Here is a 57,671-nt window from a genome sequence, read left to right on the forward strand (position 1 = left end):
CAGTTGAAGCAAACCTTAGGCGATATTGACGTTGAGTTTGCATTAGAGGATTTGCCAAAGCTGCTCCATTCTATGAAGTTGAGTACAGAGAGAATTAAAGACATCTCAATTTCTTTGAGAACTTTTTCTCGCTCGGATGCCACCGTGAAAATGCGAGCTGATTTACATGATGGCTTAGAGAGCACCTTAACGATTTTGCGCCACCGCTTGAAGGCTGGGAGTGTGCGAGTAGCGGGTAAGGAGCATCACCGTCCTGCCATTGAGGTGGTTAAGCACTACGGTGAATTACCTCCGGTGGAATGTTATCTAGGGCTACTCAACCAAGTGTTTATGAACATTCTGGCCAATGCAATTGATGCTTTGGAGGAAGCGCTACCCGCTACACCCCAGATCTTGATTCAAACCGTTCTGGTTGAGCAGCAGATTGTTGTTTATATCTCTGACAACGGAGCGGGGATGCCGCCAGAGTTGCAGCCAAGAGCTTTTCAGACATTCTTCACGACCAAAGCCGTGGGTAAGGGTACAGGTTTAGGATTGTCGATCGCTCGGCAAATTGTGGAAGAAAAACACGCAGGCCATTTGAGTTTCACTTCTGAACCTGGTCAAGGAACGAAGTTTGCGATCGCCTTGCCCCTCAGTTGAAACCAAGCTTTTTCTCCTCAGCCAATTCTAGGAGTAATGGGTTTACCTATTAGCAGAGCGGTTGGGTGTTGAGCTAAGCGTCACGCGATCGCCGTAGTTCAACAGGGTGTCGATGGTGTCTAGGCGGTGCTCCCAAGCGTCTACCTGGTAACGATGCTCTAGGGCGTATAAGTTCATCCAACTGCTAAATTGAGCCCGGAAGTTAGTCAATTCTCGTTTGGCAGTTTTTAAGCGATCGCGTCCGGGGCGTTCGGCTAGAGCTTGGAGCGCTTGGTCCAAAGCTTTTGATTGATTTTGCCAACGGCTTAAAGCAGGTTCCCGCATCCAAAGTTGCTTTTGCCCTTGAAGGAAATTCCACTCACGTTGCAGAGCTGTGTAACGTACCGCTGCCGCCGCAAAAGGTTGACGATAAGGGACAGGCTCTTTGGGAGTTCGTTGAATTGGTCCTTGAGTTTTCTGAAAGATGGTCTGCAAGCGATCGTTGAAATTCTCAGCTGCAAATAGAGCATAACCCCCAGAGGGCAAGTCTCGTAGCGCCTGAATTTGATCGATTGCCACCGCTTCGGGGAGGTTCAACAGCCGGATTCCTGGCATGATCAAGGTTGAATTGAGCTTGCTGGAAGTTAGGTAAGGCTGGACTAAGCGTTGGAAGCGATTGGTATCCATTGCGTACGCCATCGGCACGACCAAATCAATATCTCCCCGCTCTGCCCAAGTTTCCCAATGCTGTTGCAGCTTCTGGATGCGTTCGTGCTGCGGTAGGGGAAACACCGCGACTGACATGACCAAATTAGGTTTTGCTCGACGTAATTGCTGTGAGGTTTCGGCTACAAAACTGTCGATTTGTTGGGTGCGGAAGTTAGTCCAGCGCTGCCATAGGTTGCGATCGCTGGGAGAGATTTTGAGGGGGTCAACGCCGGCAAATTGCTGAAATTGCTGACGAGCGGCTTTGCCATAACCGTAAGTGCGCCCAGCCGCTGGGTCTTGGAAAGGATAGCGAATGTAGTCTAACTGAATGCCATCAACTTGATAGCGGCTGGCAATTTCGTTGAGGAGTTGCTGCAAATAACGCCGTACTTCAGGATTAGCTGGATCAAGAAATGGTTTCTCTTGGCCTGCTGGGATGATGCGACCCCGGTTGTCGTAGTTGGCCCAGTCTGGATGAGCTGAAATGACTGGCCCTGGGTAATCTTTGGGAAGATTTAGCAGCAAGTTGTGGCGCTCGTTGCCAGCGGCAAAGGCCCAAACCCAAGCGTGTAGTTCCATGCCTCTAGCATGAGCCAGCTTAACGGCAGCCGCTAGCGGATCCCAGCCACGGGTGAGCGGGTTCTGTTGTGGTGCAACTTGGCTGGGGTAAATGGTATAGCCTGCATTAACGGTTTCAAAGAAAACTGTGTTAATGCCCGATGCTGCCAAGCGATCGAATAAAGCTGCGAGTCCTTGCTCAGAACCCGCTCGGACAATGGTGCCTCGGTCCAGCCATATAGCACGAATTTCCGGTTGAGCCCGTAACCGTTCAGTCGGATAGTTATCCCAAAGGAATCGTCGAGTTTGGATCCACTGGCTACGAGCTTTGCGGTAATCTCCTTGCGCTACTAATTGAGAAAATTTTTGCAGCCCTTGACGAGCCGTGGCTACAACTTGAACCGGGTCAGAGGAAGCAGCCGTGGCTGAAGTTTTAGTAGGCGTAGCGGCAACAAACTCCTTGCTGCTGGCAACTAAGCTGGATGCGGTTGTGTTATCGGATGTAGAGATTGAAGTAGCTGTCTGAGCAGAGCTGTTAGCGGCATTGGCAGTGAGGAGAGCGCTTGCCACTCTGCCGATCAAATTCTCTAGCTCTTGGCGCATTGCGATCGCTTCGAGCGTGGCGATAGGGAGTGCCCCTGGCTCAACTTCTATGCCTGGAGGCGCTACCTGCTCGGCGGGGTCGTTGCCAGACTGGGTAGGTGCCTGACGCAACGCTGTGGAGCCTGTTGGCGGTGTAGAGCTGAGAGGAAGGCTGAGGGTGCTGGTGCCTACGCTGGGTTTTGGGGCTGTGCTGTTAGTTGGAGTCGCGGGCAGTGGCGCTGCTGCGATAGGAACTGTGACGACTGGCACTTCCCCATAGCGGCTCAAAGCGGCTCGGAGCCAAGTGCCATCAAACTCAGCAGAGCCTGAAGAGCGCCGACCCCAATTCCAACCAAAGAAAGTGGATCGCTCCGTGGTCACGATCGCCGGTGGGTTGTCACTAGGCGCTCCAGTGGCAGTGACAGCAGGATTAACTCCTGTAGCACTTTTCCAAGTCGCAATCGTTTGGCTGCTGAGGCTAGAAGGCATAATCACACCTCCCCAGAGGCCACTGGCCGCTTGACCTTTGCGCGCCCAAGACTGGGGTTGCCTCGTGATGGTTTGCAAACCCGTGGGTTCTGAAAGAGGGTAGGCCCAGTAAGCACCCAAGAGCGATCGCAGGGCTTGCCGTACCCCTAAAGGCGACAACCGACCGACAGGGCCACTAACGACCACCCGCCCACCTCGGCTCATCCACTCTTCTAAGGCGATCGCTTGCGCTTCTGTAACTGTTTCCACATTTGGCAGAAATAGCACGCTGATGCCGTTGAGGTCAGCGGCTCGCTGTACCTGTTGGAAATCAATCACGCGATAACCGACTTTAGCGGCTTGCAGCCGAGTGGTAATACTTTCCCAGTCAGCCGCATTATCTGAGCTGCGTGCCACTCCTAGAGATATCCGTTCGGCAACCGCTGGGGAGAGCAACACGAGACATTGCAGCAACAAGCCCAAACAAACACTAGTCGCTAGCCGACTCTTGCTCATCAGATTCAAAAGTAAACGAGTTGAACGAGTTGAGCGCCTTTGATGCATCACTAGATCGGCAACATCCAAAATAACTGACTGAGAGCAAAGCGATCGCTGGAACCAACGCCACAGCTTCTGTTGCAGATTGCTATGAAAACCATGTATGCGAAAAAATCAGCTCCTAAAGCGGATATAGCAGCCACAAGCAATTTCCCATAGCTATTGCCAGGGAGAAACTGGAGCCTTCTAGGAGCAAGATTTTAAGACTTATTTCAACTTGAAGGGTTCCCTAAATAGGCCCAAAAGCTCAACGATCTCTGCACCCCTGCTCGATTAAATTCTGTGTAGAGCTTTACCCCGCTGTTTATCCTACCCCTGCTAGTTCCTGAGTGCAAACTGTGACATCGTTCAAGTAGACCTTGCCATCCAACACTCAGGGTTGCAGTATCTCCTACTCAACCGCCTCATTGACCGGGAAGCGATCGATCAACTGAATAGCTCGGTAGGCATTCTGGCGCAGCGAATTTGGCAGATGTGGGACATGGGGAATTTGCGAAAGGAAATCTAAGGTCCGTCGCAAAATTCGTACTACGTCTCCTTCATCCAAACTGGTGTTTTCTCCCAGTTCCGCCCATTCCACTCCCAGAGCCCACTGCTCGACCAAAGCAATCAGCTCGTCTTCTAGCCAAACGGGTAAAGCCACTTGATGCCGTCGTTGCACCTGGAATAACTGCCGTCGTAAGCCCCGTAAGCCACCCAGCGCTTCTTCAACTGCCGAGGAAGCTTGGTAGCGAGTCCAACTGTCAGGACGCGAGACCTCTGTGACCAAAGCAGCACAAGCGGCAGCCAAATGGTGCGGGTCCAAATCATCGAGTTCTCCCGACATGAGGGAGATGCCCAGCCATAACTCGTTATCTCCACGAATGGCTGCTGCTGCTTGGCCCAGAACAGTCGGAGTTAAGCCATCCAAGCCGCCAAACGTCTGCAAAATCTCAATCAAGTGAACAAACTCTTCCCAATGCTGGTGGGATAGCTGCTCTAACTTGGCTTGGCGTTGAGCAATATCTTCTTGCAAATTCTGGACTCGGCGCTGCCGCTTTAACAGCGTGGCAGAATTGCCCCATTGATGTAGGGGATGCGCCTCTAGTTGGGTTTGCACCGCTTGCAGCCGTTCGAGTTGGGCTTGGACTTCTGGGGCAGTTTCGAGGAGCGAAGGCACAGGAGGAATTTGCCGGGCGATCGCTCCAGTTTCTTCGTTGCCTTTACGGCATTGTCCTGGTTTCAGCGGCATCTCAGTGGGAGGGATGAGGCTGTCTACTGCCTTAATGCGAGGGATCTCGGCTCGCAAGCTGACAACGTCTCCCACCGCTACGACATACCAGCGATTATCTTGACCCAAGCAAACGAGATAAGGAAATTGGCCAGAACCTGGAGTTTTCATCACCAGAGCCGCTGGGATTGGGTCGGCGGTAGGGACGTTCTCTCCCTTCAGCCCCAGTACGGTGCCCGCGATCGCAAATGAGAGTGCTACAGCAATGTCACCCGACTGCATCTCCTGGGCTTGGTGCTGCAAAATTTTCAGTAGGCGGCGTTCTTCTTTCAGGCGCTCTTGTAGCTTTTCGTAACTCGAAAATAGTTGTGGATCAACCAGTTCGAGCTGAGCTTGAAGTTGCTCAAGCTCTTTAGTTAGATCAGCGATCGCCTGCTGTTGGGGCCGCAAAGACAGCGTGGCGAGATATTGCCCAAAACTGCGCTCAACCAGCTCTTGCGCTTCCTCTAAGGTGTGAGTTTGCAGCAAGTTTAGGACCATGCCATAGCTGGGAGTGAATTGGCTGATCAACGGATCAGCCCCGACTGTGGCTAAGTATGCGGCTTCTTTGGCCCCCTCAAAGGGAGTTTGCACCGTGACGACATGCCCTAACTCGTCCATCCCCCGCCGACCCGCTCGACCCGACATCTGGAGAAACTCTGAGGGATTGAGGAGGCGATGTCCTAAATCGGTGCGCTTGGAGAGGCTAGAAACCACTGTGGTGCGGGCAGGCATGTTGATGCCAGCGGCCAAGGTTTCGGTGGCAAAGACCACCTTGATCAGCCCTTGCTGAAAGAGTTCTTCAACTAAGCCTTTCCAGGCAGGCAAAATTCCAGCGTGGTGGGCGGCAATACCCCGGTAGAGCGGCTCAATCTGCCCAGCCCGCCCAGCGTCAGGGTGTCGCATCAAAAACTCATCAATCAGGTGTTTCAGCTTTGCCGCTTCCGCCTCGTTGACCAAGGATAAATGCTCGACTTGGGTAATGGCGCGATCGCAATTACGACGGCTAAAGATGAAATAGATTGCTGGAAGCATGTCCCGCTGCTGCAACTGGCTGACCACATAAGCCAGCCCAGGCTCGTCTTCCCGCTTGCGTTGGCCTCGGCCTCCTTTAGGTTTGAGGCGGGCGTTGATCTTTTTTTGATCTTGGCTGAGGAGAGGAAATAAGCCTTTGGGGTTACAGAAATGAAAGCGCAAAGGAACGGGTCGGAAATCTGAATAGATCAGTTCTGTGGGGCCATGTACCCGACCAATCCAATCCGTGAGTTGATCGCTGTTGGCAACGGTGGCTGACAGCGCGACTAGCTGTACATCTGGTGGGCAGTAGATAATTGATTCTTCCCAAACGGTGCCCCGCTGGCGATCGTTCATGTAGTGGCATTCGTCCAAAACCACTGCTTCTACGCCGACCATTGAGGTGCCAACTTCACCGATCGGAGTGCCGTAAAGCATGTTGCGGAAGATTTCGGTCGTCATGACCAAAATGGGTGCTTCCCGGTTGATCGATACATCTCCTGTCAGCAGCCCGACTTGCTCAGGGCCAAAGCGATCGCGAAAATCTCGTAACTTTTGATTGGATAATGCTTTGAGCGGAGTCGTGTAGAACACTCGTCGCCCCTGAGCCAGAGCGCGATAGATGGCATACTCGCCAATTAACGTTTTGCCTGACCCCGTTGGCGCACAGACTACGACCGATCGCCCCGCATTCAGAGCCGCGATCGCTTGATACTGAAACGCATCTAATTCAAAGGGAAACAGCTCTCGTAAATTTAGTTCTGGCAGAGTAGAGGAAACGTTCACGCACTAAGTTCCAATCAGGTTGCGATCTATACTCAAGAGGCAAAATTTCGCGAGAAATTGGCCTACAATTCATCTTTTTAATTGTAAACCGCAGCTACTAAAGCTGTTTGCTAAGATCAACCTCGTCGCCTTACGAGGAGGTCGAGCCAACTCAGTTGTCGCCTTCAAGAATCTTAATAATTGATTGTGATTAAAGCTTGACTATTCTTCAGCTTAATCTAGGGCAAATCAGACCGCGATCGCCACTTCATACATACATTTCTGGCGAATAGCAACCGAGGATACAGCGGCAAATATCTGATTGATCGTAAACTTGGCTACTGCTTTTAGGTAGATGACCATGCGGTTTAACGTGAGCTATATTGTCTCAAGGATGAAGGGTTCAATCAACCTCGGATAAGGAATTCCTCATACAACCGTGTTGGTGAAGGATTTCTTAACGTTATTTAAATCACATCTGAGCACAATCTTTGCTCTGAAATAGAACCGTCTTTTGATGGCATTTCTTACATCAAAAAGGCGTTCATTAAAACATTCAGTGGGTAGCCTAATCCGGATTAATAAGCATCAAGGTGAAAACTTGAATGCTGTTTCGTCTGGAACGGAGGAACCGATTTTTGGGGCTAATCTCAAAGATTAATTTGAGAGAGACACCTTCCAGTCTTAGCCCGTCAGCTAACTCCGTCGGCAGTGGGAGGAGTACCTAGGACGCAGGCTTTTGATAGCAACGGTCATTGCGGTCTCCTAGCAGATATCAGATTCCCCTAAGAGATTTCTCTCAGAGTTGATGATGTCTGTTTCCTGGCCCACCTCTCGAAACAAGTAGTCTGGAGAGGTTTTTATCGTGAATATTATGCCAATGTTGGTGCGGCTACAGGGCGCACTGGGTTCAACTGACTTAATCGAGCAAATTCTGCTGTTGCCTCAGCGGCCCAAGGGCGATCGCTCGTCCGGTAAACTGCATTTACCAGGTCAGGCTCGGCGGGCTACTAAACGGCACCTCCAGGCTAACCGTCCAGAAGCAGCGTCTGGAGCTGATGCTGAAATTAATTTGGTGGTGGGCTACAACAGCTCCCCCAAAAGCCAGACCGCTTTGGATTTGACCCTGTGGATTGCTCACCAGACTCGTTTAGCGACTCGTCGCCAAGTGACCGTACAGGTGGTCTATGTCATCAATCCCACTGACTGTCTAGATAGCATTCCCACTACAACCGATTTTCGCCCGGTCAGAACGGGCAAGAAATCTTCTCAGCGCCAAGCGCAGCTATCTAAGGCACTGGTGGCACCTGATACTTATAGTGCGGCCTCTAGTGCCACTTCGGAGCGGGAAGGCGCGATCGCAACTCTAGCTGAACCAACCCTAGAAGATGCTGGGCTACCATTTGGCAATTACCCCCTGTGCCAAGTAGACCAATTTGAGCAGGCAGACCGAATTTTGTGGCAAGCCCGCTGTCTAGCTAACGAGTGGCGTGGTTCCCTGAAAACGCACCTACGATTTGGGCAAGTCGCTCAGGAATTGCGGAGTGTTGCTAAAGCAGAATCGGCAGTGCTGTTGTGGTTGGGTTGTGACTCTCCCAAGAACTCCATTGTCCGAACCTTGAGCGCCAATAGCCCTTGTCCCGTCTTGGGCGTACCCTCTTCTCTCCATCCCGATCGCTACTTTGATGCCTAAGTCCCGCTTGGGCCTAGAGCGGTTGTGCTTAGAGCCGTGGCAAAATTTCAGGTAATAAATGACCTGGTAATAGAGATAGCGCTAAGTTCTGGCCTTGCAGACCACACTCGCTGTAAAAAGCCCGTACCGTTTGCAGGACATAGCCTAGCGCTGTTTGGTAAAAATCAGGTTGGTGCTGCCATCCTTGTAATGCTTGCAGATGGTGACGCAGAGACGCTTCTAAATGAGCAGACTTAGCAGGCACCGGAATAGCGCCCGCCTGATCGGTTGCCACTTGGTAATGGGCTAAACCTAGGTTGTTGTGAGTTGCGAACACGTCAAAGGTCAGTTTAGCGCCAGCACCATTAGGCGTTTGGTTTATTTGTTCAACGATGGCTAAAGCTGCTTCGTAGGCTACGATCGCGGACCGTAAAGCTTGTTGTTGAGCTTCTGGTTGTTCTTTGGAACGGCTAGCCAGGTGCCAATAAGCGGTGCCCAAATTGTTTTGAGTCGCTGCATAGGCAGCAGGATTAACTTCTACGGTGCGGTAAATTAAGGCGATGCGGTAGCAACTAATCGCCAAATTGAGAAACTCTTCCGGTTGCTCATGCTGGGCTAAATTCCAATAAGCCGTGCCCAAATTGTTTTGGATCATGGCGTAATGCAACGGCTCCTGCTCTGGGTTGTAGAAGCTGAGTGACTCGGTGTAAGCAACGATGGCCTGCTTCAGATGTAGGGCAGGTTGATGGTGTTGTGCCAAGTGCCAGTAAGCCGTACCCAGGTTATTTTGGGTGGAAGCATACTTCAAAGGTTCTACGTCTGGTTTGCGATGTCGCAACGCTTCCTCGTAAGCTGTGATCGAGCATTGTAGGTTCTCGATCGGCTCCCGGTAGCGAGCTAAATCTCCATAGGCGGCTCCCAAATTATTCTGAATCATGGCGTAGGATTGCGGTTGCTGCTCAGAACTTACCTGAGTCAGCGCCAGGTGATAGGCCGCGATGCCTTGCTCTAAATAAGGCAACCGTTGTTCCGGGTTGGGCGGAAATCGGGACAACATCCAGTAGAGATTGCCTAAGTCGTTGAGAATATCCGGAACTAAAGCCGAAGACTCTTCTAGGTGAATTAAAGCTTGCTCATAAGCTTGAATGGCGATCGCTAACTGTTGAGGAGAGTTGTGTCCTTGCTCAATGCGATCGCGATAAAAATTACCAAGAGTGCGATAGGTGACAGCTAACCCTGTAGTTTCTGCTTGTTGTTGATGTAACTGCTCTAGATGCCGCAACATCCGCAAAGGCGGAAAGTCTTCTAGAGCAGCCACTAAAGGGGCAGGCAAGGTAGCACTAAGACGAGAGAGAGACGGAACCGGAGCATTGGCTCGTAGCGCTGTTGCCCCCCCAATCTCTTGAATTGCCGCTGTCAGAACTAAATTGACAAGTTCCGGCGCAATCGATGGAAGAGGAGCTTCTGTAGGTGCATTGTCTAACTCTGATGAGTTCGCTGCTGGAGCGGTAATCGATGGGGATTGAGGCTCTGTAGCAACCGTACGCAGCGGCTGCGGTTCTGAGGCGGGTGATTCTGAGTGAAATCCAGAGCGGGCAGGCAGGCTGTTGGCTGTAACCTGGTTGGTTGGCGCGGCAGCAGTCGGAACGTGAACGCTCCAGGAGTTGGGTGGAGGAGAACCTAGGTCGGCAGTCAGACGATCGCCTGTACTTTCTGTTGTGTTTGCTGGAGCTACTGTGGTTTCTAGGTCATCCACCAGATCTCCAAAGGCCAACTCATCAGCCAATAAATCCCGTAAACTAATGGGCACATCTACAGGTTTCTGATTGGCAGGCGTAACTGGAGGATGGGCAACGTCAGAAGTAGACACGATCGCTGGCTGGGGACGCTTCGGCGTTGGCTGATGAGTGAGAGCTACTTGGTCTGAATGACGGCGCTTGGGTTGTTCAGAAACGACTGAAAGTGGTGTAGGTTCTCCGACAAACTCAAACACGCCAGTCCGCCAACCCCAAAACTCCGGGGCAGACTGTTGAATGGCTCGAAACCAGGGATGCGGCACCCATAACAACAAACTAGCCTCTAAAGTGGGCAAGCTGCGATCGCACCCTTGTAGATAGCTGAGAAACAACCGCTGTACCGCAGCCGATTGTCGCGTCAGTCGCTCAGTCCCCAAGATTTGGAAGCTAGGGGTCGGTGGCTCTGTTCCTGATCCCTTGGGTAAAGGATGACGAGCTAGCCACTGAGTCACCTGAGCGATCGGATTAGGATCGTTGAGATTGAGGTTGAGCGTAACCAGTCGGGGATAATCTGAAGCAAGCCCAGCCTCTTCAGGGTGACGCGTGGTTGTCGAAGCAGCGGGATAGGCGAGTTCCGCATGGAGCCGAGCCGCCAAGCGATTTCGTAGGGCTAGATCATCGCAGACCGCCACAAAAATTTGACGGCGTAAGTGTAAACTCAGCGCTCGTTTTAAACGCTGGTAACTCTGCCGATTCAAATGTGAACTGGTTTGATTCGGCCCAGTCATGCGGAGCAATGGGGAGTGGCGATCAGCTAGTTGCACCAACAATACCCTTAATCGTGGCGAGGAAATCTGGAGGTATAACACTCTTCAAATTCCTCAAGCTCGATTCAGGACTAAAGCTTGATTTTGACGAACTTTTAATGTACAGCGATCGCGCTAAACGTCTTCCTATCGCAGCCAACCATAGCAAAAAGCCAGGTTGCTCATAAAATAAGCAGCACCTGACTCAGGTTTATATTTATGAAAGCTTTAAAGCTGATTTTTTCTAGCCTAGGTTGGATACGGAGAAGGCGACAAAGACGAGCCCACCGACTAAAACCATTCCTAAAGCTCCCAAAATGAGGGAGTTTCTTTGTTGGGATTTAGTGGGTGGTTCTGCTTGATACATCTTCGGCTCAACAGCGAAGTTATTTAAGCGTCCACCTTCCTCGGTCGTATAACGCATGAACAAAACCCTCAGTTTTTGTATTAACTAACAGTAACAAAAATTAGGAAAATACTCTCGCTCCTAAGTTAGAAACTGGAAAATGCTCAAATTTAGTTCGGATTTACTGAGTGATGGTTCCTGTGAGGGGTGAGCTAGCGCTGGCGTGGCTTTTCACCGGAATACGACCTGCTAGGTAAGCCAATCGACCTGCTTCGGCAGCCAAACCCATCGCTCTAGCCATTGCTACAGGATTTTGCGCTTCAGCGATCGCGGTGTTAATCAGTAAAGCTGAAGCCCCCATTTCCATTGCTTGGGCGGCTTCACTGGGTGCCCCTAAACCTGCATCTACGACGACAGGCACTTGGGCATTCTCAATAATGATTTGGATATTGGCAGCATTTTTGATGCCCTGCCCAGAGCCAATCGGCGAACCCAAAGGCATCACCGTCGCACATCCCACTTCTTCTAATCGCTTGGCTAGGAGTGGGTCAGCATTGATGTAGGGTAACACGGCAAACCCTTCTTTAACCAATTGTTCGGCTGCTTCTAGAGTGCCGATGGGGTCGGGTAGCAGGTACTTGGTATCTGGAATCACTTCCAATTTGACAAAGTTGTTGTCTTCCTGGCCCAAGAGTTTTGCCATTTCTCGGCCTAAACGGGCAACTCGGATCGCTTCCTCTGCGGTTTTGCAGCCTGCGGTGTTGGGCAACATCCAAATTTTGCTCCAGTCCAGTGCTTCGGCTAAGCCTTCATGGCCTGGGGCTTTAGTTTGTACTCGTCGCACCGCCACGGTGACAATTTCACAGCCACTCGCCACGACACTCTGCTGCATGTCCGCAATGCTGCGATACTTGCCAGTCCCCGTCATCAAGCGGGAGTGAAAGGATCGCCCAGCAATCACTAAGGGGCTATCTAGCGTCGTGATATCGGCTTGAGCTAAGGCAGGAACAGCGTGAGTCAACACAGAATTAGACCTTGGGAGAACGTGGGTGGAAGAACTAAGGGCAGCAGGAGTTGAGGAAGCTGCCAACGAAGCAGGGGGAGTTGAGGGTTTCGTTTGATGAAAGCGCTGCCAACTAAAATGCTCTAGTAATGGATCGGGTTGTTGTGCGATCGCATCGGCAATCAGTTGAGCTGTAATTGGTGCCAGCAAAATGCCGTTGCGGTAGTGCCCGGTAGCGAGTAGCAGGTTAGTGCAAGCACTCGCCCCTAGAATCGGCAATTCATCTGGAGTTGCAGGCCGAAAGCCCCACCATAACTCTTGTAAAGCAAAATCTTGTAGGGCTGGATACAGCCGGATCGCTCGTGCCAGTAACTCTTGAACGCCTGCGGGGGTGTTGTTGGGGGTAAAACCAACCTCCTCACTGGTGGCTCCAATAATAATCCGACCATCTTGGCGCGGCACGATATACAAATCGGAGCCAAACAAAACTCGTCGTAAAGGTAACCCTGCGGCTGAGTCGGGTGACTGAACAGCTAACATTTGGCCTTTGCGAGGCTGCACTGGAATTGGCAACAGTTCATTCGACCAAGCCCCTGTGGCTAAGACATAATGCTTGGCTTGCCAATCTCCCACCGAAGTTTGGACGCTGACGACTTGGCGTTGCTGCTGCTGAATTGCTTGGACGCTGACGCCATCCTGAATACTCACGCCGAGGGTTTGGGCAGCAATCCATAGCGTTTGGGTGAGGGCGCGGTTATCCACTTGAGCATCCTCTGGAAACCACCAACCACCCATCACATCTGAGCCTAGCCCCGCCTGATATTGGTGAATCACAGCTTGATCTAGCCATTGAGCTTCGGTTCCGGAGGCTCGGGCGATCGCGGCTGCCTCTCTTAAATCTGTCCGTTCTGCCTCGGCTGCATAGACAGGAGCCAAGATACCACAAGGCCAATAACCTGTTGAAGCTCCGGTTAGTTCCTCCAGCTTGCGAATCCAGTTGGGATACAGTTGGCGCGATCGCAAGCACAGTTCCAGCATCGGGCCTAGGGGGATGCCTTCGGCTTGAGGCGCTAACATCCCGGCGGCGGCGTGAGCGGCGGCTTGCTTAAAATCACGGCTGAGAATGGTTACCGTAGCTCCTCGCAATTTCAGCTCAATCGCGATCGCAAGGCCGACGATACCGCCGCCAATGATGAGAACGTCACTGGTTGTATTCATGCAAGCTGAAATTGAGTCACAATTACTAAGTCGTGATTACCAAAGCGCTGGAACTGGCTTACTACCTGCGCCCGCAGCGCTAGGAGCAGTTGTCGTGCTGCCGCCACCAGCACTTGATCCGGCGGTGCCTGTAGCGGAAGTGCCACTGGGTTGGGTGGTTGTGGTGGTTGTGGTGCCAGCGGTACCAGTTTGGCTAGCAGGAGCAGAAGTGACAGGCTGATTGGTCGAGCGTTGAGTGGTTTGGCCCACACTCCGCACCTGAGTAGCAGGAGAAGCACTGGGGCTAGGACTTGCTGACCCGCCAATCTGTTGAGTCGAGTCACGAGCGCGCAAGGCAATGAATGCTCCCAGCAAGATAGCGAAAACTATCAGTCCAATCACAGCTTTTAGTAAGTCATTCATTGGTGTTTTTCTTCCCCAAACCTCTCTTCAGTCTATCCCTCTGGAGTCCAGAGCGGTTGAGTGCCTTGGCCCCAAAATCCATCAAACTTAGTGACTCGCACATCCCCTAGTACTTTGGTTTGACAAGCTAGTCGGCGGTTTTGGTTAGTGTCATGGGGTGGCAAAGACCGCCGAGTGCGATCGCGCCAATTGGGTTTTGAGACTTCCCCCTCGACCTCAACGGCACAAGTGCCACAGCTTCCTAAACCATGACAGTTGATGAAGCTGGCGTTGCCATTATGCAAAGCAACGCTATTTTGAAGCAAAACCTGACGGAGATTGGCTCCGCGATCGCAGATAAAAATTTTTCCTTGAGCTGTAACCTGCGGCATGATTTTAAGCTGTGCGAACCAACGATTGTCTTACAGCTTTAAAGTTTAAATTTCTTTACGCTTTTTGAAACGCGTTTATTCCATCCTTCCTCTGCTTTGGCTGCTTCCATGACCTCACAACCTTCTCCCCAACTCTGGATTTATGACACTACCCTGCGGGACGGTGCCCAACGCGAAGGGTTATCTCTATCCCTAGAAGATAAACTCCGCATTGCTCGGCAACTCGACCAACTGGGAGTGCCGTTTATTGAGGGAGGCTGGCCCGGAGCGAATCCTAAGGATGTGCAGTTCTTTTGGCAAATCAAAGAAGCACCACTGGCTCAGGCAGAAGTTGTGGCGTTTTGCTTTACTCGCCGTCCCGGAAGAACCGCTGCAACTGATCCCATGTTGCAACCCTTACTAGCCGCAGGTACCCATTGGGTCACGATCGTCGGAAAATCTTGGGATTTGCATGTGACTGAAGGACTGAAAACCACGCTGGCCGAAAATCTAGCGATGATTCAGGACACGATCGCCTACCTTCGCAGCCAGGAGCGACGGGTGATATACGATGCAGAGCATTGGTTTGATGGCTACAAGCACAACCCTGACTACGCGATCGAGACGCTAGAAACCGCGATCGCGGCAGGAGCGGAGTGGTTAGTTTTGTGTGACACCAACGGCGGAACCTTGCCGCACGAAATTAGTCAGATTGTGCGAGAGGTCAAGCAGCGCTTAAGGGAGCGTCGAGTCGCTCAAAACGCGGATTTCCACGCTCCCTTACCCCCCTTGGGTATTCACACCCACAACGACACAGAAATGGCGGTGGCCAATGCGATCGCGGCAGTAATGGAAGGGGCGCAGATGGTGCAGGGCACGATCAACGGCTATGGCGAACGCTGTGGCAATGCCAATCTTTGCTCTTTGATTCCCAACTTGCAATTGAAGCTGGGTTACTCCTGCCTACCTCCCGAAAAACTGACGACGTTAACGCAACTCAGCCGTTATGTCAGTGAAGTAGTAAACCTGGCTCCCGACGACCATGCTCCTTATGTGGGACTTTCGGCCTTTGCTCATAAAGGGGGCTTGCATGTCAGCGCTGTGGAACGCAATCCCATCACGTACGAGCACATCCAGCCAGAGTTAGTCGGCAACAACCGCCGAATTGTGATTTCTGACCAAGCAGGTCTGAGCAATATTCTGGCAAAGGCGCGGAGCCTCGGTATCGAACTCGACCCGCAAGACCCCACCTATCGCCAAATTCTGCAACACCTGAAAAATCTGGAGCACGAAGGGTATCAATTTGAGGCGGCAGAAGCCAGCTTTGAGTTGCTGATGCGCGAAGCATTGGGTCAACGGCAACCACCATTTGAACTCAAAAGCTGGCAAGTTCACTACCACATGATGCCCGACACCGACCCATCGCAGAGTTTGTCTTTGGCAACGGTGAAATTGGCAGTAGATGGCCAAGACATTCTCGAAGCAGCGGAAGGTAACGGCCCCGTCTCTGCACTGGATACAGCTTTGCGTAAAGCCCTAGTTAACTTCTATCCAGAAATTGAGAGTTTCTATCTCACCGACTACAAGGTGCGGATTTTGGATGGTGGGTCGGGCACCTCTGCTAAAACTCGCGTGCTGATTGAATCTAGCAACGGCTATCAACGCTGGACTACGGTGGGCGTTTCAACCAACATTCTGCAAGCGTCTTACCAAGCTGTGGTGGAAGGTTTGGAGTACGGCCTGCTACTGCAACACCAAGCTAAGGTACCCCTGACTACTTCTACCTAAGCAGTTAGCCCAAGGTGACATCTAGAAACATCATGGAAACGAAGCCGAGGATGACCCCAAAGGTTGCGCCTTTTTCGTAACCGAGGCGATGGGACTCTGGAATAATTTCATCGCTGATCACAAACAGCATGGTTCCTGCCGCAAACGCCATTGCCCAAGGCAAAATCGGTTTGGCAACGGAAACCACACCTGCGCCGATCGCGCCACCCACAGGCTCTACTAAGCCAGTCATCAGAGCCACTAGCAGGGCCGTCCATTTAGAATATTTCTCACCAACTAAGGCTAAGGCAACGACGAAGCCTTCGGGCATATTTTGCAGCCCAATTCCGGTAGCGAGGGTGATGCCGTTGGCTAGAGTTTCGCCACCAAAACCCACTCCTACCGCTAATCCTTCAGGGAAATTATGAATGGTAATCGCAATAATAAAGAGCCAAATCCGCTTTAAGCTCGCCGGATTGGCACCTTCTGGGCCCTTAATAAAATGCTCGTGAGGAGAATAGCGATGGCTGAGACAGAGAAACAATCCACCTAGAATTATCCCCACGGTAACGATCGAGGCTGCTACCACTTCGCTACCTGTCTGCTCCGTTGCGGCTTCAATCCCTGGAATTACCAAGGAAAATGAAGTCGCAGCTAGCATCACCCCTGCGCCAAACCCCATCAAAGCCCCTTGAAACTTCTGGGTAACTTTGCTCAAGAATAGGATAGGTAAGGCTCCGACCCCTGTGGCCAGTCCTGCGAGCAGACTGCCGAGCAATCCCAGATAAAACACTGGTAGTTGAGCAAAGCTGTGGAGCATGGGGTAAAGCCAGAAGAGATTAACGAGATGGGCTAAGCCTGGGTGTAGCTCCGCCCTCGCCACTGAATAGAGGTTTGAGTAGACGAGAGAAAGATGCGGAGTACAGCCAAGGGATCGGCTAAAGGAGAGAGCCAAAAAAGCCAAGCTGCTTTAGCTTGTGTGAGGTCGTAAGACGGCGCGATCGCCCACAGCAATCCTATCCGCATGACTAACAAGCCCAGGTTTAAGCTTAAAGCCGCCACCACAGGTAAAGAACCCATCCCCAGGCTAATCCAGCTCAGCAAAATCAGGGTTAAGGGTATTGGTAATCCCTGCACAGCGGCGAGTAGCCATAGATCACCCCAAATCTGACCACGGGCTGCCGCATCCTTGAGGTCGAGCGATCGCCCCCACTCGCGCCAAGTTTCTGCTGCTCCTTCGTACATTCGCACCTTCAGCAACTTCGAGCCATCAAAGAACCCCACCTTGGCTCCTTGAGCAGCCGCATGACGAGCCAGGGTGACATCATCACAGAAAGAGTTGCGAGCACTGCTGTAACCACCTAGCGCTGCCAAAACCGAGCGGCGACTGAGGAAGCATTGGCCATTCGCCATCACCCGCTCAACGGAATTGTTAGTTTCGCCAGCGGGACCGAAGCGATACACCAACGTCATCAGCAGAGCGGGCTGTAACCACAGCTCTCCCGGATACTTGAGGATGAATTGAGGGGCTAGGGAGAGAATGTCGTAGCCTTCCGCGATCGCGGTCTTCACCAAACTGCTAACCAAGCCAGGGTTGAGGTACGTGTCGGCATCCACGCCCAGCACCCAATCGCTTTGTTCCGAGCTTTCGATGAAACCTGTATGTAAAGCCCAAGGCCGTCCCACCCAACCTGGAGGTAAAGGATCATCCGTCAGCAACCGGAAGCGTGGATCAGCTTGACCCGCTCGTTTCACCAGATCTGGCGTGCCATCTTGGGAGCGGCTGTCCACCACCAAAACTTCTCGCACTTCGTAGCTTTGCTGACTCAAACTGGCGAGACAAGGCCCAATTCGTTCTGCTTCGTTGAGCGTAGGTACAACGATACTGACCTTTCCCAGCAGCTCTGGGCTAGGTTTCTGAGGCTGTAAGGGCGGGTGACGAGTAGGACCGCGCAGCAAACGGGACAGCAGAATCGCGACGGCGGGAATTTGTAGCAGCAGCAGGACAAGGGCGATCGCTCCTGTTACAGAACTATCTCCTTGTCCACTGAACGCTACTGGAGTCAAAGCGAACTCATGCAACAAGACGAAACTGAGATTCACTTCGAGCCGAGTTCCATAGGCGCAACAGACAATTCACTCGCCAGACTAATCGCTGGTTCACTGACTTCGCCCACAAAAGGCAACACAGCCTCTGTCGTATCGCTAACTTGGTAGGCAATGCTAGTAGCGGGGGCCATGCGCCACAGAATCAATGCTGGAGCCACGCCAAGCGCCAGGCCTAAGAGCACTGGAATCCAGATGCCTGCGGCCAAGCTCATGATCATCGCGAAGGCGAAATTGCTGAGGTAAATAGCCAAAGGTAGTTGTAACTGCTGCCGAGTGAGTTGGATGGGCGCTTTACCCCATAGCAAAGCGGCCACGCTCATAAACACCGCACCAGTGCCCCACCAACCTGCAAAGTTTTGGTAAGGCATGCCGAAGAAAGCGCCTGGTTGTTTCCACTCCCAAAAAGGAACTGCCGTTTGGCTCATCGCAGGGTCGAGCACAAAGTCCCAGGAGGTAAGTAGCAGAGCACCCAGGGCGATCGCCAAACCACTCCGTACCCATCTTGGCAAATTGGTCTGCTGGCTGGACTCCAAACCCACACGGGCCAATAGATAAGAGGCGCAACCGAGGTAAAACCAAGACAAAGGAATCGTGAACGGCACCAAGCCCGCAATCTTGTAACCCAAACCGCTCAGATAATCGTAGTTACCAAAGGGGAAACCAGTGCTAGTGCCCGAAAGTTCGCTGGAAAGAGAAATGCAGACAGAGGGCACCATAAACGCCAGCCAACGCTGCCAGCCTAAAGTCCGATAGGTGTAGATGGCAACGGCGATCGCTCCTAGCAGAATGTAAACCACGCCGCCCCCAGCCATACTCCACTGAAACAGCGTTTGCCCCGCTGGAGGTAACATCAGAACAAACTCTGGGTGGGGTAAAACTAACAGCAATCCAGCTAGTCCAAAGGCCATTGCTACCACATGGCCAATTAAACTGAAGCGCTCAGCAGTCAAAAGTTGCTTCATACAGACTCCTCAGAAACCAAAGCACTCTGTGAGTGCATCCTAAAAGTTTACAAACGTTTAAGAAAAATCTACCGACTCAGTTCAGCCAGGTTCGATCGAGCTGAGCAGCTATATTGACAGATTTGGATCAACTCCAAGCCCTGACAGCTATAGCAATCTCCAGCCGCTCAAACTTGATTTACTTATCATAATAAGTTTTGTAAACCTGAAGCGAGAAAAAAGCTGTTCGTTTCGGAACATCTGGCACTGGCTTGAATAATAAGGCTATTAGCTGGACGCTTGAGTCCAGAGGGAAACTTGACAAAAACTATGATTTTCCTCGCTGCCAAGCACCCGTTTCTTCTATAGACTTAAAGACGCATTGTTTCGAGTACCTGGACTTGGTTAGATATCACACTGCCTTAAAGTGGTTTGATTGCAACCAATTTGCACTAGGTAATTGCTTTAGTTAATTGATCGAGGGTTGGGCGACTGTGGGGAGTATCGGAATTGGTTTGGGAGCAGCGGCGCTACTCGTCGGGCTAGGGGGCTTAGCGCTAGAGAGTCAATATCGTCGCCGTCCGGGAAACGACCTGGAGTTGACCTCAGGTAACTGGCAACTGGAGGTGTACGAACCGCAACGGTATGTCTTGGTCGGTGAGCTAGAGCTGTGCAACCGGACTCGCAGCCTAGAAATTATGGTGCCAGAAGTTCAGGCTCAGGTAAAACTGCTGTCCAAGGCGAGCTTGGAGGGTGTAACCCACACCACCAGAGTGATTCCTAATCATGCAGATACCCCAGCTAGACCTGATGACTACTGGTTTGGCTACATCGTTAAAATTGGTAAGTCCACACGCTTGCAAGTTGTGGTAGAGATGCAAGGTGAAGACCTAACACCGCTTCAGGTCGCCTGGATTCAAATTCGCTATGTCACCTATGGTCCGGAGGGACGCATTCCCAAGGTGCGGCATGTGATTGTGCCTTTGCAATTCCCGACCCCTGAAACCGCTCCTTCGCGCTGGCGGCCTGCCACTAATGCCGATGTGTTGCCCATCCGCACACATCTTTTGACTCACTTAGATGATCCGGTTGAGGTGATCAAGCGTTATGTTGCGCCTTACTCGCAACCCGGAGATGTGGTCACCCTGGGAGAAAGCCCGGTAGCGATTATGCAAGGGCGGTTTCGACACCCCACCCAAGTTAAGCCTGGCTGGGTTGCGAAGCGATTGTGTTACTTCTTCTTGCCGACTTCCAGCTTGGCGACTGCTTGTGGGTTGCAAGCCTTGGTGGATATTGTGGGGCCTGGGCGAGTGGTCTTTGCATTCGTGGTGGGCGCGATCGCCAAGATCTTTGGTAAACCGGGGATGTTTTACCAGTTGGCTGGGGAACAAGCTCGCCTGATCGACGATGTAACGGGTACTCTGCCGCCTTACGACCAATTTATTGTCATGGGGCCAGAAAACCCGCAGCAAGTGGTGGATCAGATCTATCGAGAAACGGGTTTACTAGCCGCGATCGTAGACGTGAACGATTTAAAAGCAGTTAAGATATTGGCAGCATCCCCTGGCCTAACTCAAACCTTTTTAGAGCAGGCATTAATCAGTAATCCTGCCGGAAATTCTGACGAACAAACGCCAATCGTTTTGATTCGACCCACTGATGCCAATGGGAGCGTCAAGCCAGCAGTTAGCTGAGTAAATTGATGGTTTTTTGACTGCTTTTATGCGTTCAGTCTGGTTGCCTCGACGACTTGGAGCCGTGAGTTTGGGTTGATAAAAAAGCTCTACAGGGGTAGATGAAGACTTCGGGCCTTAACTGTTACCCTAGGCTTAACTGTAGCCTTACCTGTCATGACTTCAGTCTCCCAAAACTCCAACTCTGTGATTCGTCCAGTCCAGCACCAAGACCTGGACATTGTTGAGCCGTTGTTTGTGGAGGCTGCGATCGCAGACAATCACAGCAACTTAGATGCCGTGCAGCGACGCTTACAGCAGGTACGGCGCTGGTATGGGCTGTTCAAGTTTCTCAGCTTGTTTCCTAATCCGTTCCAGTACCGCTTTTGCGCCTATGTCGCAGAGCAAGATCATCAAGTGCGGGGCGCAATTCAAGTGTCCCCGTTTAATCGCACTCGCAGCACTTGGCGGGTAGAGCGAGTGGGGGTGGTGGAGACAGAATCTCAGACTCAAGGGACAGGCTCTCAACTGCTGCGGTCTTGTTTTGAGGCGATTTGGGAAGCGCGAACTTGGCTGTTGGAAGTCAACGTCAATAACAAAACCGCTTTAGCGCTCTATCGTCAAAATGGATTTCAACCTTTAGCCCAACTAACTCACTGGGCGATCGCGCCAGAGTTGCTGCAAGAACTAGCCGAGCGCGAACCGGATTTGCCTAACTTGCTGCCTGTGAGTAATGCCGATGCGCAGTTGTTGTATCAGCTCGATACGGCAGCGATGCCACCTTTGGTACGACAGGTGTTCGATCGCCACCTACACGACTTCAAAACCAGCTTGTTTGGGGCACTACTAGAAGGTGTGAAGCAGTGGGTTAATCAGACTGAAGTGGTTAGTGGCTATGTGTTTGAACCTCAACGCAAAGCTGCGATTGGTTACTTCCAGATTCAACTCTGTCGCGATAGTTCCCAAAACCATGTCGCTCAGTTGACTGTTCATCCTGCCTACACTTGGCTATACCCAGAACTACTATCTCAGATGGCCCGGATTGCCCAAGATTTTCCGGCGCAGGCGCTGCTTTTGTCTTCGGCAGACTATCAACCAGAGCGAGAAGAATATTTAGAGCGCATTGGTGCAACCCGCACCGAGCATACGCTAATGATGTCGCGATCGGTCTGGCACAAATTGAGAGAAGCCAAGCCCGTCTCACTAGAAGGCTTGCAGCTATCCGATGTTTTGCAAGGCTTCCAACCTGCGCGTAAGCCTGTGCCTGGTCGGATGTCTCTCCCCAACCTATGGCAAGGCGACAAAACTCCTGATTCAACCGAAGCTCCTTTAGCTTATAGCGAGGCTTCCGACGCTGAAACAGCAGCGGGATCGCTTTCCACACCAGAGTCATCTGCCGTCGCACCTCCATCTCCAACTGTTTCGGAAGCACCTGCCCGCAAGTTAGGCTTTTCGATCGGTCGTAACTTTTGGGGTAAGCGCCGCATCTTCACCAGCAAGAAAGAGCTAAAGCTCAACCCTGTGCCAGAAATTCATTTTCCCCAGGGACATCAAAATGATTCCTGGTGTTAAGCTGGCTGAGTTGATGCAGTTCACTCAGCCTCACTGCTACGGCTGCCATAGGAATTAACCCAGCATGGCGAGGATTTCAGCTCTAGGTTTAGATGTCGGCAGAAAGCGCATTGGCGTGGCAGGTTGTGATGGCACTGGGCTGATTGCGACTGGGCTAACGACGATTGAGTACAAATCCTTTGTCCAGGTAGTAGACCAACTTAGAGACTTGATTCAGCAGCGTCAGGTGCAAGTTTTGGTAGTCGGTTTGCCTTATTCCATGGATGGGAGCTTGGGTTTTCAAGCTAAGCAGGTACAAAAATTCGCCAAACGGCTAACAGCAGCCCTGCAACTGCCCGTGGAATATATGGATGAACGACTTACTTCGTTCCAAGCTGAGCAGTTACTTCAAGCTGAAAATATTTCCCCATCACGGAATAAGGCGTTAATCGATCGCAAGGCTGCGGCCCTAATTCTGCAACAATGGTTAGATCAGCGCCGCTCTCAAAAAATGCAGGATTCTGCCATGACAACCCCAAACTCTGCACTGATGTAGTATGCTGGCTTCGCCGCTTCTACGTTGCGATATTTTGCCAATTCAACCGATTGACCCATTCACTGGTCAGGTTGAACTCAAAAGATTGCCTGAGTCAGATGCAGTCAACCAGGCTGCAAAGTGTCTATGTAGGAGATACTTTTCAGAGGAAAGCGCTTGAATAATGCAGGAGAAATCCGATGACTGAGTCAAATATGGATCGAGAAGGCGCAGGCATGCACGAAGAAGATTTTGATGCCCCAACGGTAGTACTAACCGATGATACAGGGCGATCGGTGAGCTGCTATATCGAACATTCCATTGATATCGAGGGCCAAGACTACGTATTCCTGCTCCCGGTTGACTCTCCCGTCGAAATCTTTGCTTGGCAAGAAGAAGGAGATGAGGAAGAAGCCATTCCCGTCGAGGACGAAGCAGAAATTGAACGGATTTTTCCGATCGCCCGTGCCGTTCTGCAAGAGCAAAATTTGGAACTTAAACGGACTGCGGTCACTCTTACAGTGGAGGGTGATCTGCCAGAAGTTAGCGAGGAAGACTTAGAAGTCGCTAACGATGGTGATTCGGAAGAGCATGAGGAGTTGCAATTGCTCGCCAGCTTCTACGACGAAGAGCAAGAATATGCCATTTATGCGCCCCTAGATCCATTTTTCATTTTGGCTAGGCTAGATGCCGATGGTCAGCCTAAATTGCTCTCACCCGAAGAACTGAGCAAGATTGAACCGATGCTGCCGATGATTGAAGATCAACTCTTTGATGAAATGGAATAAGGCTGAGTTGAGCCTTGCACGCACCTGCCGGGAAACGTGATTCACTCAACTAAACCATGAAAGCTGTTCAACGTATTTCCAAGTGGTCGTTCTACTTATTACTCCTACCCGCAGTTCTAGGCCTATCGGCCTGGCAAGGTTGGGCTTGGTGGAGTTGGGCAAGTGCCCCTCCCTTGACAGTAACTTCGTCAACCTCAAACTCAGCACCAGCGGCGGCTACTAGTAAAGCAGTACGGATTCAAATTCCTCCTGGTACGCCTGCCCAGCAAATTGGTCGCGATTTGGAGGGGGCGGGATTAATTCGTTCGGCCACGGCTTGGGATCTCTGGACCCGCTGGCTATCTTTGCAGAATCGTCAGGGTGGCTTTCAAGCTGGAACTTATGAGTTGTCACCCGCACAACCTTTGCCTGCGATCGCCGACAAAATTTGGGCTGGAGAGGTAGTACAGGCTAGCTTTACCATTCCGGAGGGCTGGTCCCTGCAACAAATGGCGGCTTATTTTGAGTCGCAGGGCTTTTTCAAAGCTCAAGAATTTCTCACCGCTGCCAGCCAAATTCCCCAAAATCAATATGCTTGGTTGCCGCCAGGGCTACCCCACTTGGAAGGCTTTTTGTACCCCGATACTTATCAGTTGTCAGACGGCCAAATTACGCCTCAAGCAGTGTTAGAGCAAATGCTCAACCGCTTCGAGCAAGTTGCCTTACCGCTCTATCAACAGAATCAGCAACAAACCAAACTGAGTTTGCTGGAGTGGGTGACCTTAGCCAGTATTGTGGAGCGGGAAGCAGTAATTTCTGCCGAACGACCCCGAATTTCTGGGGTGTTTACTCAGCGGCTGCAACAAGGCATTCCCCTAGGCGCTGATCCAACCGTGGAATATGGCTTGGGAATTCAACAAACGCCTGACCAACCTTTGACTCTGGCTCAAGTCAATACAGCCTCGCCTTACAATACCTATCTCAATGCAGGTCTACCCCCTACACCCATCGGCAGTCCTGGCTTAGCGAGTCTAGAGGCAGCTCTGAAGCCTGAAAAAACGGAGTACCTCTATTTTGTCGCTCGCTATGATGGCACGCATGTGTTCAGCCGTACCTTAGCAGAGCATGAAGCTGCCCAAGCTCAAATTCAGGACGGGCGGGCGGCTGTACGTAATGCTGAAACAGAGAATGCCTCAAAAACTCCTCAGAAACGTGAGTAACCTCTGACCTGTGGTTGATAAAGGTTTGACCGAGTGAGTTGCTGGTCTGGTTTTATCAGCCGACTTTCCCTTGTTAATTTCTCTCTTTGTTAGCGCTATCCTGTTTTGATTTATGTCTTGGGGTTCCCTATTACAGCCTGATTTGAATTTGGAAGGCTCGATCCTAACGCTGACACCAGAGATTGTGCAGCAGTATGACTTGAAGGGGTTGATTTTAGATGTGGATGAAACCCTAGTACCTTTTAGAACGACGCAAGCCTCAACGGAATTGCTGTATTGGGTAGAAGACATTAAACAAGTTGCGACGATCTGGTTGGTGAGTAATAACTTGAGTGAGAGTCGCATTCGTGGCATTGCTCAATCTTTGAATTTACCTTACCTATTTGGAGCAGGCAAACCCTCTCGCCGCAAATTAAGACAAGCTGTGACTGCGATGGATCTGCCCGTGGAAAAAGTAGCAATGGTGGGCGATCGCCTCTTCACGGATGTTTTGGCAGGGAATCGGTTTGGTATGTTTACCATTTTGGTAGAACCAATGGTAGACCCTACTCAAGTCGCTCGTCGCCATCCTGTCCGTACGTTTGAAGTTTGGTTCTCACAAGCTTTGGGTGCTTCTTTAACCTCCAAGCAATAGGCTTAATAAGTATTCGCAGAGCTTGATAAATCTAACAAATCAAAAATATAAAGAAAACATTATGAGATCCGAGCTCTGCTAAAAATTTCTGGCATTCTATATAAAGTTCAATTGGGGTCAGCGAAGATAAAGACCCTAACGCATAAATCGCTGTGAATACTTATGTAAAGCGCCAGCCTCATCAATAGAGGGTCTGGCGCTTTACACTTTCTCTAGTGACACTCGCGAAATTCAGCCTGTTTTCATGCCTCAAACCCTAGTTATCAAGATTGGAACTTCGAGCTTGACGAATCCCAGTACTGGGTATTTGGCTCTATCCACGATCGCGGCTTTGGTAGAAACATTAAGCCAATTAAGGCAACTGGGCCATTCCGTAATCTTGGTGTCTTCGGGAGCCGTTGGGGTTGGCTGTGCCCGCTTAGGCATGACCGAGCGACCCCGCACGATCGCCCTGAAGCAAGCTGTAGCGGCTGTAGGTCAGGGCCGATTGATGCGGGTTTATGATGACTTTTTTACGTCCCTACAACAGCCGATCGCTCAAGTGCTGCTGACCCGGACTGACTTAGTGCAGCGCAGTCGCTACCTGAATGCTTACGGTACCTTCCAGGAATTGCTGCGGTTAGGCGTGATCCCGATTGTCAATGAAAATGACACCGTCGCTGTAGACGAGCTAAAGTTTGGCGATAACGACACCTTATCTGCTTTGGTTGCCAGCTTGGTAGAAGCAGATTGGCTGTTTTTGTTGACCGATGTCGATCGCCTGTACTCGGCTGATCCCCGCAGTAATCCAGACGCCCAACCGATTAGTTTAGTGCAATCGATCGAACAGTTGGAATCGCTACAAGTACAAGTTGGCGATCGCGGTTCCCGTTGGGGCACGGGCGGCATGGTCACCAAAATTACAGCGGCCCGCATTGCCACAGGCGCAGGGGTACGGACGGTGATTACGGAAGGGCGATCGCCTCAGAATCTACTCAAAATTGTGCAAGGCGAACCAATTGGGACTCACTTTGAGCCTCAGCCCCAAGCGGCCAGTGCTCGTAAGCGTTGGATTGCTCACGGTTTGCTACCCGCTGGCAAACTATATCTAGATGACGGTGCTGTTAAAGTGATTTGTCAGTCAGGCAAATCTTTACTCGCAGCTGGAATTGTGGAAGTGGAAGGGGAGTTTCAGAGCCAAGACGCGGTACAACTCTGCGATCGCAATGGTCGCGAAATCGCCAGAGGCCTAGTCAACTACACCAGCATAGAACTACAACGAATCCGAGGCTGCCGTTCTGAAGCAATTCCTAGTATCTTGGGTTATGCCGCGCCCGAGACTGTGGTGCATCGAGATAACCTAGTGCTGAGTGGGCAACCCAGCCCCAACTCCCCTTCGCTAAGGGTGATGGTTGAAGAACCGGATCTTCCCCTTTAGCCGTTGGGACACCAGTCGAGGTTTGGATCAGGGCGAACGGTAATTCGCCCTTGCATAGCCTTGCGTGAATGTTGATTGAATTGTTAGTTAGAAAATGCCTCTGGTGGGGCAATATCTGGCCCAGCTACAGCTCCAATCTTGCTTGCTTTCAGCCCTGGGGTCGTCTTAGGCGTTTGCTGACGTGACGAAGGAGTAATGGAGGCTTGCTCTGGAAAGACCTGAGTGGTGTCAGTAGCAGCTTCGGGTGCATGTTGATGTGATAGCCAGGTTAAACCACCTACGGCACCCGCCATGAGAGCCGCATAACCAACATATAAATGTACGGGCCGCAGGCATAATCCACCGGACTCGGCTTCTGGATGATACCAGGATGGTAAAACTGATTTGACTGGATCGGGCGCTGGGATTCCCGCCACGAGATTATTACCATCTAAGCCCAAAGCGTTGCCAATGCGCCGGATAAAGCCCCGGACATAGACATCTTCTGGCAATTGCTCAATGCGGCCTGCTTCGAGGGCTTGGAGCTGATGAATCGGCACCAGCGTTAGGCTGTGGAGTTGGTGCAACGAGAGCGATCGCGCCTGTCGAGCTGCCCGAATATCCTGACCAACTTGACGCAGGCTTTCCTCTCTTTCTTGAGCAAACTTCTGCGCGGCTAGCTCTGCCTTTGTGAGTTTCTTAGTTGGCTTGCCCATCATGCCTAAAAGGAAGGGCTGCTCTTCTACAGGAGTTGATTTGACACCTTCAACCGCCGTTGATTCCAAGAGAGCATCCTCTACGACCACAACCATATTCTCGTTAGTGGTGTTTTCGTCGGTGAAGGTAGAAGTTGTTGGGGTTGAAGTTTCGATGGGGCTTTCAAGAGTAGCGGAGCTAACTGCGGCTGGTAGCTCTTCTGCTGCCTCTACAGTTTCATCCTGACCAGCCTCTTGCTTGAGCGAAGCAGAAATAGCTCGGTATTGCTTAAAAAATTGCCGAAATGCGAGGCGAATGGCTTCTCTGCTCACTGCTTTGACGAGGGTCTGAGCCCCTCCAGCAGTTTCGCCCAGCATGGTTTGTAGGCCAGCCAACACTCGGCGATAGACTTCACTGTGATAGAGTTCGGACTCTATTTGGCCTAGGATGGTTCGCAATTCTTCTTGGGAAATCTCAATTGCGATGTTTCCAGTAGCGTCTGAGCAATACACAGGTTTTAGTACCACGATGTCTCGAATCTCCTTGCTTAACTAGAGATAGGGCTGAACTGACTAAGCGATCAGGATGCAGCAAGGGACTCAGCCCCCGTGTCTTGGTCCTGTTGATTAAACTTTTTTCAAAAGGTATTTGTAGGGCAACAAGTGATATTGAAAAAGGTTTATTCAATCAGTCACAGGTGTCAGTACATCGACCCTCTATCCAATCATTTCTTCGCTCAGCTGGTACTAATTCCGGACAAGCCTTGAGATTATTATCTATCGTGAGATTTGGCTATAAGATTTGGCGATCGCGACCTAGCAAAATGCGAGCCCTGAGATCATTAAAGACTCAGAACTCGCATCGTTGTTATCTATAACCGCATCCATCGTCTAGGGAGTGTATGGATGATGACAATCAAAATCTGGCAGATGCGGTGATTTTAATCATAGGTAAAAATTTATGGCTGCTCAGAAATAAGGAATAATTCCTCAGAGCAAATCCTTTTAGCGGCGTCCTTCGGGTTCATAGGCTCTCGACCAGCAACGCTCTAACACTTCAACTTTGTGCACATGCCAGAAGCGCTGGGGATTTAAAATCACTTTATGGCTGGAGGAGAAAACAGGTTGATTGAGGAATTGCCAGAAGGGGAAACTCATGTTCATAGGGTTGTGCTCTTGAGGTGTAGGGCGGAGGTGATGAAGCAGGTGTCAGAAGATACCGACGTTTTATTCTGCCGCGCTGTTTGGTGTTGTTATTAACATGCCAGAAGTCACTACTAAATTTCCTAGTGAGGATTGCGGAATCTTAGAGGCTATTTTTTCAGGCTCCGTATTTTCACGAGGTAAAGAACGCGACAGTACTGAAATATCGGTGGTGGGTAATGCTGTTGAACTGCACCAAATGGGCTGGCTGTAGTCATGTCGTGGGGGCTCTATTTCATGAATCGCTCCAAAGGAATCGAAACAAAATCTCTATCTTTAGATTCCGCAATGGTAAGAGCTAATCCGCACTGTTATAGATGAAAAGTTGATGTTTAAATGCACTTTAAAGAGATTTCTTTATGTAGTTGAGGATGTGGACAGGGGCAGCGATCGCTATAGCGGCAAATTTGGGATTTCCTCAAATCCGTTCGGGACACGTCCGACAGGATTCTTCCCAAGGTAAACTGTTGAAATTGGCTGGTACTTGGCCGCTTGACGTTTGAGATGGGGCGCTATGGCGACGTTTTTGTTAGAAGTAGGCACGGAAGAACTGCCTGCAAGTTTTGTGGATTCAGCTTTGGAGCAGTGGCGATCGCAGATTCCTCAAAGCCTGACTGAGCGCTACTTATTGCCTGAAAATCAAGCGACTGAAGCGGTTGAGGTCTATGGCACCCCCCGGCGCTTAGCTGTACTGATTAAAGGTTTGCCCACTCAACAACCGGACCAAACAGAAGAGGTGAAAGGCCCTCCGGTTCAGGCAGCTTTTAAGGATGGGAAGCCTACCAGAGCCGCAGAAGGATTTGCTCAGAAGCAGGGTGTGACTCTGGAGGCGCTAGAAATCCGGGCGACGGAGAAAGGAGAGTTTGTTTTTGTTCAAAAGGTGATTGCTGGCCGCCCCACGGCTAAGCTGCTCACAGAGCTGGTGCCGCAGTGGATCAACAGCTTGGAAGGGAAGCGATTTATGCGCTGGGGAGATGGCGACCTGAAGTTTCCTCGCCCAATTCGTTGGCTCGTGACTTTGCTAGACGAGACTGTTTTACCCCTCAAAATCGTGAGCGGTTCGGAAGTGGTGACGAGCGATCGCGTTTCGCGCGGTCATCGGGTGTTACATCCCCAACCTGTCACCATTCAGCAGCCTGGAGATTATTTAGCAACCATGCGGGCAGCCTCGGTAGAGCCTGACCCAGAGCAGCGGCGAACTACGATTCAATCACAGGTACAGGCGGCGGCGCAAAAGGTTGGAGGTTACGCTTTAATCTCGCCTAGCTTGTTGACAGAAGTAACGAATTTAGTGGAATGGCCTTCCGCTGTCGTCGGTCAGTTTGATGCGGAGTTTCTGGAGCTACCCTCGGAAGTTAGCATCACCGAAATGGAAAGCCATCAACGCTACTTCCCAGTTTTTCAAAGTGAAGGCTCTACGGAACTCCTGCCCTATTTCATTACTGCTTCTAATGGCGATCCTGCCAAGGCTGACATCATTGCTGCGGGAAACCAGCGGGTGATTCGAGCGCGGCTTTCCGATGGCAAGTTCTTCTTTGATGCCGATCGCGCTAATCCTCTAGAGAGTTATCTGCCGCGTCTGGAAACTGTGACTTTTCAAGAAGCCTTAGGGTCAGTGCGAGATAAAGTGACGCGAATTGGTCAAATTGCCGATCGCATTGCTGAGCAATTGCACGTGTCAGAGCGCGATCGCAGCCAAATCCAACGGGCAGCGCTGCTGTGTAAGGCGGATTTGGTGACGCAGATGGTGGGTGAGTTTCCGGAACTGCAAGGAGTGATGGGCCAAAAGTACGCTCTGGCTAGTGGTGAACCCGAAGCCGTAGCGACGGCAATTGTGGAGCATTACTTACCGAAGGGCGCAGGCGATCGCTTGCCGCAAACTTTGGCGGGCCAGGTGGTGGGCTTGGCGGATCGCTTAGATACCCTGGTTGGCATTTTTAGTTTGGGCATGATGCCCAGCGGTTCCTCTGATCCCTTTGCTCTACGTCGGGCTGCGAATGCGGTAGTGAACGTTACTTGGGTGGCTAGCTTACCTCTGAACTTGTTGCAACTACTGGAACAAGTGACGGCTGACTTTGCGGCCAGTCATCCAGCAGTTTTGAAAATGAGCGTGTCGGAACTGTTGCAACAGTTGAAGGACTTTTTCTTGCAACGGGTTCGGACGCTGCTGCAAGAAGACCGCCATATCGATTACGACTTGGTGAATGCGGTGTTGGGGGAAAACGACCCTGAATATACAGAGCGAGCGTTGAAAGACTTGCTGGATGTTCGCGATCGCGCTCTCTTTCTGCAATCTCTTCGCAACGATGGCACGCTAGCGAAAATCTATGAGACGGTGAATCGAGCTTCGCGGTTGGCGGCTCAGGGAGATCTGGATACGAAGTCGTTAGACCCAGCAGCTTTGGTTAATTCTGATTTGTTTAAGCAGCCCTCTGAACAGGCGTTTTATGATGCGTTGGTGCAGTTGGTGCCTCAAACTCAAGTGGCTCAGGCGGAGCGAGATTACCAAAAGTTAGTGGCTGGGTTGAGTCAGATTGCGCCAACGGTTAGCAGCTTCTTTGATGGTCCGGAGAGCGTTTTGGTAATGGATTCTGACCCGGAGATTAAGCGGAATCGGCTGAATCTGTTGGGTTTGCTGCGAAATCATGCGCGGGTGTTGGCGGATTTTGGGGCGATTGTGAAGGGGTAGGTTGGTTTGTTTTCTCTAGCTGAGTTCTGTGGAAACCGAGCCTTGGGGGCACTCGCCCCCAAACCCCCGCTGAAGGACGGTTGCGTCCTCCAGACCTCCTCCAAAAGGGGTTTGCCTCCAAAAGAGTTTGGTAATTGGAAGTGAGTCATAGGGTGGGTTATGGATGGTTCTGGCTTGGATGGTAGAAGGCGATCGCGGTGGCGGTTGTGGGTGTTGATCGTGAGTAGCGGGGTGTTGGTGCCTACGGCGATCGCGTTGACGGATTCTAAAGCGGTTTTGGTAGGAGCGCTGTTCGGCTTATGCCTGTATCAGGTGCGCCGATATTACTCTTCATCTCCGGAAGTTTTCCCTGGAAGAGAACCAGAGGATTGAGCGGCATATCCTATGTCTCCCGGTCTGCTAAATCTGCCTGTGCGACTCCGTTCCGCAGTAACATAAGGGTTGCTCTTTTAGGAATGCCTACCGACTGCCAATATGCCTAACGCTTATGTGATTGGTTTGGGAAAATCAGGGATTGCTTCAGCAAAACTTCTACAGCGTGAAGGTTGGCAAGTAACGGTAAGCGATCGCGGCAATTCTGAGGAGTTGCAACAACAACGCCAATTGCTTCTGAGTGCAGGAATTGCGGTCGAGTTGGGAGATAGCTTTAATCCGGAGGTGGCCGCTCCTGAATTAGTGGTGGTTAGTCCTGGGGTGCCTTGGGATGTGCCTGGATTAGTGCGGGCGCGAGAGCTAGGAATTGACACCATTGGCGAGATTGAGCTGGCCTGGCGATATTTGCAAAAGCAGCATTGGGTTTGTGTCACGGGCACCAATGGTAAAACGACGACGACGGCTCTGATTGCGGCTATTTTTCAAGCGGCTGGGTTTGATGCGCCTGCGTTTGGCAATATTGGCTATGCGGCCTGTGAGGTGGCACTTGCTGATCCGCAGCCTGATTGGGCGATCGCGGAATTGAGCAGTTATCAAATCGAGTCTTCTCCTGGGGTGGCTCCTCGGATTGGCGTTTGGACGACCTTCACCCCGGATCACTTAGCGCGTCACAAGACTCTGGAAAACTACTACAACATCAAAGCTCACTTGCTACGTCAGTCTCAGCATCAAGTGTTTAACGGAGACGATCCTTTTCTGAGACAGATTGGGCCTAGCCAGTGGCCCAATGCGGGTTGGACAAGTGTGACCGGAAAGGCTGGCTTGATTGGCGATCCAGCTCTAGGCACCTATATTGAGGATGGTTGGGTGATTGCTCAAGGAGAAGCGATCCTCCCGGCGAATACCCTACGGATGCCTGGAAGTCACAATCAACAAAATCTCTTGCTAGCGGTGGCAGCGGCTCGGCTAGCAAAGATTAGCAAAGAGGCCATTACTCAGGCGATCGCAAATTTCCCTGGAGTTCCTCACCGTTTAGAACATATCTGCGATTGGCAAGGCATTGAGTTCATCAATGACAGTAAAGCCACCAACTATGATGCGGCAGAGGTCGGATTGGCTTCGGTGGAGAGCCCGGCGATTTTGATTGCAGGTGGCGAAGCTAAAGAAGGTGACGACAAAGGTTGGTTGCAAGTAATCCACGCGAAAGCGACGGCAGTGTTGCTAATTGGCAATGCTGCGCCTACATTTGCTCAGCGCCTCAAGCAAGTCGGCTACACCCAGTTTGAGATTGTGGAAACAATGGAGCGAGCCGTGATAAGTGGGGCAGAACTAGCCCAAAAGCACCAAGCAAAAGTAGTGCTGCTCTCGCCTGCCTGTGCCAGCTTTGATCAATACGCCAATTTTGAGCAACGCGGCGATCATTTTCGTCAACTCTGTAAGACGTTTGTGGCTAAGCACCCCACACTCTAAGCTGAGGGGGCAGCTAACATGCCCTCGCTCAGACCCGCATCACAAAGCCGCTGTGCTCCGATATTACGACTCAGCACCGCCAAGCCTGCTAGATGAGCTTGTAGTCCAGCGGTACTAGCGCAACAGTCGGTAAGGACGATCGGTTCAATACCGCGATCGAACAAATCCATCGCAATCTTCAACACACACATATCGGTGTCGATGCCCACCACATTGATCCGTTTGATTTGGTGCTCACCTAAGGATTGAATCAAAGTATTGGGTAAGCCACAAAGCCCTGGTTTTGTATAGACACATTCTGGCTTGGCATAAGGTTCCAGTTCTGGAACCAGGCTGGTTTCGGGTTCGCGATCGCAATTGTGCCAATTTAGCAGCCGACAATAAGGCCCATCGTCTTGATTCACAAACCGAGTGAACAAAATTGGCCCATAATCTCCTTGCTGAATTAAGCGAACCACGCGCCGAGGAATATGATGGGTAAACTCGTTGATAAAGCCCTGCTGTACATCAACGACAAGTAATGGCACCGACATGGAGAAGCCTGCTGAACTGATTACTGATCAACTTACTGCTGAGGGTAGGGGGATACATCAGTCAGGAGAGTAATTGTTATCCCTGTTACCTCTAGCTAATTTCGCTTTGTAGCGATCGCGCCAAAATAACAATCTGGTCGAAGCGAAAATTTGCCACCAGTTCAACTAAAGCACAGCTAAGCGCAGCATGCTCTCCAGGAATTTGTTGAATGAGCTTGAGGATTAGGAGATCACTTCCTTGTAAAGCCGCTAAATGCAACTGTTCTATCCAGTCGGGCGGCATCACCTTAAGGCTATTGGGGCTAAGTGGTTCGGGAGAACTTCGGTGAATGAGCGATCCATCTGCCTGCGTAGTGCGAGGAAAGATTTTTGCAGAGTGGCTATCCTCTAGTTCGCTGTAGATGTACTGCACGCCCAAATACTGGCTGATTTTCCCTAATAATTCCTCTCGGTTGAAAGGTTTGCCCATAAAGTCATCGCATCCAGCCAATAAGATGGACTGACGTTGTTCTTCAAAGGCACTGGCAGTTAAAGCAATAATCACCGTGGCTTCTCCTTTTAGCGAAGCCCGGATACATTGAGTTGCTTCATAACCATTCATCACGGGCATCCGCATATCCATCCAGATTAGATGTGGAGCCCAGCTTTCCCAGAGAGCGATCGCTTCTTGGCCATTGGTGGCTTCTCTAACCTCAAACCCTACAGAACTGAGGAGCCTGGTGAGCAGAAGGCGATTGGTGCGTTGGTCTTCGGCAACCAAAATGCGATAAGTGGGCTGATTGGGTACTATGCCAACGACTTTATGGCGGATTGGTAGAGAGATGGCTACCTGAGCGGTTTGCACTGGGTAAACGGGTAAGGTAAAGCGGAACTGAGAACCCTGCCCCATCGTGCTACTAACAGCAATTTCTCCACCCATGAGTTGCACAAACTTCTGGCTAATGGCTAAGCCTAAGCCCGTTCCTTGCTGCGATTTTAAGCCACTAGTTGTTTGGGCAAAAGCTGTAAACAAATTATTCAGTTCATTGGCTTCCATCCCAGGGCCTGTATCGGCAATCTCAAAAGAAAGCGCTAGGGGTTGATCGCTGACTACATTTCCGTAGAGCAATTTTAGGTCGGAAGCAACCTCAACCTTCTGACCGCTAGCTGCTGATTCCTGTCTCCTCCCTGCTAACTCCTGCCCGATCTCTGCTCGCTTGACCCGCAATGTCACACAGCCTTGCTGAGTAAACTTGATGGCATTGCCCAAGAGATTAATCAAGACCTGACGTAGTTTGCTTTCGTCTGCTCTGATGCATTGTGGGACTTGAGGATCACAGTCGTAGATCAGTTTTAAGTTTTTAGCAGTCGCGGCAAGTTGCAACATCTCTTCGAGGTTTTGCAGCAGACGATGGAGATCGAAATCATTGGCATTGAGTGTCGATCGCCCCGCCTCAATTTTGGACATCTCCAGAATGTCGTTGATCAGCCGCAACAGATGCTCACCGCTGCGATTAATAATGCTGAGATACTCCTTATTTTGAGCTGAGAGAGAATTGTCGCCACTCATGAGTTGCGTGAAGCCAAGAATGGCATTTAGAGGCGTACGCAGCTCATGGCTCATGTTGGCCAGAAATTCACTCTTGGCCCGATTTGCGGCATCTGCTGTTTCTTTGGCTTGTTGTAAAGCTTGTTCTGCCCGCTTGCGCTCGGTAATGTCATTCACAATGCTGAGGAGACAAGGTTCCCCCCTGACCTCAATCATTTCAAAAGAACAGAGTCCTTCTCGAATTTCACCGGAGCTGGTGCGAAAAGGGGCATCTACCATTTGAGCTGAACGATCGCGTTGCAGCATTCGAATCACGCGATCGCGGTCTTTGAGATCGGCCCAGATTTGTAGCTCTCTCGAAGTACAGCCAATCAGATGTTCGCGTGGGTAGCCAAACAACTTGAGGAAACTGCTATTGGCATCGACAAAGCGGCCTTCGGCAACAGTAGTGATGCAACTCGCGACTGGATTGGAATGAAAAGCTTTGGCAAATTGGTCTTGGCTTTGTTGAAAGTCTTCTTCTGTTTGCTTCTGCTGAGTGATATCGCTAAAGGTACAAACAATCCGCTCTAAAACTCCATTTTCTATAAACTGCGGATCAGCATTGACCAGCATCCAGGTGCGCTCAGAGCTGTTGGTTTGCTCAATGCCCATCACCACGTTTCGGATCGGTTGGCGTTGGGCGATCGCCCGCTGCACAGGCAGCTCTGTTGTGGCAAAATAAGTTCCGTCTTCGCGGAGCCAACGTTGGTTGGTCCCAAATATAGACCGGATACCTTCGGTTTGATCCAACTGCAATAGTGCGATCGCGGCTTGATTACTAATGACGATTTCTGCGTCAGCATTTAGAAACAGCACCCCAACCTGCATCTCACGAATCAAGGTCCGAAACCGCTTTTCGCTTTCTAGCAACGTTTGTTGTCGGCTCAGTTGCATCGTAAATTGCTGATCAATCAAAGACGCAATCAAGATCAAGCTGAGAAGCAGTAGAGCGCCAGCAGCGACCGCGATTGCCATGAAGGGAGCGTGAACTGTCGGCGAGGAGGTGGCAAGTACGGGTTCGGACACAAATCGGCTGGCTGCCATGCCCATGTAGTGCATGCCACTAATGCCAATTCCCATCACAAAAGCACTGCCTAACTTCTGCCAAAAGGGTGCTCTGAGTGACTTATCTTGCAGTCGAAAGGCTAGCCAAAGAGCTGTGAGTGAGGCGGCAATGGCGATCGCCACCGACAGGGCCACTAAGCCAAAGTGATACTCAATCCTCGCAGGAAGGCGCATGGCAGCCATCCCTGTGTAGTGCATCCAGGCGATGGCAACACCCATGCAGATGCCGCCAGAAAGCAGTGGCAAAAATTTTGAATTAGGACGCCTCCAGATCCACAGGGCGATGCCAGAGGCAATAATGGCATAGAGCAGCGAAAGCAGAGTGGTCAACAGGTCGTATTCAACGGGCACGGAGAGGTGAAAAGCCAACATGGCCACGAAGTGCATCGACCAAATGCCAGTCCCCATTGCCACAGCTCCACCCAACAGCCAAAGGTAGCGCGTTGATCTTTTGGTTGGTCGCACCCGTCCAGATAAATCCAGGGCTGTGTAGGAAGCAAAGACGGCGATCGCAAACGAAAGCGCAACTAGGCTGAGGCTATAGCTGCCAGTCATGCCATGATTCATGGTGCTTCAAGCAAGTTTGTGTAATAACTTTTTCGTTCTCTACGAAGAAGTGTGGGAAGCTCTGTAACTTAATCACTATAAAGTTCCCTTTGGTTAGAGCGGCTACACCCTGAAGCGCCTGTTTAAATTATGTCCACATATGTCTACAACTATGTCTTCTATAACGGAGCTGGTAGACAAAGCAGGCAAGTTGGCAAATATTGATTTTTTCTGGCACTGTAAGCGCGATCGCCTCAGAAGGGACAGGGGCGATCCGTTACGGTTCAAGTGGCTCAATTGTTGTCTATGTAACAGCTTCAGGATTGTGATTCGGAAACTGCAAGCATTCAATGTACTTAGCGCATTTCCGAGTGGAGCTTCCTAGCTAACCCTTTTAAGATGTGAGCAGGGTGAGTAGTTCGCTGCACGCTCTTCCCCAGTTATCCAGGTACCGACGGTTATGGAAACCAAAACTAAGAAACCACAAACTCCTCCCGATGAGGCAGTGGTAGATAGAAATGTAGAGAAGATCGGCTTTGAATCCTGGGCTGCCCAGGTCAGGCAGCAAATGCTAGCCTCATTGCGAAAGCGAGGAGTAAACCCAGACGAAATTGCATAAATCTAAAAAGCCCAGAATTGCTAATTAGCCCTATGGATTTCAAAAATCTGTAGGGCTTGAAGTTTTATAGTTGTTAGCTTGTGAAGCGATTGGAACCCAACGCGTAGGATTACTCCAATGGCTTTAGAGTCACGGCATCTTCTCGAACAGGTCGAATGAAATTGCTGTTGGCACGGACAAAGCAATTACCCTTGCTAGTAGAGACAGGCAACCAGGGTTTTCCTTGCCGATCAGTCAACATAATTTGATTATCCCAATTGCCAGTCTCTGCGCGTAAACGTTGCCCTCGCTTGAAGGCAAACACCACAGGCCACTGAGAGATATTGTGTTTGTTTCGCGCAGACAAATCGGGTGGTGCATCAATGCTGTCTACCGAGATACCCTGGAATTGTCTAGCCATTCGGCAGTTGAGCCCCTTGGGGTCTGAATCAACAACTTGCCAGTTGACCTGCCTACCACCTCGCTGCCCTGGAGGTGGGGCTGGGTAGTCTCCTTGCTGGTTGGTTGTAGGGATGGCCAAGGCAAAGTTAGTGCCTAAGCCTAGTAGAGCGCAGGTCAGAGAGAGCGTAATGGTTGCAAGCTTTTTTTGCATAGTGAGAGTGAGTCCTTGATGGCAATGCTGAAGTGTAAGATTGAGCGACAAAACATCAGCTCATGGCTTACCCCCACTGGCTTGCAGGGAAATTAGCTAGAGCCTTCAGTCGCTGATAAGAACTACACAACTCATCGCCCCATTTCGCATAACCGTAAAGTTGCGATCGCGCCTGACGCACTCCCTAAGTGGTTAAGGGGCGATCGCTCAGCAGAAATAGAGTTTAGGACAAAAAGCGGGTGATGGGACTCGAACCCACGACATTTAGCTTGGGAAGCTAACGTTCTACCACTGAACTACACCCGCAGCAGGCTCAGCTAGTCAATAGCTGAACGCTTATTATAGACCGATCGCGAGAGGAGACGCTAGAGGCTAGGAAGTCGTGAGTTGCTGCAACATTTGCTCGATTTGCTGAATTGCGTCCGAGTTGCCTTCAGTTTGCAGGAGAGTTTTGGCTTTTTGCAGCGCGGCAATCGCAGCTTTGGTTTGTTTTTGGCGAGCATAAGCAATGCCCATATTCAGGTAGGCACTGGCATTGTCAGGCTCTAATTGAATGGCTTGTTGATAAGCTTGAAGGGCGGGCTGAAATTTTCCCATATCATCTAAGGCATTGCCTAAGCTGATAAAGCCTGAGACAAACTTGGGATCAAGCTTAGTAGTTTGCTCGAAGGCGGCTACAGCCTCGTCGTACTTATTGAGGCGATAATGAGTCACCCCCAAGTTGTAGTAGGCGATCGCATCATTAGGGCGGAGACGAATCGCTTGTTGATAGGCGGCGATCGCTTTATCCGTGTTCCCGTTGTCATCCAGGGCATTGCCCAAACCGACGTAAGCTTCCACATACTTTCCATCAAGCTCAATGGCTTTGCGGTAAGCCGCGATCGCTCCAGTTAACTTCCCTTGGTGATAAAGTTCATTACCCTGCTGATAGTACGATGCAGCATTGTTAGAATCCAGTTGGACCTTCTGTTGGTTTGGATTGGGTGTAGAGCTTTTTTGGGCAGCCAAAGTTGGTTCTACAACTGTAGCCCCGATTAGACCCATCATCCCCAGGGTGAGCAGTTGCCTAGCGTAACGAACTGGGGCGTGCCTCATGGGGATTACCTACTCCTGAAGGGAAATTAATTGAGAAAGTCTGTAGCAAGACTCACCTGCCACCACCATAACCGGGAAAACTAAAGGTTGATGCCTAGCAGATGTAGAGATTTATGCAGCTAGACGCTCGCTCAAGATTTTGTGATTTGACGCCAACCCTCTCTAGATTTCTCTGCTCAGGCGATAATCAGACAAAAAATTTGGCCCAGTTACATGACTGGTTTGCCTGTGTTTCTCTAGAACAAATAAGCATTCGTAATGCTGCGATCGCCCGCCTTCACCATTCCTATCCTGCAAGCCCATAAAAGCGAGTATTTAGCATGTTTAATGCCACGGAAATTCTGATTGATAACTTTGTTCAGAGACTCAAAGAAGGTTATCGGCGTACCTATGGCGGGTGGAAGCCAGACTACGAAGACATTATTGGTTGGGCAGGCAGCATGGCGCTAGAGAACATTGCAAACAGTGATGCGCTCTACCACAATGTTGAACACACCATCCTCGTCACCTTGGTAGGCCAAGAAATCTTGCGGGGCAGGCATATTCGGGAAGGCGGTGTTTCCTGTGAAGATTGGCTGCACTTCATTATCTCCCTGGTCTGCCACGATATTGGCTACGTGAAAGGGGTTTGCCGCCAAGACAAAGACGGTTACTATGCCACAGGTAAAGATGGAGCAATGGTGCCTTTAGCGGCTGGGTCTTCTGATGCGAGCCTGACTCCATACCACGTCGATCGCGCCAAGCTCTTTATTGATGAGCGCTTTGGTGGGCATAAGCTGATCGATGCCGATGTAATTAAGTACAACATTGAACTAACTCGTTTTCCAGTGCCTTCGGTAGAAGACCATCAGGATACGGTTGACTATCCGGGACTGATCCGAGCCTCTGACTTAATCGGTCAACTGAGCGACCCCCGCTACTTAAAGAAAATCTGTGCTCTGTACTATGAATTTGAAGAAACAGGCGTGAACAAAGCGTTAGGTTACCGTAACCCTGCCGACCTGCGGAAGAACTATCCCAAGTTTTATTGGCATGGCGTTCATCCCTACGTCAAAGATGCCTTGCATTATTTGTCCTTAACTCAGCAGGGTAAGCAGATTATTGCCAACTTGTACTCTAATGTTTTTGTGGTAGAACACGAAGATCCAATTCCCGTTGCTTAGCAAAACGGCATAGCGCTAACACTCATGAACCGTGTTTTTTCTCCTGTTCAACAACTTTTAATCACCTGGTTACTGGTGCTGGTTGCGGGCTGGTTGACTCTAAACGCCCTCAACTACTTTGGCGATCTCATTAGCATCTTGGTGACGGCAGGCTTGATTGCCTTTCTGCTAAATTATGCAGTGGCTAAGCTACAGACTTTTTTACCTCGTGGGGTCGCTGCAGCTCTGGTGTACTTGGCCGCAGGGCTGGGAGGGGTAGTGATTGGTTTGACGATCGCACCTCCAGTTTCAGAGCAAGCTCGTCAGTTAGCTACGAATTTCCCTAGTTTGATGGAGTCTGGGCGGAATCAGTTAGCAGATTTTCAGCTTTGGAGCGAGGTGCACAACCTACCCTTTGATGTGCAGCTTTTGGAGCAGCAGTTATCGGCGGAGGTGCGGGAACGGGCACAGGCGATCGCGGCTCAAGGATTTGGCTTGGTCCTGGGAACGGTCAACTGGACACTGGATCTGGTTTTGATTTTGGTGATTTCGTTTTATATGCTCCTGGATGGGGAGCGTGTCTGGCGGGGACTGGTCAATATTTTTTCGCCCCAAATTCGGACTTGTTTAACGGATTCTTTACGGCGCAATCTCCGACAGTTCTTTGCGGGCCAATTATTGCTAGGGCTATTTATGGCCGTGGTGCTGTCTTTGGCGTTTTTATGGTTGCGAGTGCCATTTTTCTTACTGTTTGCCGTGTTTATCGGTGTGATGGAAGTGATTCCATTCATTGGGGCGACCTTGGGAATTGCCACCGTGAGTGTCGTGGTGGCATTTATCGACTGGTGGTTGGCGTTGCAAGTTTTAGGAGTAGCGATCGCGACCCAACAGATCAAAGACAACTTGTTGGCTCCCCGACTCATGGGTAACCTGACGGGACTTAGCCCAGTGATTATTTTTACGTCGTTGCTGCTCGGTGCTAAAGTGGCGGGCCTACTCGGCGTGATTTTGGCGATTCCTCTAACTGGTGTCGTGAAAAGTATTGCCGAAGTGGTTCTAGACCCAACTTTGCCTCCGCAAACGGGTTCCTTCTTCTACAATCCTCTTAACCCAGAAGCGCTGGATACAACAACCCTAGAATTGGTCAACTCAGATTCTAGAGATGGCTTGAAAGATGGATCTGAGCCAGTGCCTCCTGTTATGGTGAGTTCCACAGGCCCACAGCGCGATCGCTAAGTACAGGCCCACAGCACGATCGCTAAGTACGAGAGTTTTCGTCAGTTCGCATTAGGTAGCAGTGTTATGGATTGGTGGCAGAAACTTAAAAAGAATCCTTTGGCCCGATTTGGGGCGTTGGTGCTGATAATTTTCTACCTGGCAGTGCTCGCCGCTGATTTTGTGGCCCCCTATGACCCCTACGCTTCACAGCCAGATGGCGGGCTGCTACCCCCAACGCAAATCTACTGGCGCAATCAGGCGGGTCAATTTATTGGGCCTCATGTCTATCCCACGATTCAAGGTCCGGTTGACATCAATACAGGCGATCGCAAGCTAATCATTGATCGCAGCCAACCGTCACCACTGCGCCTCTTTGTAGCAGGGCATCCTTACAAAATCTTGGGGTTGGAGTTTAAACGGCATCTCTTCGGTGCGGCTGGGCCAGCTAGATTTAACTTGCTAGGTACCGATGAGCAAGCGCGAGATCAGTTTAGTCGATTGCTATATGGTGGACGCATCAGCCTTAGCATTGGCTTGGTGGGGGTGGCCATTTCCTTTCCTCTGGGTATGCTGGTCGGTGGTATTTCGGGATTTTTTGGTGGCTTCACCGATAGCTTCTTAATGCGTTTGGTAGAAGTTTTGATGACGATCCCCAGCATTTATTTGTTGGTAGCTCTAGCAGCAGTGTTACCACCGGGGCTAACGAGTGCCCAACGATTTCTTCTAATTGTATTGATTACATCGTTTATTAGCTGGGCAGGTTTAGCGCGAGTGATTCGAGGGCAAGTCTTGTCGATCAAACAGCGGGAATTTGTTCAGGCTGCGACAGCGATGGGTGGTCAGCCTTTCTACATCATTGTGCGTCACATCCTGCCCCAAACCGCGACCTATGTGATTATTTCGGCGACCCTATCCATTCCGAGTTTTATTGTGGCGGAGTCGGTGTTGAGCTTGATTGGCTTGGGCATTCAGCAGCCCGATCCCTCATGGGGAAATATGCTATCTCTGGCGACCAACGCCTCCATTCTGGTGCTACAACCTTGGCTCGTATGGCCTCCAGCTTTGTTAATTATTCTCACAGTGCTGTCTTTTAATGTGCTGGGTGATGGCTTGCGAGATGCACTTGACCCCCGCAGCCTACAACGATAGTTAGTGAGAAACGGGGATAAGTAATTTCCCTGAGCAAAGTTTAGAAGAACTACGTAAAGAGTAAATGTGGCATTGGCAATGAGTGGGCGATCGCTGCATACCGGAATTTGCAGTGCTTCCAGCCATCAAGACTAAAAGAAGCTCTAATGAGACTCGTCATATTCTTGATTTTTGTCACATTTCTATCATTTCCTTTCCCGGTTCCCCTAGAATTAGCTCAGTATATTCTCTATGTGACTGTATCGGTCATGCAAAACGCTCCTGGAGATAACACTGATTTGGTTGCAAAACCTCAGGACTCTAGATCAGCGCTTCAGCAGAAAAGTAACGTGGGAAAAACAACTGCTGTGTAAGCATTGGTGCTCTCTACCCTTACGAATTGCTGCAACGCTCGTGAGCTGACTGATAGGGCAAATACTGGGTGAACAACCAAGACAGGAAGCAGGCACTTCCTGTCTTTTTTTGTGCCTTCTTTATGATTTGTGAGAGGTGTACTTAGATACACTGCTCACAAACACTTAGGATTCCTACTGGGTGACTGGATGTTGACCATAAAAGGGCAACGCTTCTGACCAATGCGATCGCTCCCCTCGATGCCAATGCTGTTCAGCCAAAGCTAAAACTCCCAAAACTGAGCTACCCAATCCGCCTTCCGCTTTCACCAACTCATAGGCAGTGGGCCAACTAGCTAAAGTTGCTTCCCAATTGGCTAGGGGCTGGATGGTATCTGCCAAGAGAGGCGTTAAACCAGTCTCCGAGCCTACTTGGTAAATAGCGCCATACACTTCCCCTCGTTGAGCTGGCATCTGCACCGCAATCACCTGTGGCTCAAGGACAGGTTGAGATTGCTGGGAGACAGAAATCCAAGCGTAGGCAGCTAGCGAAGAAATGGCGAAGAGAGGAATTTCTAGCTGTTGCGCTAAGGTGCGAGCCGTGACCATGCCGATACGTGTGCCCGTAAAGCCGCCGGGTCCTCGCGCTACTGCGATAAAGGCGAGGTCTGACCAAGTTTGAGGTGCCATGAACTCACCCAAATAGTGGTGCAGATGGGTAGACAACCCCCGATCCAAGCTCCAAACTTGATGGCGGCGATTGCCTGCAAAGTTACCCAAAGCTAAGCCAAGTTCGGGAGTGCTGGTATGTAGCGCTAAGCCGTATTGGGCGGCACAAGAGGAAGGATCAGGAGTCAAAGTTAATTCAGAAATCACAAATATCAATAGTCATTTAATCACGTTGCCAGATCTTGATGGTGCCATCATCACCAGCACTAGCGATGGTTTGGCCATCGGCACTAATCGCGACTGACCAAATCCAAGCAACATGCCCTACTAATGTTTCCAGCAGGGTTCCGGTATCGAATTGCCAAACTTTAATGGTTTTGTCTTGGCTACCGCTCACCAGTAGCTGTCCATCGGGGCTGAGAGTGACAGCATTCACTGCGTCTGCATGACCCGTTAGAGTCCGGAGCAGGGTTTGGTTTTCGAGTTGCCAAACTTTGATGGTTTTGTCTTGGCTACCGCTCACCAGTAGTTGTCCATTGGAACTAAGCACCAGGGTAGTGACGGGTTCATCATGCCCTGTCAGCGTGTGGAGCAGTCGTTGAGTATTCAGTTGCCAAATTTTGATGCTGGTGTCGCGGCTACCACTCACCAGTAGGGGTTGCTTAGTAGTTGACGCATTTACTGTTCCTGTGGCTAGGACGATCGCTAACACCCAATGCTCATGCCCTACCAGCGTTTGGAGCAGTTGACCTGTTGCAACTTGCCAGAGCTTGATGCTTTTATCTTGACTACCGCTGGCTAAATACTGGCTATCGGGGCTAAAAGTGACTGAGCGCACCCAATCCGTATGACCACTCAGCGTCTTTAATAACTTTCCGGTACTGAGTTGCCAGATTTTTACTGTTTTGTCATTGCTGGCGCTGGCGACTAACTCTCCATCTGGGCTAATCGCCACCGATCGCACCCAGTGCTCATGACCTAATAGAGTTTGTGACAACTGTCCGGTTGTGAGATCCCAAATTTTTACAGTCCGGTCTCCGCTACCACTTACCAGTACTCGACTGTCTGGGCTAATGGCAAGCGATCGCACCCAGCGAGAATGCCCAGTCAAAGTTCGCACGCAACGCCAAGTTGGGGATGTTAAATCACTGGGCGTAGTTTCTGAGATCGACGGTAATGCTGAGCCTGCCTGATCAGCTGCGGTTGCTCTGTTTGAAGCTGGTGTGAGTGATAATGCTGGAGCCTGTAAATCTTGTAATGCTGCGATCGCGGATTGATAGCGTTTCTTCGTTGCGCTTTGCAACAGGCGATCGAGAATCTGACCCAAATCACCACTAATAGGTTGTTTGAGGTGAGGTTGCCACAGCCAAGTGCCTTCTTCGGTATCAAATAAATCTGAGGGATGGGTGTGAGTCAACAAGTAAATACAAGTGACCCCTAGACTGTAGAGATCGCTGGCAAAGATAGCCTTACCCATCGCTTGCTCGGGAGATACAAATGCGGGGCTGCCAATGCTAGTGCCCGTACGAGAAAGATCGGCGCTGCTAGCCGACTTTGCCGCCCCAAAATCCACTAAGACCAATTGTTGGTCAGTGCGGCGGCGAATAATATTTGTGGGTTTAATGTCGCGATGAATCACATGGTGTTCGTGGACAAATTGCAGCACTGGCAGCAGATCGCCCAGTAACTGCCGAATTTGGGTTTCGTTAAAGACACCGTTTTGAGCCACTTCTTGTTCTAGCGTGGCTCCGTCAATAAATTCTTGAATCAGATACTGAAACTGGTCCTGCTGAAAGTACGCCAGTAGCTCTGGAATCTGAGGGTGGTGGCCTAATTCTTCTAGCCGAACGGCTTCTAGCCGAAATAGCTCGGCTGCTTTAATCGGGTTACGAATGCTTTGGGGCAAGGGAAAACACTGCTTGATCACACAGCGCGGCTTGGAAGGCTTGTAGTCATCTAAAGCCAAAAAAGTTCTGCCAAAACCTCCCTGCCCAATGGGTTCGATGGCGCAGTAGCGATCGCCCAAAACAAGCTTAAAGCCACAAGTTTCACAGAACTTGGCTGGCTCTGCATGGTGCGGATTTCGACAAACCGGATTGAGGCAGTAGCGCATACCCTAGGAACCCAAGTTCACTGAGTTTATCCTACGCCGTTCCTCCAAATTTCCAGGTAGCTAAATGTGCTTTATCTGGCGATCGCAGCTGCAATCCTGAGAAACTCCAAGAAAATTGGCTGGAAACATCGCAACCAGGTTAAGTTGGAACTAACTCACCTGGGCGCAAGTTAGCCCACTTACCTGTTTCTTGCTTGAAGCTCTGACAGCCAACTACATCCCATTCCATCTGGATTTCATCCTCTGAGGAACGGATATTGACATTAATAGTAGGTTCAACCGCTTCAAAATCTGGTGTATTTGTGAGGTGAGGCTGTTGATGCTGCCCTTCGACTGCATGATACGTGGTGCAGCGATCTACGTAGTGGCAGTTCACACAAATGCACATGATCAGAACCTCTCCGTAGGTTGACAAGATGGGTTTACCAGACCCCGCATGTCTTTCTGTTACTCTAGCTTAGGCGAGTCAATTCTTGGCTAGCCGCTCGATTGATTTTTGTTTCCATGTACGCTACTTCTTCAATTTCTTTATCTGTTTTATCGCCTCAAACTTGGCCTTTTGGTTTGCAATGGTTGCCTCAGCCTGCCTATTTGGTGGGAGGTGTGGTGCGTGATGCGTTGCTCGGTCGTCATGCCGATTACCTAGACCTCGACTTTGTCATGCCAGAAAAGGCAGTGGAAACGGCTCAAGCGATCGCGCATCATCACAAGGCTGGCTTTGTTTTATTAGACGCAGAGCGGCAAATTGCCCGGGTGGTGTTTGAGCAAGCTACCGCAGATTTCGCGCAACAAATGGGGTCTAGCCTCGAAATTGATCTCCAGCGGCGGGACTTTACGGTGAATGCGATCGCCTACAACCCGCATACTGAAGAGTTGATTGATCCACTGGAAGGCTTTGTGGATTTGAAGCAAAGCTCGATCCGCATGGTAGCTTCGGAAAACTTGCGCGAAGACCCCCTACGTCTGTTGCGGGCTTATCGCCAAGCAGCTCAGTTGGGCTTTAGCCTAGACGCGGAAACGCGGGCTGTGATTCGTCAGTTTTCTCCTTACTTAAGCCAGGTTGCCGCCGAGCGCATCCAGTCGGAACTCAACTATTTATTTGGCAGCGTTCAGGGAACTCCGTGGTTGACCGCCGCCTGGCAAGATGGCTTGCTCCAAGCTTGGTTTCCTCAAGCCACTGCTCAAAGTCTGGCTCAAATTGCGGCGATCGATCGCTCAGCAATTAGTTTGGTGGCCGCTTGTCCTAGCTTCAAAGCTGAACTTTATGCCTCCCTACGCCACACAACCAAAGCTAGTCGTAAAGGCACTAAAAATTCATCTAGCGCCACGGGCAACAAATCTGCTAATAGCAACTCTGGTGTTGAGGCGGGAGCTGCTAAAGCCAAGCTTGCAGGCGATCATCGCACTTGGATCACGGTGGCCAAGCTAGCTAGTTTGCTGTCTCCAGACCTAGCGCAGGCTGAGGTAGAGTTATTGACCTTGAAATACAGCCGAGCCGAGATTCAAGCGGCCCTAACTATTATTAAGTTTTTGCCTCAGTTACAAGCAGTTAGCGTCACGGCTGGTTTGTCTTGTCGAGAGCAGTATTTTCTGTTTCAATCGGTCGGCCCTGTATTCCCAGCGCTGATGGTGCGGGCTTTAGCTGTAGGTGTACCGATATCAGTGCTATTGGGGCTGATTGAGCGTTTTCTAACTCCTGACGATCCAGTCGCGCATCCTATGCCTCTTGTCAGTGGTCAAGACCTAATGACGCATTTGAAGCTGGCTGCTGGCCCGCAAATTGGGCAACTTTTAGCTGAGATTCAGTTGGCACGAGCTGAGGGACTAATCACTACTCCAGCCAATGCCCTAGAATTGGCGGCCAAAATGACCAAACTGTGACTCTAATTGGCTTTGAAAGCTTGGCCTTTTTCGGTCAACAGCTTTGCCAACGGCTCTGTCAACCGCAATTCAGCTAAAATTAAAGGCTGAGCTGTTTGGGTGAGAGTCACAGATTAGGTTAGAGTAAACATCTGACCGATTTTTTTAGGCGTTCTGGTTTTTAGATCGCTGGCTTGAGATCGCTTCTCGCAAAAGTTTGGGAAAGCGATCGCTTTTCGCGTGGCAGATAGATTCAAAGAGGTAAACATGGCTAAACGCCGCAACTTAAAGAAAGAAAAAGCTCTCCGTAATGAAGCTTACGCTCGCAAATTCCGTAAGCGCACCAACAAAGGCCGCTTTGGCAAGAGACGCTTTGGTAATGACAACCGAGCTGAAGAAACTGAAACTGATCAAGAGGGCGCAAGAGACGGCGCTGAAGCGACAGACTAGTCTCCCAGGGTTTCCCATTGAGATGCAGTCAAGCTTGCTAAGAGCCTAAGTATGAAAGGCAATAGCAAGAAATTCCGGGTCATTGCTTGAAATTGCTTCAGCCCGTGGAATCGACAAAGTGACTGGAAATGGTATGCCAAAAGCTGGTTTCTGGCAGGGGTAGATTCCGAAGCTGATGATTAATTTCGGCTGCTGCTGCCAGTCCAGATTCTAAAGCGTTTTCGATCTGCATCCCCCCGCACCAGTCGCCACTACAAACGAGTGGTAAAGCGGTCGGGGCAACTAAACAAGGTGCTAGCCAACCCTGAGCAGGAAAGGCATAGCGCCAACGGTGAACTTGTAACCAGTCGGGGGCGTCGAGCCAAGCAAAGAAAGCTTGGGCGGCATAGTCTAAGAGTTGACGCCCCACTGCTGGTAAATCAGAAGTTTCTAAGTTTGTTTGAGCAAAGGCAGCACTGCTTTGGATGACGAAAGTGGGCGGCTGTGGTTCTGAGCCTTGACTGGGGCGTTTACTGTTCTCCAGGCTAATCCAATCAATCATTGAATCATCAGGACAGGTGACAGCTTGCCAAGCTGGGTTGTGAGTGGCTAAATCAGCTTGGCGATCGCGAGAATAACCTGCGATCGCAGTGATGCAAGGATGATATTGGACCGCGCGTAGAGTTTTGAAGAACTTATCAGCAGGTATTGTTTCTTCCAAAGGCTTGAGCAACGTCAGGGCTTGCGGGGCAGGAATCGCTACAACCACTGCCTGAGCAGCCAACGTTGTAGGAGTTGCAGCAGGATCACTGGTGTTTGCCAAAGTCAGTTGCCAAGTATTTTCTGGGGTCAAGGCGATCGCTTCTACTCGCTGGCTCCGCTGAATGTCTAATCCAGTTGCTAAAAATTTGGCGATCGCGCTCATGCCAGCGGGAGCTGTATAGCGAGGATAAATGTCTTGAGATTGCGGTGCATGCAGGTGGCGATCGCTCCCTAGTTCATAAACAGTATCTGTCCAAGTTCTTAGAATTTGGTTTTCGCACAAAACTGGAATGAGTTGGGCCAGATGCTCTCCTTGGGCACTGAGATGGCGGGCTCCATGATCCGTGCAAGTATCCTGCACCCGACGAGTGGCAATGCGGCCACCCAACCCCCGAGACTTTTCTACTAGGACAACGCGATAGCCCCATTGCCGCAACTGCTGAGCGCAACTAATGCCTGCAATGCCAGCTCCAACCACAGCAACATCAAACACGAATGTTGAGTCTCCTAGAGAATTTGCATCGGGCCAATAGCGAACAAGCCAACAGCGAACAGCCAATCGCTAAGAGTAGAATATGGGACAGCGGGGTTAACAGTGCAGTTGTGGAGGAATTTATGGCGGACGAGCTAAGAGCAGCCTTGGAGTTAGCGACTGAAGAAGAATTAGGTGAGCTAACTGAGATTTTGTTTCGCCGTAAGTTTAACCCAATTGACTACCTGTATACCCCGGACCCGATGGATGTGCAAAGCCAAGGGCGACAAGCTTGGCTAGATGCCTTAGAGCAACGCTTTCGGTTTTTAGCGGCAGATGGCATGACAGTGCTGCAAGGTCATGCCGATCGCATCACTTATCGCCAATGTTTAATTCAAGTTTGCCGCTACCTCAGAATTCCTTACTCCGAAGAATTATCAACTACTGACTTAGAAGCGGAAGTGTTTCTCAATCTGCTGAGTCGTGCCTGGAAACAACTATCGACCAAAGAAAAAGGAGCTTTGACGCTGCGGGTACAACAATCACTAGCTTGCTCTGAAATTCGGGATCAGCTACCTCTGGCAGTGCAGCAAGATCCAATGGGATTGCTGGTCAAGGGGGGTAGTGCTTTGGCGATTAGCTCAATTGTGCGTCCCATGTTGATGCAATTGATCGCAAAACAGTTTGCCTACCACTTTGCAACTTACCAAGTAGCCCAGCAAGCGATCGCGAAAGGTGGCGCTGTGGCAGCCGCTCAATTTGAAAGTTATGTAGCGCTACAAACCGCAAAACAAGGGATGGCTCTCAGTGCGGCTCGCTATGGCGTGACTCGCAGCGTTTTGGCTTTTGTGGGACCAGCGATGTGGGCTTTGTTTTTTGCGGATTTAGGCTGGCGGGCGATCGCAACTAACTATGGGCGGGTGATTCCCACTGTGTTTGCTTTGGCGCAAATTCGCTTGACTCGCGCCGATTGCCTTGAAGCGGCTTGGGAACCAGTGTAGGAAGCAACCTTGAACAAGTTATTCCACTTACAGACTCATCCGCAACGGCATCTGCAAATGCCTTGGCACTGGGTTCAAATTGGTTTGCTCCTGTTTCCTTTTAGCCCTTTGTTGGGTGGCTTGAGCTTGTTGGGAGCCGCGATCGCTACCTGGATTAAGCAAGCTACTTGGATCAAACGCCGTCCTTTTAATCGGGGTTTGGCGGTTCTGAGCTTGTGGTTTGTGGTGGCAGCAATTTTTGCTTACGATCGCACTGCGGCACTCTTGGGCTTGGCTAACTTCTTACCGCTATTCTTTTTATTTACAGCCCTCAGTACGCTGATTCAAACGCCTGCTCAACTACGACAGCTCGCTTGGGTCTTGGTTTTAACCTCAGTGCCCGTGGTCATTATTGGCTTGGGTCAGCAGTTTTGGGGCTGGGCAGGACATTTACGTTTGCTGGGAATTATTGTCGATCTGGGTGTGGAACGAGGCGGCAATCCTTTGGGTCGCATGTCTTCGATTTTTGCCTATGCCAATGTCTTAGCTAATTACTTGGTGATTGCGTTTATTTTGGCAATTGGACTGTGGATCGATGCGTTTCCAGGCCGTAGGAGCCAGTCGCAATCAATTGCGGAACCTGCGATCGCGGCACTATCTGAGGAGCCCTATCCTGCCCTAAACGCTTCCACTTCATCAAGTATCGCTTGGGGGCGTTGGTGCTTTTTAGCTGCCGTCGTGCTGGGGAATGCGATCGCGCTTCTCCTCACGAACTCCCGCAATGCTTGGGTCTTAGCAGGCTTGGCTTGCCTAACTTATGCTTTGTATCTCGGTTGGCGCTGGCTAGTAATTGCGGTTGGTATAGCTGTTACTGGTATTGGCGGAGCAGCTTTTGGCCCTGCGGTCATCAAGGCTCCACTCAGGCTGATTGTTCCAGCGTTTCTCTGGGCAAGACTGTCGGATGAGTTGTATCCCAATCGCCCTGTCGCCACCCTCCGGGCAACCCAATGGCAGTTTGCTTGGTCTCTAGCCGAGCAGCGGCCTTTCACAGGTTGGGGCTTACGCAACTTTACCCCGCTGTATCAAGCCAAGTGGCAAGTCTTTATGGGCCATCCTCACAGTTTGCCGTTGATGTTGATGGCAGAGACAGGGGTGTTCGCGACCTTGCTACTGGTGGGATTAGTGGGCTGGATGGTGTATCGTGGCGTGCGGTTGTTCCTGTCTTGGAATCCTGCCTCAGATCCTTTGCAGCAAAGCGATCGCCTGATTTTATTTACCTATTTAGTAGCGTTCTTAGCTTGCAGCTTATTCAACTTATTTGATGTCACTCTGTTTGATATCCGCATCAATGTTTTAGGCTGGTTGCTGTTAGCCGCCATTTGTGGCTTAGTAGAGCGACAGCAAGCTGGAGCTAGGAATTTTAGCGAGGAACCTGGTTAGAATAATCAAAAGCTAGGTAGGGTGGGAACTCGCGTGACTCAAGATGGAGCAACGCCAAATCAGGTGAATCAAGGGTCGCCATTGCCAAAAACTGCGGCTCCTAATTACTACGCCCTGCTAGGATTGCATCCTTCCGCATCACCGCAACAAATCCGGCGAGCTTATCGCGATTTGAGCAAACAATTGCATCCCGATACCACCATATTGCCTCCGGCGATCGCCACAGCAAAGTTTCAGCAACTCAATGAAGCCTATGCTACCGTCAGTAATCCGGAGCGTCGTGTTGCTTACGACCTCAAAATTGGCTATTCCCGTTTGCATGTGATGCAAGCCCCAGCGGACCTTAACCGTTCTGCCTCACAATCTCGGCGCTATTCTTCCTCTGCCTATCTAGACCCTACCGATCGGCCCCTGTCACCCGGAGAAATCTTTGCTTTATTTATCTTGGGTGTCACGTTTGTAGCTTGCTTAATGCTAGCGATCGCGATTGGTCTAACGAGAGGCGATATTGCCTTTCATCCTTTGCAATTGCAGAGTCAGAGTGCTCCTAGTGAGCAAATTGAGACAGCGAGATCAGAACTGGCAGCTCCATCTGCTAAGGTTTTAGATTCTGATGCCAATCAAAAAAATTCTCAGTTGTAGGAGTGAATGGTTATTCGCCCCTACGAGGGTCTACAAATCCAATTTAGAGAATTGGTAGTATTCCTGAGTTGCTTCTTGAGGCTCATTCTGTGCACAATTTTGGTCTACGCAATCTTTGAGATTTATGACGCTACCTTCTAGTGACACTCCCCTCTATAATCACTCCCTACCAGACCTTGAAACTTGGTTAACTGAACAAGGTTGCGAACAAGACCCAGCAGAACTTCACTGCTGGCGTATAGCAAAACCCGCATGGAAAGCCGAGTTGTATCTAGATGTAGACCAACTGACAGTACGTTATCTGGAAGTGGGAGGGGAGGCGATTCAGCGCTCCTTTAAGTATTTGCTCAGCCGCCAGGATGTGGAAGATGCCATTTTCTCGGGGCCTTAGTTAGCTACAGCTTTAATTGATTCACCTCACGGCTTAGAGCTTGCCAAAGCGACGATGCCGTTGTTGATAAGCGCATAAAGCTTGGTGGAACTCGGCGCGATCGAAGTCAGGCCAGAGCGTATCTGTCACATAAAGCTCGGAATAAGCCATCTGCCAAAGCAAAAAATTGCTCAGTCGCATTTCGCCACTGGTCCGAATTAGCAAGTCAGGATCGCCCACGCCTGCGGTATAGAGATGCCGCTCAAACACTGCCTCATCAATATCTTCTGGTTGCAAGTGTCCCTGCTGAACTTGAGTGGCGATCGCTCGACAAGCTTGCAAAATTTCTTGCCGCCCTCCATAGTTGGTGGCAACCGTAAAGTGAATGCCAGAATTATTCCGAGTTTCAGCCATAGAGCGCTCAATCTCGGCTCGCAGAGATTGGGGTAGCGCGTCCAAATTACCCACAAAAGTAATGCGGACATTTTCTCGCATCATTTCCCGGAGTTCTTGCCGCAACACCCGCTCGAACAGTGTCATCAAAAAGTCAACTTCTTCAAACGGTCGCCCCCAATTTTCTGTCGAAAAGGCATAGGCCGTTAGAGCTTGAACTCCCCAATCGCGACAGCAGCGCAACAGATCCTTAAGCGCGTCTACTCCTCGGCGGTGGCCCATGATCCGAGGTAGACCTTGGCGCTTAGCCCAGCGACCATTGCCATCCATGATTACAGCTACATGCTTAGGCAGCCGCTCTCGATCTAGATCAGCAGGCAGATCTTGTAAGATGGTTGGCTTTGCAGTCATTTTTTTTCCCGAGAGGCCGAAGAGGGCAAACGAAGTAAACGTGAAATGAGTGCCAATCCTTGAGACCCAATTTGACGACCAAAGTTGCGTAAATCTGAGGCAACTGCTTCGCGGTCAACGGATGGGGAGAAGCTTGCTTCTAAGAGTTCTTTCAGTTTACTGCTGGTCAGGGGCCGATTGAGTGTTCCCCTTTCTGCTAGGGAAATCGACCCTGTTTCTTCAGATACAACAATACACATACAATTTTCGATTCGCTCAGTGATTCCCATCGCGGCTCGGTGGCGTGTGCCTAATTGCCGGGAAGCAGTACGCTCTGAGATGGGTAAAATGACGCCAGCAGCCATGATGCGGGAAGCTCGGATTAAAACCGCACCATCATGAAGCAGGGTAGTGGGTTGGAACAAGGTCTGGATGAGTTCTTTAGAAACTTCAGCGTTCAACCTCACGCCTGGCACCGAAAAATCGCGCTCATCAATCGGAGCACTGGTTTCTAAAATCAATAGCGCTCCGATGCGGTTTTGGGAAAGTTCTTTGACTGCATCGACAATCTCATCAATGACATTGTCAGGTTTGGGAATAGCGCGGCGTGAAGGTTGAAACAATTGCAGAATTTCACCCCGCCCCAACTGCTCTAGAAAGCGGCGAAATTCTGCTTGCAAGATAAAGGCCATTGAGACAGCTGAGCCAATCACCAAGCTGTTCAAGACAAAACTCAAAAGTTTGAGTTTCAAGTTAGTGCTGACGGCTGCGGCTAGCATTAGGATAATGAATCCCCGTACCATCCACAGTGTCCGGCGCTCACCAATAATGATGAGCACCATATACGTCAGGAGTAGCACCAGTCCAATATCAATAATTTGAAGCAGCAAAGACTGAGTCCAACCTGGATCAGCCAGCCATCGCTTCCACAATTGTCCCATCAGAACCTGAATTACGCTTGCGCCTCAACGGGGACAACTGAGAGGCTGTGCAGCCTTCTAGCCTCCCAGTTGCCAGTCAAGAATATTTCGGTTAAGCCTTGTGCAAGTCACTGCATGGCCACCTGATCGTGAAGAAACTAGCAAGCTAGCTCTAAATCAGGTTAGCGGGTTAGGCCGTTAATCCGCTCAGGCGCTCTGGTAGGCGATCCTGTCGAATTAAATCTTGGTAAGTTTCCCGCTGCAGGATCAGGTTGGCTTCTCCAGCTCTAACTAAAACTGCTGCCGGACGAGGCAACCGATTGTAGTTAGAAGCCATGCTGTAATTGTAGGCTCCTGTGCCCATTACGACGAGAGTATCACCGGGTTCCGTTTGGGGCAGACTGGCTTCTTTGATCAAGATATCGCCGGATTCACAATGCTTGCCCGCGATCGCCACTGTCTCAGACATGGCTGCTGACATTTTGTTCGCGACTACGGCCCGATAAACTGATTGGTAGGTGATCGGTCTTGGGTTGTCAGACATGCCACCGTCCACAGTGACGTAGGTGCGAATGTCAGGCACTGTCTTCTGGCTACCTATCGTGTAGGCCGTAATGCAAGTGGGACCGACGAGCGATCGCCCTGGTTCGGAAAGGAGTTTGGGTAGGGCGATATTTTGGGCTTGGCAAGCTGCCGCGATCGCCTCACTGATCACCTTCACCCAAGCGTCAATGCTGGGTGGGTCATCGGATTCGGTGTAGCGAATCCCTAAACCACCGCCAATGTTGAGCTCTTGAATGGAGAGACCATAACCTGCAGCTTTAGTCAGCCACTGTACCATCACTCCTGCCAAGTCTTGGTGAGGTTGCAGCTCAAAAATTTGGGAACCGATATGAGCATGCAATCCAGCACAATTTAATGTGGGCTGCTGACTAACGAAGGTAAAGACTTCATCCAGTTGGTTGGGATCAAAGCCGAACTTGCTGTCTAGGTGCCCGGTGCGAATGTATTCGTGGGTATGGCACTCGATCCCAGGCGTCAAGCGCAACAAAATGCGGATGGGTGTTTCTTTGGCTGGCATGCCTGCAAGGGTTTGCAGTTCTAGCCAGTTATCGACCACAATGTTGCAACCCGATTCCACCGCAAACTCAAGTTCTGCAACTGATTTGTTATTGCCGTGAAAATAGAGCTTGTCGGGGCTGACTCTTGCTTGCAGTGCCGTGTACAGCTCGCCGCCAGAAACGACATCAATGCCTAATCCTTCACTGGCCGCGATCGCGCAGATGGCTAGACAACTCCAAGCTTTGGAGGCATAAAGAACCTGAGATTCGCCGGGGTAATATTGCTTAAAAGCATCACGGTATTGGCGGCAGGTTGTGCGTAGCGTTTCTTCATCCACAACGTACAGTGGCGAACCAAACTGCTGCACCAGTTCCGTAACGTCACAACCCCCAACTTCCAAGTGATCCTGCCCATTGACTTGAGCGGTCAGGGGCAAAAGGAATTGGTTTGGGGATCGGGTTGCCGCAGCATCTCCAGGGGCAGGTAAATACTGACGGCCAGAGTTCTGAACCTCCACAGAGTAAGTCGATACCATTGCGTAATAGTTGTCCTTGGTTAGTTGACAGGCGTGAGTGCGTCTTGTTTCTCAGTGTACAATTGAGGGCTGTGCATCCAGAGCTTTCGACCCAGACTTCTCGTGAATTTCCTGGATCTCCAATCATTAACTCCAGAATTGTTGCCCGCCACTCTAGTCCTCGATCAGTTGTGTTTCGGGGGCCTATGGACTTTGGAGGGTTATCGAAGAGAACTAGAGAGCCCAAACAGTGAATTATTAGTCCTGCAAACCAGCCAAGCTCACCAAACTTTAGAGAAACAGCCTATAGAGCCTATAGAACTGGGGTCTAAAGATGATCCTGCTGCTCCACTAGTTGGTTTGGGGTGCTTTTGGGCGATCGTCGATGAAGCTCACATCACCATCGTAGCGGTGCATCCTAACTATCAAGCTCAAGGACTGGGCCAAACTCTCTTGTATGCGCTCCTTAAAAAAGCGCGACAACGAGGTTTAGATCGAGCCACTCTAGAAGTTCGCGCCTCTAATCAACCTGCATTGTTACTTTATGAGAAGTTTGGCTTCCAAGAAGCAGGGCGGCGACGGCGTTATTACGAAGAAACCGGGGAAGATGCCTTGATTTTGTGGCGTGGTGGGCTACAATCACCTGAGTTTGGTCAAGCACTTATAGATTGGCAAGCTCAGGTTCAGGCTCGGCTACACCAAGCAGGTTGGCACTTGCGGGGACTGGGCAATCCTTGAGCTTGAAGAACTTGGGGCTTACCCCTTGACTTTGTAACAAATCTTTGTCCAAAATCTCCCTTCGGAAGTAAATATTCAAAAACTTCAGCGATCGCCACCTTGAATTGGGATCGCTCGGTCTGTATTGCTGCTATCTTGCGGATGATAGCAGCAAAATTTCCCTATGCTAAAATCAGCGTACCGGCAACGCAGCAGGTGATGGATACACGCCATGTTTGAACGCTTTACAGAGAAAGCCATTAAGGTAATTATGTTGGCCCAAGAAGAGGCTCGCCGCCTTGGGCACAACTTTGTAGGTACAGAACAGATCCTCCTGGGTCTAATTGGAGAAGGGACCGGCGTCGCCGCCAAAGTACTGAAGTCTATGGGTGTCAATCTCAAAGACGCTCGGATTGAAGTAGAAAAAATCATTGGTCGAGGTTCTGGCTTCGTTGCTGTAGAAATTCCGTTCACTCCTCGCGCCAAACGTGTCTTAGAACTGTCCTTGGAAGAAGCTCGGCAGTTGGGACACAACTACATTGGCACCGAACACCTGCTCTTAGGTCTGATTCGGGAGGGCGAAGGCGTTGCAGCTAGAGTGCTGGAAAATCTTGGAGTTGACCTCTCCAAGGTACGGACACAAGTCATCCGTATGTTGGGTGAAACCGCAGAAGTTTCAACCACGCCAGGGGGCGGTCGGACGAAGACTCCTACCCTGGATGAATTTGGCTCTAACCTGACCCAAATGGCAGCGGAAGGAAAGCTCGATCCCGTTGTAGGTCGTCAGAAAGAGATTGAGCGCGTCATCCAAATCTTGGGCCGTCGGACCAAAAACAACCCAGTCTTGATTGGGGAGCCAGGGGTCGGTAAGACGGCGATCGCCGAAGGTTTGGCCCAGCGCATCGCTAACAACGATATTCCAGACATTCTGGAAGACAAGCGTGTGGTTACACTCGATATTGGTTTGCTGGTAGCAGGCACCAAGTATCGAGGTGAGTT

Annotated in this window: 48 protein-coding genes, 1 tRNA gene, 1 pseudogene and 1 riboswitch (2 of these 51 running past the window's edge); of the genes and pseudogenes, 25 read left to right on the top strand and 25 right to left on the bottom strand. The window is 50.6% G+C overall.

The genetic code is table 11. The features are described from left to right. A protein-coding gene (locus H6F72_RS01835; RefSeq protein ID WP_190431322.1) for a response regulator crosses the window boundary here: on the top strand, positions 1–642 show its end. The gene continues 687 nt to the left of window position 1, outside the view; only the last 642 of its 1,329 coding nucleotides appear in the window; the start codon falls outside the window, past its left edge; it ends in the stop codon at positions 640–642. Between the two features lie 42 nt (positions 643–684). Here H6F72_RS01835 and H6F72_RS01840 read toward each other — a convergent pair whose 3' ends face one another. Both H6F72_RS01840 and H6F72_RS01845 read right to left on the bottom strand, forming a co-directional pair. Next, on the bottom strand, positions 685–3,453 hold the full coding sequence (locus H6F72_RS01840) for a family 10 glycosylhydrolase (RefSeq protein ID WP_242016728.1): 2,769 nt from the start codon (positions 3,451–3,453) through the stop codon (positions 685–687). Positions 3,454–3,886: 433 nt separating this feature from the next. Beyond that, positions 3,887–6,544 (bottom strand): DEAD/DEAH box helicase, encoded by a 2,658-nt coding sequence (locus H6F72_RS01845; protein WP_190431324.1) that lies wholly within the window; start codon positions 6,542–6,544, stop codon positions 3,887–3,889. A gap of 575 nt (positions 6,545–7,119) precedes the next feature. Continuing rightward, positions 7,120–7,249: riboswitch (cyclic di-AMP (ydaO/yuaA leader) on the top strand. 148 nt (positions 7,250–7,397) lie between these two features. On the opposite strand from H6F72_RS01845, the gene H6F72_RS01850 reads away from it, so the two are divergent. Further along, positions 7,398–8,216, top strand: a complete 819-nt coding sequence (locus H6F72_RS01850) for a universal stress protein (protein WP_348252020.1) — start codon at positions 7,398–7,400, stop codon at positions 8,214–8,216. A 28-nt stretch (positions 8,217–8,244) separates the two neighbouring features. Here H6F72_RS01850 and H6F72_RS31000 read toward each other — a convergent pair whose 3' ends face one another. The 6 genes and pseudogenes from H6F72_RS31000 to H6F72_RS01875 all read right to left on the bottom strand — a co-directional run bounded on the left by H6F72_RS31000 (position 8,245) and on the right by H6F72_RS01875 (position 14,077). Beyond that, positions 8,245–10,755, bottom strand: coding sequence for a tetratricopeptide repeat protein (locus H6F72_RS31000; protein ID WP_190431325.1), 2,511 nt, complete (start codon positions 10,753–10,755; stop codon positions 8,245–8,247). Positions 10,756–10,981: 226 nt separating this feature from the next. Then, entirely contained in the window at positions 10,982–11,161 is a 180-nt protein-coding gene (gene psb34, locus H6F72_RS01860; RefSeq protein WP_190431326.1) for a photosystem II assembly protein Psb34, read from the bottom strand. A 103-nt stretch (positions 11,162–11,264) separates the two neighbouring features. Then, the gene (locus H6F72_RS30055) at positions 11,265–12,068 is read right to left on the bottom strand and encodes a thiazole synthase (protein ID WP_370527434.1); all 804 of its coding nucleotides are present in this window, start codon (positions 12,066–12,068) and stop codon (positions 11,265–11,267) included. Positions 12,069–12,305: 237 nt separating this feature from the next. Beyond that, a pseudogene (gene thiO, locus H6F72_RS30060) lies at positions 12,306–13,304 on the bottom strand (glycine oxidase ThiO); the annotation flags it as partial. A gap of 36 nt (positions 13,305–13,340) precedes the next feature. Beyond that, a complete protein-coding gene (locus H6F72_RS01870; RefSeq protein ID WP_190431328.1) occupies positions 13,341–13,706 on the bottom strand; it encodes a hypothetical protein in 366 nt (121 codons plus the stop codon). A gap of 32 nt (positions 13,707–13,738) precedes the next feature. Next, positions 13,739–14,077: a 2Fe-2S iron-sulfur cluster-binding protein gene (locus H6F72_RS01875; RefSeq protein ID WP_190431329.1), complete on the bottom strand. Its 339-nt coding sequence runs from the start codon at positions 14,075–14,077 to the stop codon at positions 13,739–13,741. Positions 14,078–14,185: 108 nt separating this feature from the next. On the opposite strand from H6F72_RS01875, the gene cimA reads away from it, so the two are divergent. Continuing rightward, positions 14,186–15,844 carry a citramalate synthase gene (cimA, locus tag H6F72_RS01880; protein WP_190431330.1) on the top strand — a complete coding sequence of 553 codons (1,659 nt, stop codon included), beginning with the start codon at positions 14,186–14,188 and terminating at the stop codon, positions 15,842–15,844. 4 nt (positions 15,845–15,848) lie between these two features. On the opposite strand, the gene H6F72_RS01885 is transcribed toward cimA, so the two are convergent. The 3 genes from H6F72_RS01885 to cruF are packed head-to-tail and all read right to left on the bottom strand — an operon-like array spanning position 15,849 to position 18,894. After that, complete coding sequence (locus tag H6F72_RS01885; RefSeq protein WP_190431331.1) at positions 15,849–16,643, bottom strand: ZIP family metal transporter; 795 nt, start codon at positions 16,641–16,643, stop codon at positions 15,849–15,851. A 32-nt stretch (positions 16,644–16,675) separates the two neighbouring features. Then, the gene (cruG, locus tag H6F72_RS01890; RefSeq protein WP_370527423.1) at positions 16,676–17,926 is read right to left on the bottom strand and encodes a 2'-O-glycosyltransferase CruG; all 1,251 of its coding nucleotides are present in this window, start codon (positions 17,924–17,926) and stop codon (positions 16,676–16,678) included. Further along, positions 17,923–18,894, bottom strand: a complete 972-nt coding sequence (cruF, locus tag H6F72_RS01895; protein WP_190431332.1) for a gamma-carotene 1'-hydroxylase CruF — start codon at positions 18,892–18,894, stop codon at positions 17,923–17,925. The genes cruG and cruF overlap by 4 nt, the downstream gene beginning before the upstream one ends. Before the next feature lie 473 nt (positions 18,895–19,367). Between cruF and H6F72_RS01900 the strand changes: the two genes are divergently transcribed. The 7 genes from H6F72_RS01900 to proB all read left to right on the top strand — a co-directional run bounded on the left by H6F72_RS01900 (position 19,368) and on the right by proB (position 26,670). Beyond that, positions 19,368–20,567, top strand: coding sequence for a F420-0:Gamma-glutamyl ligase (locus H6F72_RS01900; RefSeq protein ID WP_190431333.1), 1,200 nt, complete (start codon positions 19,368–19,370; stop codon positions 20,565–20,567). 156 nt (positions 20,568–20,723) lie between these two features. After that, entirely contained in the window at positions 20,724–22,118 is a 1,395-nt protein-coding gene (locus tag H6F72_RS01905) for a GNAT family N-acetyltransferase (protein ID WP_190431334.1), read from the top strand. A gap of 64 nt (positions 22,119–22,182) precedes the next feature. Next, a complete protein-coding gene (gene ruvX, locus H6F72_RS01910) occupies positions 22,183–22,653 on the top strand; it encodes a Holliday junction resolvase RuvX (protein ID WP_190431335.1) in 471 nt (156 codons plus the stop codon). Between the two features lie 179 nt (positions 22,654–22,832). Next, positions 22,833–23,420: a DUF3727 domain-containing protein gene (locus H6F72_RS01915; RefSeq protein WP_242016730.1), complete on the top strand. Its 588-nt coding sequence runs from the start codon at positions 22,833–22,835 to the stop codon at positions 23,418–23,420. A gap of 56 nt (positions 23,421–23,476) precedes the next feature. After that, positions 23,477–24,619 carry an endolytic transglycosylase MltG gene (mltG, locus tag H6F72_RS01920; protein WP_190431336.1) on the top strand — a complete coding sequence of 381 codons (1,143 nt, stop codon included), beginning with the start codon at positions 23,477–23,479 and terminating at the stop codon, positions 24,617–24,619. A 112-nt stretch (positions 24,620–24,731) separates the two neighbouring features. Then, positions 24,732–25,253, top strand: coding sequence for a YqeG family HAD IIIA-type phosphatase (locus tag H6F72_RS01925; RefSeq protein ID WP_190431337.1), 522 nt, complete (start codon positions 24,732–24,734; stop codon positions 25,251–25,253). 244 nt (positions 25,254–25,497) lie between these two features. After that, positions 25,498–26,670, top strand: coding sequence for a glutamate 5-kinase (gene proB, locus H6F72_RS01930; protein WP_190431338.1), 1,173 nt, complete (start codon positions 25,498–25,500; stop codon positions 26,668–26,670). A gap of 83 nt (positions 26,671–26,753) precedes the next feature. Here the strand turns inward: proB and H6F72_RS31005 are convergent, their stop codons facing one another. Together H6F72_RS31005 and H6F72_RS01940 are read right to left on the bottom strand one after the other, a co-directional pair. Then, positions 26,754–27,872: a helix-turn-helix domain-containing protein gene (locus H6F72_RS31005; RefSeq protein ID WP_190431339.1), complete on the bottom strand. Its 1,119-nt coding sequence runs from the start codon at positions 27,870–27,872 to the stop codon at positions 26,754–26,756. A 477-nt stretch (positions 27,873–28,349) separates the two neighbouring features. Continuing rightward, entirely contained in the window at positions 28,350–28,508 is a 159-nt protein-coding gene (locus tag H6F72_RS01940; protein ID WP_190431340.1) for a hypothetical protein, read from the bottom strand. A 97-nt stretch (positions 28,509–28,605) separates the two neighbouring features. Between H6F72_RS01940 and H6F72_RS01945 the strand changes: the two genes are divergently transcribed. The 4 genes from H6F72_RS01945 to murD all read left to right on the top strand — a co-directional run bounded on the left by H6F72_RS01945 (position 28,606) and on the right by murD (position 33,078). Further along, positions 28,606–28,761 carry a hypothetical protein gene (locus H6F72_RS01945; RefSeq protein ID WP_190431341.1) on the top strand — a complete coding sequence of 52 codons (156 nt, stop codon included), beginning with the start codon at positions 28,606–28,608 and terminating at the stop codon, positions 28,759–28,761. Positions 28,762–29,061: 300 nt separating this feature from the next. Continuing rightward, positions 29,062–31,236, top strand: coding sequence for a glycine--tRNA ligase subunit beta (glyS, locus tag H6F72_RS01950; protein ID WP_190431342.1), 2,175 nt, complete (start codon positions 29,062–29,064; stop codon positions 31,234–31,236). Positions 31,237–31,395: 159 nt separating this feature from the next. Beyond that, positions 31,396–31,608, top strand: a complete 213-nt coding sequence (locus H6F72_RS01955) for a hypothetical protein (RefSeq protein ID WP_190431343.1) — start codon at positions 31,396–31,398, stop codon at positions 31,606–31,608. A gap of 102 nt (positions 31,609–31,710) precedes the next feature. Continuing rightward, complete coding sequence (gene murD, locus H6F72_RS01960; RefSeq protein ID WP_190431344.1) at positions 31,711–33,078, top strand: UDP-N-acetylmuramoyl-L-alanine--D-glutamate ligase; 1,368 nt, start codon at positions 31,711–31,713, stop codon at positions 33,076–33,078. Here the strand turns inward: murD and H6F72_RS01965 are convergent. The 5 genes from H6F72_RS01965 to H6F72_RS01990 all read right to left on the bottom strand — a co-directional run bounded on the left by H6F72_RS01965 (position 33,075) and on the right by H6F72_RS01990 (position 39,098). Continuing rightward, on the bottom strand, positions 33,075–33,611 hold the full coding sequence (locus tag H6F72_RS01965) for a cysteine hydrolase family protein (RefSeq protein ID WP_190431345.1): 537 nt from the start codon (positions 33,609–33,611) through the stop codon (positions 33,075–33,077). The genes murD and H6F72_RS01965 overlap by 4 nt on opposite strands. A gap of 91 nt (positions 33,612–33,702) precedes the next feature. Then, a complete protein-coding gene (locus H6F72_RS01970) occupies positions 33,703–36,813 on the bottom strand; it encodes an MHYT domain-containing protein (protein ID WP_190431346.1) in 3,111 nt (1,036 codons plus the stop codon). Positions 36,814–37,520: 707 nt separating this feature from the next. Continuing rightward, positions 37,521–38,003 carry a hypothetical protein gene (locus H6F72_RS01980; RefSeq protein WP_190431348.1) on the bottom strand — a complete coding sequence of 161 codons (483 nt, stop codon included), beginning with the start codon at positions 38,001–38,003 and terminating at the stop codon, positions 37,521–37,523. 234 nt (positions 38,004–38,237) lie between these two features. Beyond that, positions 38,238–38,309: transfer RNA gene (locus tag H6F72_RS01985), tRNA-Gly, on the bottom strand. A 66-nt stretch (positions 38,310–38,375) separates the two neighbouring features. After that, positions 38,376–39,098: a tetratricopeptide repeat protein gene (locus tag H6F72_RS01990; RefSeq protein WP_190431349.1), complete on the bottom strand. Its 723-nt coding sequence runs from the start codon at positions 39,096–39,098 to the stop codon at positions 38,376–38,378. A gap of 320 nt (positions 39,099–39,418) precedes the next feature. Between H6F72_RS01990 and H6F72_RS01995 the strand changes: the two genes are divergently transcribed. The 3 genes from H6F72_RS01995 to H6F72_RS02005 all read left to right on the top strand — a co-directional run bounded on the left by H6F72_RS01995 (position 39,419) and on the right by H6F72_RS02005 (position 42,607). Then, the gene (locus H6F72_RS01995) at positions 39,419–40,261 is read left to right on the top strand and encodes an Npun_R2479 family HD domain-containing metalloprotein (protein WP_190431350.1); all 843 of its coding nucleotides are present in this window, start codon (positions 39,419–39,421) and stop codon (positions 40,259–40,261) included. A gap of 24 nt (positions 40,262–40,285) precedes the next feature. Beyond that, positions 40,286–41,476, top strand: coding sequence for an AI-2E family transporter (locus tag H6F72_RS02000; RefSeq protein WP_190431351.1), 1,191 nt, complete (start codon positions 40,286–40,288; stop codon positions 41,474–41,476). Between the two features lie 66 nt (positions 41,477–41,542). Next, entirely contained in the window at positions 41,543–42,607 is a 1,065-nt protein-coding gene (locus tag H6F72_RS02005; protein ID WP_190431352.1) for an ABC transporter permease, read from the top strand. 527 nt (positions 42,608–43,134) lie between these two features. On the opposite strand, the gene tsaB is transcribed toward H6F72_RS02005, so the two are convergent. The 3 genes from tsaB to H6F72_RS02020 all read right to left on the bottom strand — a co-directional run bounded on the left by tsaB (position 43,135) and on the right by H6F72_RS02020 (position 46,109). Continuing rightward, a complete protein-coding gene (gene tsaB / locus H6F72_RS02010; RefSeq protein WP_348252005.1) occupies positions 43,135–43,815 on the bottom strand; it encodes a tRNA (adenosine(37)-N6)-threonylcarbamoyltransferase complex dimerization subunit type 1 TsaB in 681 nt (226 codons plus the stop codon). Positions 43,816–43,831: 16 nt separating this feature from the next. Next, on the bottom strand, positions 43,832–45,721 hold the full coding sequence (locus H6F72_RS02015; RefSeq protein ID WP_190431354.1) for a serine/threonine-protein kinase: 1,890 nt from the start codon (positions 45,719–45,721) through the stop codon (positions 43,832–43,834). Between the two features lie 139 nt (positions 45,722–45,860). Continuing rightward, positions 45,861–46,109 carry a Ycf34 family protein gene (locus H6F72_RS02020; protein WP_190431355.1) on the bottom strand — a complete coding sequence of 83 codons (249 nt, stop codon included), beginning with the start codon at positions 46,107–46,109 and terminating at the stop codon, positions 45,861–45,863. Between the two features lie 116 nt (positions 46,110–46,225). Here H6F72_RS02020 and H6F72_RS02025 point away from each other — a divergent pair, with 116 nt between their 5' ends. Together H6F72_RS02025 and H6F72_RS02030 are read left to right on the top strand one after the other, a co-directional pair. After that, a complete protein-coding gene (locus H6F72_RS02025; RefSeq protein ID WP_190431356.1) occupies positions 46,226–47,602 on the top strand; it encodes a CCA tRNA nucleotidyltransferase in 1,377 nt (458 codons plus the stop codon). Positions 47,603–47,848: 246 nt separating this feature from the next. Then, complete coding sequence (locus tag H6F72_RS02030) at positions 47,849–48,031, top strand: hypothetical protein (protein ID WP_190431357.1); 183 nt, start codon at positions 47,849–47,851, stop codon at positions 48,029–48,031. A 97-nt stretch (positions 48,032–48,128) separates the two neighbouring features. Here the strand turns inward: H6F72_RS02030 and H6F72_RS02035 are convergent, their stop codons facing one another. Continuing rightward, positions 48,129–49,265 (bottom strand): FAD-dependent oxidoreductase, encoded by a 1,137-nt coding sequence (locus H6F72_RS02035; protein ID WP_190431358.1) that lies wholly within the window; start codon positions 49,263–49,265, stop codon positions 48,129–48,131. Between the two features lie 2 nt (positions 49,266–49,267). Between H6F72_RS02035 and H6F72_RS02040 the strand changes: the two genes are divergently transcribed. From H6F72_RS02040 to H6F72_RS02055, 4 genes are all read left to right on the top strand, one after another. Continuing rightward, on the top strand, positions 49,268–50,245 hold the full coding sequence (locus H6F72_RS02040) for a YaaW family protein (RefSeq protein ID WP_370527424.1): 978 nt from the start codon (positions 49,268–49,270) through the stop codon (positions 50,243–50,245). A 9-nt stretch (positions 50,246–50,254) separates the two neighbouring features. After that, on the top strand, positions 50,255–51,664 hold the full coding sequence (locus H6F72_RS02045; protein WP_242016731.1) for an O-antigen ligase: 1,410 nt from the start codon (positions 50,255–50,257) through the stop codon (positions 51,662–51,664). Between the two features lie 33 nt (positions 51,665–51,697). Continuing rightward, positions 51,698–52,306 (top strand): J domain-containing protein, encoded by a 609-nt coding sequence (locus H6F72_RS02050; RefSeq protein WP_370527425.1) that lies wholly within the window; start codon positions 51,698–51,700, stop codon positions 52,304–52,306. Positions 52,307–52,430: 124 nt separating this feature from the next. Continuing rightward, positions 52,431–52,697 carry a DUF3143 domain-containing protein gene (locus H6F72_RS02055; RefSeq protein ID WP_190431359.1) on the top strand — a complete coding sequence of 89 codons (267 nt, stop codon included), beginning with the start codon at positions 52,431–52,433 and terminating at the stop codon, positions 52,695–52,697. A gap of 33 nt (positions 52,698–52,730) precedes the next feature. Here H6F72_RS02055 and H6F72_RS02060 read toward each other — a convergent pair whose 3' ends face one another. From H6F72_RS02060 to lysA, 3 genes are all read right to left on the bottom strand, one after another. Then, on the bottom strand, positions 52,731–53,480 hold the full coding sequence (locus H6F72_RS02060) for an isoprenyl transferase (protein WP_190431360.1): 750 nt from the start codon (positions 53,478–53,480) through the stop codon (positions 52,731–52,733). After that, positions 53,477–54,400 (bottom strand): diadenylate cyclase CdaA, encoded by a 924-nt coding sequence (cdaA, locus tag H6F72_RS02065; RefSeq protein WP_190431361.1) that lies wholly within the window; start codon positions 54,398–54,400, stop codon positions 53,477–53,479. Before cdaA ends, H6F72_RS02060 begins: the two co-directional genes overlap by 4 nt. A 169-nt stretch (positions 54,401–54,569) precedes the next feature. After that, entirely contained in the window at positions 54,570–55,976 is a 1,407-nt protein-coding gene (lysA, locus tag H6F72_RS02070) for a diaminopimelate decarboxylase (protein ID WP_190431362.1), read from the bottom strand. 102 nt (positions 55,977–56,078) lie between these two features. Between lysA and rimI the strand changes: the two genes are divergently transcribed. Both rimI and H6F72_RS02080 read left to right on the top strand, forming a co-directional pair. Continuing rightward, on the top strand, positions 56,079–56,693 hold the full coding sequence (gene rimI, locus H6F72_RS02075) for a ribosomal protein S18-alanine N-acetyltransferase (RefSeq protein WP_190431363.1): 615 nt from the start codon (positions 56,079–56,081) through the stop codon (positions 56,691–56,693). A gap of 211 nt (positions 56,694–56,904) precedes the next feature. Beyond that, on the top strand, positions 56,905–57,671 hold the 5' portion of the coding sequence (locus tag H6F72_RS02080) for an ATP-dependent Clp protease ATP-binding subunit (RefSeq protein ID WP_190431364.1). Its footprint extends 1,702 nt past the window's final position; the window shows 767 of its 2,469 coding nt (coding positions 1–767); the start codon lies at positions 56,905–56,907; its stop codon lies off the right edge, out of view.

It is taken from the genome of Trichocoleus sp. FACHB-46 (assembly GCF_014695385.1).
Classification (GTDB): domain Bacteria; phylum Cyanobacteriota; class Cyanobacteriia; order FACHB-46; family FACHB-46; genus Trichocoleus.

What these genes read in the sequence shown, in the direction of transcription:
- H6F72_RS01840 (WP_242016728.1), bottom strand. Translation starts at nt 3,453, where the DNA reads ATGAGCAAGAGTCGGCTAGCGACTAGTGTTTGTTTGGGCTTGTTGCTG.
- H6F72_RS01850 (WP_348252020.1), top strand. Translation starts at nt 7,398, where the DNA reads ATGCCAATGTTGGTGCGGCTACAGGGCGCACTGGGTTCAACTGACTTA.
- psb34 (WP_190431326.1), bottom strand. Translation starts at nt 11,161, where the DNA reads ATGCGTTATACGACCGAGGAAGGTGGACGCTTAAATAACTTCGCTGTT.
- H6F72_RS01870 (WP_190431328.1), bottom strand. Translation starts at nt 13,706, where the DNA reads ATGAATGACTTACTAAAAGCTGTGATTGGACTGATAGTTTTCGCTATC.
- H6F72_RS01875 (WP_190431329.1), bottom strand. Translation starts at nt 14,077, where the DNA reads ATGCCGCAGGTTACAGCTCAAGGAAAAATTTTTATCTGCGATCGCGGA.
- cimA (WP_190431330.1), top strand. Translation starts at nt 14,186, where the DNA reads ATGACCTCACAACCTTCTCCCCAACTCTGGATTTATGACACTACCCTG.
- H6F72_RS01885 (WP_190431331.1), bottom strand. Translation starts at nt 16,643, where the DNA reads ATGCTCCACAGCTTTGCTCAACTACCAGTGTTTTATCTGGGATTGCTC.
- cruF (WP_190431332.1), bottom strand. Translation starts at nt 18,894, where the DNA reads ATGAAGCAACTTTTGACTGCTGAGCGCTTCAGTTTAATTGGCCATGTG.
- H6F72_RS01905 (WP_190431334.1), top strand. Translation starts at nt 20,724, where the DNA reads ATGACTTCAGTCTCCCAAAACTCCAACTCTGTGATTCGTCCAGTCCAG.
- ruvX (WP_190431335.1), top strand. Translation starts at nt 22,183, where the DNA reads ATGGCGAGGATTTCAGCTCTAGGTTTAGATGTCGGCAGAAAGCGCATT.
- H6F72_RS01915 (WP_242016730.1), top strand. Translation starts at nt 22,833, where the DNA reads ATGACTGAGTCAAATATGGATCGAGAAGGCGCAGGCATGCACGAAGAA.
- mltG (WP_190431336.1), top strand. Translation starts at nt 23,477, where the DNA reads ATGAAAGCTGTTCAACGTATTTCCAAGTGGTCGTTCTACTTATTACTC.
- H6F72_RS01925 (WP_190431337.1), top strand. Translation starts at nt 24,732, where the DNA reads ATGTCTTGGGGTTCCCTATTACAGCCTGATTTGAATTTGGAAGGCTCG.
- proB (WP_190431338.1), top strand. Translation starts at nt 25,498, where the DNA reads ATGCCTCAAACCCTAGTTATCAAGATTGGAACTTCGAGCTTGACGAAT.
- H6F72_RS01940 (WP_190431340.1), bottom strand. Translation starts at nt 28,508, where the DNA reads ATGAACATGAGTTTCCCCTTCTGGCAATTCCTCAATCAACCTGTTTTC.
- H6F72_RS01945 (WP_190431341.1), top strand. Translation starts at nt 28,606, where the DNA reads ATGCCAGAAGTCACTACTAAATTTCCTAGTGAGGATTGCGGAATCTTA.
- glyS (WP_190431342.1), top strand. Translation starts at nt 29,062, where the DNA reads ATGGCGACGTTTTTGTTAGAAGTAGGCACGGAAGAACTGCCTGCAAGT.
- H6F72_RS01955 (WP_190431343.1), top strand. Translation starts at nt 31,396, where the DNA reads ATGGATGGTTCTGGCTTGGATGGTAGAAGGCGATCGCGGTGGCGGTTG.
- murD (WP_190431344.1), top strand. Translation starts at nt 31,711, where the DNA reads ATGCCTAACGCTTATGTGATTGGTTTGGGAAAATCAGGGATTGCTTCA.
- H6F72_RS01965 (WP_190431345.1), bottom strand. Translation starts at nt 33,611, where the DNA reads ATGTCGGTGCCATTACTTGTCGTTGATGTACAGCAGGGCTTTATCAAC.
- H6F72_RS01970 (WP_190431346.1), bottom strand. Translation starts at nt 36,813, where the DNA reads ATGAATCATGGCATGACTGGCAGCTATAGCCTCAGCCTAGTTGCGCTT.
- H6F72_RS01980 (WP_190431348.1), bottom strand. Translation starts at nt 38,003, where the DNA reads ATGCAAAAAAAGCTTGCAACCATTACGCTCTCTCTGACCTGCGCTCTA.
- H6F72_RS01990 (WP_190431349.1), bottom strand. Translation starts at nt 39,098, where the DNA reads ATGAGGCACGCCCCAGTTCGTTACGCTAGGCAACTGCTCACCCTGGGG.
- H6F72_RS01995 (WP_190431350.1), top strand. Translation starts at nt 39,419, where the DNA reads ATGTTTAATGCCACGGAAATTCTGATTGATAACTTTGTTCAGAGACTC.
- H6F72_RS02000 (WP_190431351.1), top strand. Translation starts at nt 40,286, where the DNA reads ATGAACCGTGTTTTTTCTCCTGTTCAACAACTTTTAATCACCTGGTTA.
- H6F72_RS02005 (WP_190431352.1), top strand. Translation starts at nt 41,543, where the DNA reads ATGGATTGGTGGCAGAAACTTAAAAAGAATCCTTTGGCCCGATTTGGG.
- H6F72_RS02015 (WP_190431354.1), bottom strand. Translation starts at nt 45,721, where the DNA reads ATGCGCTACTGCCTCAATCCGGTTTGTCGAAATCCGCACCATGCAGAG.
- H6F72_RS02020 (WP_190431355.1), bottom strand. Translation starts at nt 46,109, where the DNA reads ATGTGCATTTGTGTGAACTGCCACTACGTAGATCGCTGCACCACGTAT.
- H6F72_RS02025 (WP_190431356.1), top strand. Translation starts at nt 46,226, where the DNA reads ATGTACGCTACTTCTTCAATTTCTTTATCTGTTTTATCGCCTCAAACT.
- H6F72_RS02030 (WP_190431357.1), top strand. Translation starts at nt 47,849, where the DNA reads ATGGCTAAACGCCGCAACTTAAAGAAAGAAAAAGCTCTCCGTAATGAA.
- H6F72_RS02040 (WP_370527424.1), top strand. Translation starts at nt 49,268, where the DNA reads ATGTTGAGTCTCCTAGAGAATTTGCATCGGGCCAATAGCGAACAAGCC.
- H6F72_RS02055 (WP_190431359.1), top strand. Translation starts at nt 52,431, where the DNA reads ATGACGCTACCTTCTAGTGACACTCCCCTCTATAATCACTCCCTACCA.
- H6F72_RS02060 (WP_190431360.1), bottom strand. Translation starts at nt 53,480, where the DNA reads ATGACTGCAAAGCCAACCATCTTACAAGATCTGCCTGCTGATCTAGAT.
- cdaA (WP_190431361.1), bottom strand. Translation starts at nt 54,400, where the DNA reads ATGGGACAATTGTGGAAGCGATGGCTGGCTGATCCAGGTTGGACTCAG.
- lysA (WP_190431362.1), bottom strand. Translation starts at nt 55,976, where the DNA reads ATGGTATCGACTTACTCTGTGGAGGTTCAGAACTCTGGCCGTCAGTAT.